Origin of the sequence: Bradyrhizobium lablabi, assembly GCF_001440475.1 — a bacterium.
In the GTDB taxonomy this organism is placed as follows: domain Bacteria; phylum Pseudomonadota; class Alphaproteobacteria; order Rhizobiales; family Xanthobacteraceae; genus Bradyrhizobium; species Bradyrhizobium lablabi.
In genome coordinates, this window is the sequence record NZ_LLYB01000046.1 from 221,036 (window position 1) to 269,639 (window position 48,604).

Consider the following 48,604-nt stretch of genomic DNA (forward strand, 5'->3'; position numbering starts at 1 on the left):
CCAGCGTGTCCTTGCGCACGATGCCGACGTCGACGCCCCGCAGCAGCAGGATGTCCGCCACCGCCTGAACCGATCCGCGGCCCATGACAGGCAGGATCCGCAGATGGGTGCCGTTGTCGAGCACGGACGCGAGATCAGCGCCGACCTGGGCATAGGTCGAACCGAACGAACCCGTCATCAGGCTGACGGTGTTGGCGTTGAGCTGGTTGGCCAGATCGCGCTTGGTGGCAGTGCCGTATTTGAAGATGGTCTTGAAGGATTCGCTGACAGTGCCCGGATCGATGCCGCTTCGCACCGGCCCAAAGAACTCCCAGTGGCCGTTGGTGAAGCGCATCATCCGCATCTGTTCGATCGTCGCATGATCGGACGGGCTGGTGTTGATCAGGATGCCCGGCACCATCATGGGAATCTGCAAGCCCTTGATCGAGCGGGCCTGCTTCATGATATTTTCGCGCGAGAAGTCGTCGCCGCAGTTCTTCAACACCTCGATAACGAGCCTGGAGTTCAGATAGGCGTAGACGGCCTGGCCGTTCGCCTTGCTGATGCTCGGGACATAGCGCTCCATGAAGGCGCTCCATTCGCGGAACACTGCGGGCCCGGCGGCCTGCGCGTCCTCACCCTCGAGGCGGTACATCGCCGACATGATTCCTTCGGCGTTTTCCACGCCCGCCGGCACCATCACCGATGATACCGATTCGGACACCGAGGCGAGGAAATGGATCGGCTTCCAGCCGAGTTCGGCATTTCGCTTGATCGCCATGGTGGCGAATTTCGGCGTCGTGAATTGCATGAAGACGTCGGCGCCCGAAGCCTTGAGCTTGGCGATCTGGGCATCGATATTGGTGTCCGTTACCTTATAGGGAGCCTCGGCCACGATCGGAATCTTGCCGCCGAGTCCGTCCTTCAGGCCCTTGAGGTAGTCCTTGCCGAAACCGTCGTCCTGATAGAGCACCGCGACCTTGCTGCGCGGATGGTTCTCCAGCAGATACTGCGAATAGATGTGGGCTTCGGTCTGGTAGCTGGGCAGGAAGCCCATGGTCCAGGGAAAGTCGCGTGGCTGGTCCCACATCGTCGCGCCCGAGGCGACGAAGAGCTGCGGGATTTTCTTGGCGTTCAAATAAGGATGAACGGCCTGGCTGGTATTGGTGCCGAGGCTCGCCAGGATAAAGAGAACGTTGTCTTCCTCGACGAGCTTGCGGGTCGCCTCCATCGTCTTGGTCGGATTGTAGGCGTCATCGTAGGAAATGAAATTGATCTTGCGGCCCCTGATGCCACCCTCGGCGTTGACCTTCTCGAAATAGGCCGCCATCACCTTGCCGATCACGCCATAGGCGGAAGCCGGGCCGGTATAGGGCATGGTATTGCCGATCCGGATCTCGTTGGCGCCTGGGCTCGCCGCCGGGCCCTGCCCGAAAGCCGGCGCCGCCATCGCGGCCAACATCAGCGCCGCAGCCGCCCCGCCCAATGGCGCGGCGAAAAGCCGGCGCACGGCCCCGCCTGCCGGAGACCGAGATATTTGCTCGATTTGTCGACGTGAATCGATATTAGCCCGCATAGCGGCGCCCCCCTGTTGTATCCCCACAACGTATTTTTATTGTTTTTTTATTTTACGCGCTTCGCGTCGCGCGAGTGGTCAGCGTTTCAACCCTACTCGCCGACATTGTGTCTCAATCGGACTGATTTTGTGGCGAGTCTAGGCGTTCCGTGCGGCATGGTTACCGCGCGCGTATCTCGACCGGGAAATGCACGGGATCGTCGTTAACCCTTCGCCTCCTGCAATCGTGGCGTGCCCATGCCCAGCGAAGAGCGGCGCATCACGCGAATCCTGAAAGCAACCTGCTAGATCGAGGAATCCGGATCGGCAATCGCTGGACGCGACACAACGTAGCCGGCACAGGCGAGGAACAGGACCGCCACACCCGCAGCAAGGGGCAGCGAAGGATCGACGCTGTACCAGAACACGACAAACCCGATGGTCATTCCCGCGCAAGCCATGGCTTTGGCCGGCCGTGGGATGGCTCCCGCGGCACGCCAGTCCCGCAGCGGTTTGCCAAGTGTCGGATGATCAAGCAGCCACGCCTCGAGCCGCGGCGACGAGCGCGCAAAGCACCAAGCGGCCACGATCAGGAAAACCACTCCCGGCATCAGCGGCATCACGAGGCCAATCACGCCGAGCGCGACCATCACCCAACCGAGGCTGAAATAGATGATCCGCATCAGCTCTGCCGCCGGTCTGTCTCTTTAAGCAAGGACCGCTCGCTTTCTCGCCTCCGCGCCCCCTTCTCTTGGAACTTCAGAGGCAGTCCACGGCTGTCAGGACGCCGTTCTCAATGATGGCAGTAAATGCGATGGGGTCGGGCTTGCCGTCAAGCCAAACACGGCCATTTTAGCGGCGTCACATCTCCAACCAGCACGAATTTTCCGCCTTGATAGCTTCGCATTGGGTTCGGAGGGCCGGAAGCGGGGGCAACTTTTCTTCCGCTTACCTGTCCATGTCGGAATGGGCGCGGCCCAAATCGAAAACTGATCATGGGCGCAGCGGCTGCATTGCGCTCGCAGTTTTCGCCGCGCGTACCAACTGAAGAAACTCGGAGCGATAGCCGTAAGGATCGTCGCCGCGCGCTGCCGAGGCGATACGCAACACGTCGTCATAGCCGAACTGGCCGGTGTGCTTTCCGCCACGCAGAATCTCGCCGAACGCGGCCACACTGGTTGCAAAGCGGGCATCGGGTGGCGCGTCCTCGAAGCGGCCATGCTCCGATGCGCGATCGACGGGTGTGCTGATCAGCACGCTTCGATCGGATCGCGGCAGCTTGTAGCGGATCTTGACGAAGGCATATTCGGCAGGCGTCGGCGAGCCGCTCGCCGGGGGTTGCGCACCGTACCTGAGATCGTCGACCACGCGAGGCCCGCCGACAGGCACGATGTCATAGAGCGCCGTCACGGTTTGCCCCGAACCGACGTCGCCAGCGTCGACTTTGTCGTTTGCGAAATCGTCGCGATTGAGAAGTCGCGTCTCGTAGCCGATGAGCCGATATTCGGCGACGGTTGCGGGATTGAACTCGATCTGGATTTTCACATCCTTGCCGATCGGAAACAGCGTCGAACTTGCCTCTTCGACCAGCACCTTGCGCGCCTCGTTGATCGTATCAATGTAGGCGGCGACGCCGTTGCCGTTCTGCGCCAGCGTCTGCGCCAGCGCGTCGTTGTAGTTGCCCATGCCAACGCCAAGAATCGACAGGAAAATGCCCTTCTCGCGCTGGCGCTCGACGAAACCTTTCAGCTCGTCTCTGTTCGTGATCCCGACATTGAAGTCGCCGTCGGTGGCGAGGATGACGCGGTTGACGCCGTTGGCATCAAAATTCTGCTCCGCGAGCGCATAGGCTTGCCTGATGCCCTCGGCGCCGGCCGTGCTGCCGCCTGCCCCGAGCCGATCGATCGTCGCCAGGATTTTCGCTTTCTCGGACACGGAAGTGGGTTCGAGCGCCGTGCCGGCATTCCCCGCATAGGTCACGATCGCGATGCGGTCCTCGGGCTGCAACTGGGTGACGAGCATCGCGAGCGACTGCTTCACCAGCGGCAAGCGGTTCGCCGGCTCCATCGAGCCCGATGTATCGATCAGGAAAACGAGGTTGGCGCGCGGCCGGTTTGCCTGTTGCAGCGCATACCCTTTGATACCGATGCGAATGAGCTTGCGGCCTTCCGCCCAGGGGTTCGGAAACACGGAAACGTTGGCGCGGAACGGTTCGCTCGCCGATGCGGGCGCTTCATAGCCATAGGGAAAGTAATTGATCAGTTCCTCGGTCCGAACCGACGCGGGCGGCGGCAGGACATTGCGGCTGAGCTGCGCGCGGACGAACGCGTACGACGCCGTATCGACATCAATGGAAAATGTCGAGACTGGCGCATCGCGCGCGACCTTGAAGGCGTTTTCCGGCGCATTCGCAAACTTGTCGCGGCCGACAGGCTCGGACGCGCCAAGAACGTGCTCGCGCTGGTGGGCGTTCCGCGGGACATCAGCCTGCGCCATCTGCGGCGCAGGTGCCGGTGGCGACGCGCGCGTGAAGCCGGGATCGCCCTGACCTCCGACCCGCCCTCTAACAGCGTACATATCTGACGGTGCCCCCGGCATGGGAGCCCTCAACGCCGGCGCGGGAGGCGCCTTCGGAGCAGGCAGCAGGCCCGCGATCCGATCTTCCACGCGCGGCTTGGCGGGAGGCGGCGCCGCGGCAACCGAAGGCGCGGCGGCTTCCTGGTTGGGCTTTCCGGCCTGATTGGTTTGGATTTGCGTCTGCGGCTGGGCCTGGCTTTCGCTTTCCTTGTTTGCTTGCACTGTCGAAGGAGCTTGAGCGACGTCGTTGATAGCCAGCCGTTCGATGCGCATAGCGGCATCCTGCAGCTGCGGCGGCCGCATGAGATGGAGGTAGGCGCCCGATCCGGCAACAATACAGGCCAGGCTGGCAGCCAGGAGATATCGCGTACGATTCATGACAGTCCTCTCGCGTGACGGCCGCAAGGGCGCGGCGGTTCGCTCGATGAGACGGATGTCAGTCGGCATTCCTTGGCCGTTCCCGGCGTTTTTTTGATCGAAGCGCAGCAGCGCCTGTTGCACAGAAGCGGCACGCGCGTCCGGCGCAGGCGGCGGAGGGTCGGGCAAACGCATGATGTTGTGATCAGTACTCATCGCCAATGTCCTTCGCGAGACCCGCCAGTCGCCTCACCTCGTGCATGCGGCCGGAGATGGTCGACTCGGAGACGCCGAGCGCCGTGGCCGCCTCCGCGTGCGTCATACCTTCGCCGACCACGAGCACGACCGTCTCCCGCAGCAGCGGCGAAAGCCGCGCCAGCTCGCTCGCGAGCCAGCTGCGACGAAAGAGATCCCGGCCATCCGGCCGCGCCGCCATTTCGGCAAGAACGGCGAGATGGCCTTTCAGGCGAGCCAACGTCGAATGGCGCCGATGGTGATCATGGCAGGCGTTGCGTACGATACCGACCAGCCAGGTCGTGAACTTCGCCTCACCCCTGAAAGAAGCGATCCGTTCCACCAGCGCGCAGCAGACATCCTGGCAAATGTCCTGCGCGTCAGTCTGGGAGCCGGTCATGCGCCACGCAACGCGGTGCATGAGGTCGTAGTGACGCCGCAACAGGGCTTCGAATGCGGCACGGTTGCCCTGCGTGGCCAGACTGACGAGGTCGTCATCCGTGGTGGCGCCATCCGGCGGCTCAGTCACCTCTGCGGTCATCAGCTGAATGGGGCCCCCCATGCTCTTTCCTCAGGGACAGCAGGATTGAGCAAGACGATCAGGACCGTTACCCGGTCCTTCGGCCGGTCCCGTAGGGAACCGGGATCGCACGCGCTTTATCACTACCATCGTAACTGCACCCATAAGCCGGGGCGCCCGGGAGGAGATTTTCGGGCGTTCACGGATTGAGACGATGGAGACGCGGGAATCCTTGGCCAGGTTCGAAAAAATTTCCGGACGGCGCGACGTTTGACCTCGCAAAACGCGCAAAAGTCGCAAGCCAGATACATCGCAATCTACGAGAGTGCGCCTGGGATCTCAGGGCTGGATGTGGCGCGGGCCAATCAGCGTCGCTTCAGCCGATCGCATCGGCGAAAGCCAAGGGATGTGCGAAACGCTCGATCGCGAAACCAGGCATCGGGCGTTGGAAAAACCGCCCACTTGTCGGAATGAAATTCCGACCTCTCGCTAAGTCATTGAAAACTTGGAGCGGGTGAAGGGAATCGAACCCTCGTATTCAGCTTGGAAGGCTGCTGCTCTACCATTGAGCTACACCCGCATCGGCGTTGACCTAACACGCCGCGCAGGCGGCCTCAACCCGCCGCGGACGGCCCTGTCCGAACACCCCCGCAGGCCCGGTTCGACCCAGCTCCGCCCTTAACAGGGGCCGATTCGCCACCTATATTGATGTTTCCATCAACAATGAAAGGAGGTGATCCAGTGTCTTATACCAAGCGCTGTCACCTCGCTGGGATCGCCCGCTAGGCCCTTTTTGAAGGCTTGGCTCCGGGCGCTCTCAGGCCTGGACCAGCGAGAACAAGAGTTGGGGCGCGGCGGGAACCATCCCGCCGCGCTTTTTCGTTTGCAGCTGAAGCGGGATACTAGCCGCCCCCAAGCGACTCGCGGATCTTCTGCGCCAGGTCTGCTTTCCGGTACGGCTTTCTGAGCAGGGCCAGGCCGGGATCGAGCTGGCCCTCATGCACGATCGCATCGTCCGTGTAGCCGGAGGTGTAGAGCACCTTCATTCCCGGACGGCGCGTCACCACGGCATCCGCCAATTGGCGGCCATTCATGCCGCCGGGCATGATGACGTCGGTAAACAGCAGGTCAAATTGGGCGCCCTGGTCGACCAGCGCGAGCGCGGCTGCGCTGTCGCTGGCGACAAGCGTGCGATAGCCGAGGCCGCCGAGCTGGGCGATCACATAGCCGCGCACCAGAGCGTCGTCCTCGACCACCAGGATGGTCTCCTGCCGCCCGCGCGGCGCAGCCGGGACGAACGACGGCTCGGCGGCATGCGAGGGCTCGCCCTCCGCGCGCGGCAGATAGAGCTTGACCGAGGTGCCGCGCCCCTCCTCGCTGTCGATCCTGACGGCGCCGCCGGTCTGCTTGGCAAAGCCGTAGACCATGCTCAATCCGAGCCCGGTGCCGCGCCCTACCCCCTTGGTCGTGAAGAACGGCTCGAACACGCGGTCGCGGATCTCGGCTGGAATGCCGTGGCCGGTATCACGGACGGCGATCATCACGAACTGCCCGGGCTTCAATTCGCTGTCGGTGGAAGCCGAGGCTTCGTCGAACGTCACGTTGGCGGTCTCAAGCGTAAGCTTGCCGCCGCCCGGCATCGCATCGCGCGCATTGACCGCGAGATTGACGATCGCCGACGAAAGCTGCGAGGGATCGGCCAGCGCGCACCAGGCGTCGTCCGCAAGCGTCGTCGCGATCTCGATGTGCTCGCCGAGGATCGGCGTCAGCATCTTGGTGGTCTCCATCACCAGGCTGTTGATCTCGATCTCGCGCGGCTCCAGCGGCTGCCGCCGCGCGAACGTTAGGAGCTGCGAGGTGATCGCCGCGCCGCGCGTCGCCGCGTCGTCGATCAATTGCGCGATCGCGGCGAGCTGCGGCTTGTCCGAAAGGCCGCCCTGCAGGATCTCGATCGTGCCGGTGATGACGGTGAGCACGTTGTTGAAATCGTGCGCGACGCCGCCGGTGAGCTGGCCGATCGCATCCATCTTCTGCGACTGGCGCAGCCGCTCCTCGGCTTCGCGCTGCTTGGTCAGGTCGGTCGCCGTTCCGCGATAGCCGAGGAAACGGCCGTCGTCGGCGAAGATCGGTCGGCCGTTGACGCTGACATGATGCACCCGCCCGCCGGCGTCGCGATGGTCGTACTCGAAATTGCGGAACGGTTCGTGCCGCTCCAGCAGCGCCATGTGCGCGCGCCATTTCTGCGGCTCGGCCGCCTGATCGGTCGCCAGATCGATGCGGCGACGCTTGCCGATCAGTGAAGGGCGGTCCACGCCGAACGCATCCACCCGCTCCGAGATGTAGGTGAACACGTGATCCGGCCCGGTCTCCCAGAACCAGTCGGAGGCGGTCTCGGCGTAATCGCGAAATCGCTGTTCGCTCTGGCGCACGTCCTCTGCCGCCTGCTGGCGGACGGAAATGTCCCGTTCAAGCCTGACATTGGCCTGACGCAGGTCGCCATAGGCATGCTGCAGGCTGGTGCACAGGGCGTTGAATGCCTCGATCACCTTGTCGAGTTCATCGGCATCGCGCGGCGGCCGGCGATCCAGCCGCAACGGCGGCGGCGGCCGCGCCAGATTATAGCCGCTGACGAACTCGGCGATGGCGGCCAGATGCCGGGTCACCAGCAGATGGAACAGATAGAGGATGAAGAAGGAGACCAGAAACGTCTTGGCCGCCTGGCTCGCCAGGATGACCAGCGCCTTGTTGAGCAATTGCCGATAGACCTCGGTCAGCGTCGCCTCGACATGGAGAACGCCGATCTGGCGGCGGCCTGACGGCGGCATGACGTAGTCGAGCGGAAAGTCACGCACGATCACCGACCGGGTGGCGCGCTGGCCAAATGCGAGCCGGACCGGATTCGGCCGGCTGGCGATCTCGCGGATCTCGACCGACTGGACATCCGGCAGATTGAGAATGCCCTTGAGCTGCAGCTCGAGCTGGTTCTGATCCAGATTCCACAGGCTTTCGCCGAGGCTGTCGGGATAGCTGCGGCCGATTTCGTCGAGCCGCGACTCGATCACGCCGACCTCGCGTTCGTATTCGAGGTATAGCTGGAGCACGGTGAGTGCGAGCGTCACCACCGAACTGAACAGCAGCACGCCGGCAAGCAGCCGCATGCCGATACTGCTACGGAACCTGCCAAAGATACGGGACAGGCGAGAGCCGAACATCGACGGCGGTACCTTGTTCAGCCCGCTCGTTGCCGCGGCAGGCGGCGTCGCGCGGTCGCGGCGAAACTCATTCTCACCGTTGCCCATGCACCGCTTCCCGCTGGCTCGCGACACAAATCTGCTCCGGCCCGATGGTGAGCCGCAACCATCGAAACACTCGGCCTTTCATTCGAACCTGATCGACCCTTTTCGCGCAGCCAGACTGCGCCGGTTCTTTTCGGGCGGCATGGATCGGATAACGCCCCTGCAATGGAATCCGGGATAGGTTAGCACGGCGTGTGCTAAAATGACACAGGCCCGGCGGATTGCGGTGGAGTCTCAGGCCGGCGCGGCAGAAGGTGAGTTCAGGAGACTTGGCGCAGGAGACTTGGCGCAGGAGAGTTGGCTCAGGAGGCTTTGCTGATGTGGCGGATATTCCTGGTCTGCATCTCGATGCTGGTGACCGCAATCCCGTCGCACGCGCAATCGGTGATCAGGCTGGCGAGAATAGCTGGAATTCCCGACCAGTTCGTCGGCGGCGAAATATTGCGCGCCGTCTACGCGCGGCTGAACATTTCAATCGAGTTTGCCGACGTCCCGGGCAAGCGGGCGCTGGCGCTATCGAGCTCCGGCGAACTCGACGGCGAGGTCCACCGGATCGCCAACCTGGCGCAGACCTATCCCACGCTGGTGCAGATCTCTCCGCCGATCAACTACATCGAACCGTCGGTATTCACGACCACGCTTCGATTCAACGTCCGCGGCTGGGATTCGATCCGGGATTACCGCATCGGCATCGTGCGCGGCGTCGGCTCGTCCGAGGCCGGCACGCGCGGCATGAGCCACGTCACCGCCGCGACCAGCCTCGAGAGCATGATCCGGATGCTCGATGCCGGCCGCTTCGAACTGATGGTCACGGACCTGTTCAGCGGCAACGCGGCAGTCAAAAAATTGGAGCTGCAATCGCGCATTGCGCCATTGTCGCCGCCGCTGCAGCGGATCTACATCTACCATTACCTGCATGAGCGGCATCGCGATCTCGCCAGGAAGGTCGGAGCCGTCATCCAGGAAATGGACGCCAGCGGCGAATTGGCGCGGTTGCGCGAGGCACTCGTCAAGCAGGTCCTGAGCGAGCCGTAATGGAATGCGCGCGGTCCGGCTTATGCGCCGGCGGCCTGGATGCGATCAGAAGCCGCAGAGATTGACGAAGCGCGGGCGCGGACCGCGGCGGTCTTCGACGATGCGCTCGCCGCCATTGATGGCCGAACTGCCGTAGTAGCGGTGATGGCCGGTGACGTCGTGCCAATCGCCCGACAGCGACGATGACGGCGAGGCGCAGGACCTTGCGGCATCGCATATGATCGTGGCTGGCTTGCTTCGCATGACCGTCTCCGTGAATGGTGCGCGTTGGCTCGCGTTCTGCTCATCAGTCGTGCCCTTGCCAAGGCGCGTTCAAGGGGCAACGGATATATCGTGTTTCCGGACTGTTTCGTGGGGCTACCCGTTTGTCGGAATCGGCTACGGCGAAACGTCCTCGGAAGGGCGGCCGATCCGGCCCGCCCGTCCACTTCGCTCGAAAACGCTATGTGAAGGAGAAAGCGATGCTCTACGCCATGCTGGCCTATCATGTCGAAGCCGAGGTCACGTCCTGGACCCCGCAGGAGGACGCAGCCCTGATGACCGAGCTGCTGGCGGTGCATGAGCGGCTGAACGCAAAGAAGTTGCTCGGGCCGGCGGCGCGGCTCGGCGGCACGGCGGAAGCCCGCACCTTGCGCGGACCGGGCGCGGGAATGGTGATCGACGGGCCGTTTGCCGAGACCAAGGAGCAGTTGCTGGGGCTATACGTGTTGAATTGCGCCGACGAGGCGGAAGCAATCGCCATTGCCCGCGACCTGCGCCGCGCCAATCCAACGGCGGTCTACGAGATCCGCCCGATCAGGCTTTACCTCCCCGGCGCAGCGTTGCCGGAAACGTCGAACGAGCCTGGCCAGGGCTGAGGCTTCGAACTGAGTCTGAGGAAGGCAGCGCAAGCCGGCGGCAACAGGCCGCCGTCCAGCGTTGCTTGGATCAATATTGATACTGATATTGCCCCGGGCAAATATACTGTCCGTAGCTGTCGTAGTAGCATTGGTTGTAGTTGTTGTAGTAGCCGTAAGCGCCGTAAGCCGCAGCCGCGCCGACAGCAGCAGCACCAACGCCCCAACCCGGACGATAATAGCCGCGGCCATAGCCCGGATAACCCGCGATTGGACGACCTGCTATCGGACGACCCGCGATCGGGCGGCCCGCTATTGGATGTGCTGGTCGTGCAATGCGTCCGGCATGCACGGCGCCGCCGCGGAAGCCAGCTGCACGCATACCGCCGCCGTGAAAGCCGCCGCCACCGCCCCGGAAGCCGCCGCCACCTCTCCCACCGCGGGCGTAGGCATCATCGGGAATGAGGGTTGCGGTGACCAGAACAAGTGCTGCAAGGGCAACGAGAATAGATCGGAGCATGACGTGTCCCTCCCTGGGTTGCCGAGCCCGGGAGCCTGTGCCGTTTGCGGCGTATGGGGTTGATGTAGATCAACGCGGATGTTGCCGACAGGGTGATCGGACTGGCTGCCTGTTCTCTCAGCCAACCTCCGGCACTGCTCGGCCTCGTTACTGAATCGGTAGGCATGTCTCAGGCATTGCGTCGGTCGATGTCGAATGAGAACCTCACGCGCATCACAGGGCCGTCGTCGTCGCGTACTTCAACTGACATATGGGCAAACGAGCCGGCAGACTGGCTTAGCACGGCATCACGAGCCGCGTCCGCCATTGATCGGGCGGCTTCTTCCTGAACGGCTTGCATGTCGCGCAGCTCCATACCCTCTTCATCGACGGCGAGCACGTCTCCGTCGCGAAGATCGAAGTAATAAAGAGCCATGTCGCGCTCTCCAAAATGCAGGCGGGAGCGCAAATATCTCTCGGTCACCGGCGCCTACGGGACAAAGCGGCCTTGGCCGGTGATGTTCGTGAACGAGCGGGGTGGTGCCTCAGTTCCTATCTGGGAGGCTGCAAGCCCTGCGTGGCTTACTTCTAGGCTGGTTCTGGTGGTTGAAGCCCCGGAGAGGAAAGCCATTCGCTAATATGAGCCGCGGTATCAAGTTGCCTGATCTTTCTAAGCAGTGCCTCCTTCTGAGGGCCAGGTTCTAGCTTGGCAACCTGGGCTTCGAGCTTGGCTTTCTCGGCTGCGATATTTTCCTCGAACGTGTGGGGAACAGATCGGCGACGCTGCATGACATAACCCTCGTGCTTACGGGTCCTAACCGTAGGGTTTGCGCTTCCGATCCTAGTATGCCGGTGCCCCGGCGTCGGTTCCCTTGTGAACACTCCAGATCAGGCCACCGTGATTTGGAATTGGGCCCTGCCCGGTTTTTGCGGTGCAGAATCATCCACTTTTCAGCCTGCCACGAAATCCGCTTCGTCCCTATCAATGGACATCGTCAACCCGGAGGGTGGCGTCGATCTTCCTCCCGCAGCAACTTCTCCCAATTCTCCTCAAAGATGCGAAGAGACGTCCTGCAAAGAGCCAGCAGGCTGGGGGCTTGCCATGTACCTTTTGCGTCGCCTGCGAGTTGCCGTGACACTTGGCTGCCAACGTCCGCCACCGCTGCTTGAATGTCAGTGCGCTCGTCGTTCTCGCTCCGAACTCGCCTACTTCTTTTTGCCGGAGCCCAGGATCGGTTGCCAGCCACCGGTCTTCTGGCTCGGCGCCGCGGCTATCACCTTGATCTTTTCCTTCTTGGGTTTCTTGGCTTCCCGGTTGCCGCGTCGCTCTTTGGCCATGTCGGTCTCCTCCTGCTTTTCGAGATGATTGAATTCGTCCTCCAGGAGGACCAGCCCGCGCGGGGTGCAGATCCTCACGTCCACGTAGCCTTGGTGCAGAAGCTGCCTGGCCTTCTTCAGCGCGGCCGCTGCCGTAGCGCGGCCGAGATTTTCGCGGACGCCTTCATGATTGCCGCCGACCAGGTATTTCAGTTGCAATCGCCTGGAGGTCGCTCGCGCAATTTTTCTTGACGCGCCATCCTTGCGCGAATGAGTGCTGATCTCCCTCGAAGACGCTTTAGGCATGGAGGCTGGCCACCGCGATCACCATGATCACAAGCAACAACGGGATGATAACGGGCGGCACGATCCACTCGGCCAGGCGAAATTGCCGCAAAAGAATGCTCCTGCTTCTTTGCGGCGGGAGCGCGGGGCGCCCTCAGTCACCGATGGATGCCGGGGGAATGCGGTGATCGCTGACCCTACGCCGATATTCCCTCAATAGCGAGCACCAACACGCTTCGCGGCGACCGTGGCATGAGCGCAAAGGAAGCGACGCGGAACCGCCTCTATTCGTCGTGCGGCAAGAAAGCGATAGCTATTGTGGCTGAAGGGGCGCATGCTGCCTTCGGGCAGCACCGGCGCAGGCGTTTACGAGAAAGGCAGGCGCACGTGGCTATCGTGTCCCGACGTGAAGTCGTTACCTTCAAGCACCCGTTCCAGATCAGAGGCATCGATCGCCTGTTGCCCGCCGGCGACTACGAGGTCATCACCGATCAGGAGACAATCGACGGACTGTCGTTCGCGGCGTTCCGTCACGTCGCCACCATGATCATGGTGCCGGCGAAAGGTTCGCGCGGCCTCGCGATGGAGATGATCTCGATCGGCTCGGTCGACCTGGCGGACGCGCAGCGCGTCGATGCGAGTGCTTCCGATGGCTGACGAACCGCTCGACCTCGATAGCCACCGCGGCATGGCGGCGCAGAAAGCGACCGATCTGCGCCGTGCGCTGGCGGAGGTGGAGACCCATGCGCGGGAGCTGCGCGAGCGCCAGGCGGAGATCGAACATCATTTGCTGTCGTTCCCCGCCGCGTCGTGGCCGGAGGCGGCCGTGAAGGCGCGCTACGTTATGCAGCTGTATGCCGCAGGACTGCCACCAGACGACACGCGGCATCGTGACCTCATCGCCGCCATCCTTGAGGATTTCGCCCGGCTCACCGAACGGGGCGGAGGCAACGATGGTTGAGATGCTTTGAGGGAGTAGGACATATGACTCTCCAGCGCGGCCGTTTCATCGGCTATGAATACGACAGGATGATCGTCCTGTTCTCAATGCTGGACGGAGAGAGGGAGGTCCCCTGCGCGATCTCGACCTCCGCCATGGATGAGCTGGAAACTGTGGTGCGTGCGAGAGCGGGCGAACGCGAAACGCAATTCATGCGGTTGCGTGAGCGCATCGAAGCCTGCGCCGACGGCAAATATCAGGCGAGCGAGTTCGAGGGGGCGCCGCCCGGCATCATCCTGCGCAGCATCGATTTCCGGCAGCGATAGCAGCTTCCCTGTGTGGACCTTCTTGATATCCGCCAGGCGTTATCCGGGTGAAGGCTATCAGTCATCACCGCTCCGCCCTTGCCATCCATCGGTGACCGAGAGTGTTGTGCTCCCGCCGCCAACAGGGAGTACCGCATGTCCGACGCGCAACTTACCGACAAGCCTTCGTTCCGCGAGACTCCGCCCCGCTGTCCAATGTGCCAGGCCCGCATGAAGGTGCTGCGCGTTGTGCCGGGCAGACCCGGCTTCGAGCATTGGACCCTGAGATGCAGGACCTGTGGGCTTGTCCATGAAGCTCAGATTTCCGCAGATCCGATCAATTCCGAAGCCTGAGGGTGGTGCGCTGGGCGAACCCATCCCAATAGGGCTCAAAAATTTAGCAGCCCGCGCCGAAGGCTCTCGAACGCCATTCTGGACACGTTGGCCGCCGACCGGCCTCAGGGTCAGGCATACGTGCCGATAGCCGGTCATGGACGTCGAGCCAGGCTTCCCTGCAAGGTCCTACGTGGAGGCTGACTTCCTCCGCTTCTTTTTGGCTATCCGCACTTCGTCTTCATTACGCGCGTCTTCGCGCCTTCGCGCTTCGTCAGCTTCCCTCAAAGTTCGCAAGCGCGCCATGTTTTCGCGAACCGCAATGGCTTGCCGTCCGACATCGATCAAAGCTTTCTTTCCCTCTTCGGCGGCGATCCTTAGGCGATTTGCTCTCGCAATGCTTTCAGGGGAAGGTTCGGCCGATTTTCTGCTAACCATGTTCTTCCCCTCAATTTCACGACGAAAACCCGCTCAACCCTTGGGCCGAGCGGGCACAGCGCTTTCCAGTACATCCGTGGAAAAGCGCGACGGGCTTTAGGCGAGCGAGAGGTTGTCCGCGCTGACCTTGCCCCGCATCCTGTCGGTCTTTATTTCGAAAGTGACCTTCTGGCCTTCAGCCAGGCCGCCGAGGCCAGCGCGCTCGACCGCACTGATATGCACGAACACGTCACTGCTTCCGTCATCGGGCTGAATAAACCCGAAGCCCTTTTGGCCATTGAACCACTTCACGGTACCTGTTGTCATTCTCTTCTCCAAATCGGACCTCGCGCGCCGATCGCGCGGGCAAAATTCAACTTCGTCGATGTCTTTGGAAAAGGAGCCCGCGGGCGCGTTCAACAAGGCACAGCGGCTGATCGAATGCATCTAACATATACCAGTTTCGCGGTCTTGCAATGGACGCAGCCAGGTTAATTCAAGCGCGAGGTTCCCTTAGCGCTTTATGCTGCCTCCCTTAATTCCGATAACGGCTAACTGGTCTCTGTTTGATCTGCTTGATTGGCCGCCGGTGACCTTGCGATCGGCAGGAGATCCGCCTTCCCGCGTTGACGGCAATGATTTTACCAGAAGCTGTCTCGACGACGCGGAGCTCTTAGCGATGCTTGCGACTGGGGTCCTCAACGCTTGGGCCCTAAACTCCATTGAAAGGCTGCTTCGAAGGCCGGTCCATCAGACGTTCGCACTTCGATACCCACACGTGGGGGGCCTTCTGAGCGAAGCGTGTCGCGCGCGAGATCCGCGAGGGCCAAGGTGGCTTCTTTCCGTGCCGCATCAATGTTGGGCAGGATTGCACCTTCATGGTCGGAGGTGAGCTTGCCATTTGAGAGAACGTCAAAAAAGTACCGGGTCATGCCAAGGGCTCCCTGTTGTGGCGGGAGCGCGGTAGGTCTCTCAGTCACCGATAGCAGCCAAAATCCGTGCGGTGATGAAGGCACTTTGTACCCGGATCGGCAGAACGCCTATAGGTATTTTTCCGTCTCACCGAGGAACTTTCAAGGATAGCTAAAAACCTCNACCCTGCTTAAGCAAGCTTTCTAGCTGCTGGTCAGGGACGGCAACGCATAGGNCAGACTACCGCCTCGACTTATTTTGCAGAGCACGAGCAAAAAAGTCATGGGCTATCGCATCCAAGGCTGCGGAGATTTGCTCGCCAGCCTCCTGCGTGGTGACAGTTTTTCGTTCGAGCCTTTCGGCCTCACGAATGTAATCCATGGACAATTCGCGCAAGCGTTGCAGCTCCGAGTCATCAGGCAACGGTGCGATTTGAGCCAAAAGGTCTTGCGCCCGCGCACGCGCGCGTTCGGTTCTAGAGCCATCCATGACAGCCTCCGAGGAACTTACACTTGTGAATTTTGGATCAGTTCCTCTGCCGAACAGGCATTCGAAGGAGAGGAAGGCCTTTGAGATCGGCTCGCCGATCAATAGAGCCAATGCGCACGGCAATGTGGGGTTCCTGACATAGCGCCAGTTTTTAGCGTCTGTCTGCGGACGTCCCTGCTTTTTTGTGCGGCAGCACCTTACTTCGCAGGACCCAACAGCCTGGCGTAATGGCGCTTCACCGTCCCGTAGCACTCGCACGCGCCGTCTTGCAGAGCTTCCGGATCGAGGATGTGGATCTTCCCCCGGGCGTACTTGATTAGACCGGCAGATTGCAGAGTGTGGGCAACCACAGTCACACTCGTTCGCCTGACCCCGAGCATTTCCGCTAAATATTCTTGCGTGAAGAGTAGAGTGTCGGTGCCTGCCAGGTCTCTCGCCCGCAACAGCCAACGGCAAAGACGTGCCTGAACATGATGTGTTGCAAAACAAGCCGCCGACTGCTGCGCCTGAGCATATACGGTCTGCTCATGACGAACGAGCAGAGACAGCAGTTTGGGACTTTGCAAAGCGGCCGACTTCAATCCGTCGATGCTGCAAACGACGATGTCGCCGGCCAGTTGGACAATTCCGCGGCTGAGAGAAATCCGCCCGTCAAGCGCTGCCGCGACCCCAACAACGCCATCCGAGCCGACCATGGCAGCCTCGACCATGTCCCCTGTCTCGAGCGTCACGACCAAAGACACCACCCCACTCGTCGGAAAGTAGACGTGCTTGATTTCCTGCTCTGCTTCGAACAAGACCGAATGCTGCTTGAAAGGTGTAATCTTGAGATAGGGCTCAAGTCGGTCGGAGTCGTCTTGGCTGAGCTGGCTGAGCAAGAGGTTCTTCATTGTGCGCTCTCGAGGACAGGCGGGNAGCGCAAAGAACTCTCAGCTATCGGTTGCCTTACTGGATACCCGATAATGCCNAGCATTGTAGGAGCCGTACCTTCCATAGCTAGCTTTAATTTCACTATGTAAGGTACCAGACAGACAGCATTCCGCGGCGATCTCAAAATCCGATCAGCGACCCATGCCAAATGTGCCGCGTCATGAAGCGAAACCGTTCAAAGCCACACTCATTTGAAGATCGTCTCGCTGAAGCAGCAGCAAAGTTGAATGCGCAGGCACGCGGGTTACGGCCGGGACAACAACGCGAAGAATTATTGCAAAAGCTCCGCCAGATAAATACGGCGGCGTACCTAAATGGGTGGTTGAAAATCTCCCGGCTTTAGACCTCCAAAGTAAGACAGGTCGCAAGGGAGGATCACATGATCACTGATGCCTTCGATCGCCGAACCATAGCCAATATGGAAGTGGCCCTTGATCGTGCGTGTTTACTTCTTCCAACTGGAGGCGAGAAGCACCGGGCTCGTCGGATCATCGCCGGCAAAATAATTGAATGCGCCACTCGTGGTGAGGCCAGCGTGAGCAGGCTTACCGAGGCCGGATACGCCGCTGCGATGCAACTTGGGGCTTCCGCGCAGCCCTCCGTCAGGGAGAAAGAGGCCGCCGACTAGGAGTGCCGTACTCCAATTGGGAAATGACCGGCGCTGGTCGAATGGTCTTCGCGGCCATGCGCTGCATATGCCGAGACGCCTGAACATTAGGCTTTATCTCCCCGGCGAGGCGTTGCCGGAATCACCCATTCGGGCATGACGTTCTCTCCTGCCTTCGGTTCGCGAGCGACAATGGGAATTCGGATGACGTTAGAAAAATGGCTTGCAGGCGGGGCCAACGGCCCGCCTACGCCCTTTGGGCTTCGGCGCGGCAGCCTTCGCTACGATGGGGCTTGCCGAGCCGTAGCCTCGCGGAGCGAGCGAAGGATGGTGGGGAAGGAAGGACTCGAACCTTCGAAGCCATACGGCGGCTGATTTACAGTCAGCTCCCTTTGCCACTCGGGACACTTCCCCGTCCGTCCGCGTCAGGAACCAGCCGCCCGAGTGGCGGAGGACCGGACCATGGATGACGCTGAGGCCGAAAGCGCGGATCGAACCGTCTGCGGCCGGCGCGTTTATGGGCGAAGGGAGGTGGCAAAGTCAACCAACGCGGACCACCAAAAACGCGCTTCGGGGGCCAAATTGCCATATTCGGGGACCCGTGACACAAGCTCCCCATGAGCGATCGCGACCGAAAGCCGCCGTTCCGCCGTGGCGGCGGCAAACCCTTCGAAAAAGGGCGGAAATTCGCCCGTCCGCCGGGCCGGCGCGACCGGGAATCGAGTCCGGACGGGCCGGTGATTCTCTATGGCTGGCACACGGTCTCAGCCGCCCTCGCCAACCCGGAACGGCGGATCCGAAAGCTGTTCCTGACCGAAAACGCCGCCCGGCGGCTGGCGGACGAAAATATCGACACCCGCGTTGCCCCTGAAATCGTCCGGCCGAACGTGATCGACCAGCGGCTCGGCCCCGACGCGGTGCATCAGGGCATGCTGGCGGAGGCCGAGCCCCTGCCCTCGCCCGATATCGATACGCTGCCGCAGGAAGGCATCGTGCTGGTGCTCGACCAGATCACCGATCCGCACAATGTCGGCGCCATCATGCGCTCGGCGGCGGCGTTTGCGGTGAAAGCGATCGTCACCACCGCCCGGCACAGCCCGGAGGCCACCGGCGTGCTGGCAAAATCCGCCTCCGGCGCGCTGGAACTGGTGCCGCTGGTGACCGTGCAAAACCTCGCGCGCGCGCTGACCGAGCTGAACGACCGTGGCTTCCTGACCGTCGGGCTCGACAGCGAGGGCACCGAGAATCTCGCCGCCGTGCCATTGCAGCAGCCGCTGGCGCTGGTGCTGGGCGCCGAAGGCAAGGGATTGCGGCAACTGACCCGCGAGACCTGCCGCGCGGTGGCGCGGCTCGACATGCCCGGCGAGATCAAGAGCCTGAACGTGTCGAACGCCGCGGTGCTGGCGCTCTATATCGGCGCCAGCCGGTTGGGCCTGATGAAATAAAGAACGCCCGCTCGCGGAAGCGAACGGGCGTCGAAGCTTCAAGCTACGATTGGATCAGTAGTAGCGACGCAGCACGCGCCGACCGTGATAATAGCCGTAGCGGTGTGCACGATAGTACGGACGGTTGTAGCCATATCCGTAGCCGGAGACCGAACCTTCGCGATAGACCGGGTACGGCGCAAAATTGCCGGGACCAGAATAGGTCGGACCCTGGTTGATCCAATAATACTGCTGCTCCGGATCGGGCAGACGCTCGCGGACGCCGCAGGGGTTGCAGCCGTAACCGTAGCCATATCCATAGGCCGCGACCGGGGCGACATAGACCGGCGCTGCGCAAGGGGCGTAATAACCACAGGCCATCGCGGGTGCGGCTGCCATGACGGCCGCCGCCGCCACCAATCCTTTAAGTATCTGACGCATTACTCTCTCCTGTCGATGTTTTTCGTTGTCGTAATTTTTCTCAGCGCGGAAGGCGGTGTGGCCATCGTCGGTTGTCCCGCGGCGCGTAGATGATTTCGGGCGGATCGACGGGCACGTTGGACTGTGCCGGCAGCGGCGCCGACTGCGCCGACCATGACTGATGATAACTCTCGGCCGGCTGCGGCAATCTTCGGTTCGCCGGCGGCTCGATTTCCAGGCGCCCGTAACCGGGCATGCGGCCGGCGCTCGGATAATAACGACCGACCTGCGGCACCGGATCGATATAGCGGCCGCCATAGATGGTCGGCTGGACCTGGTTGCCCTGACCCAGACCCCACTCGCCCTCGACCACCGCGTAGGAGGCGTCGATGCCGTTAATGATGATGGGAACGCCGGGACGGCCCGGAATCACGAACTCGAAGGCGCCGTTGGCAAAGGCGAGCGACGTGGTCGCGATCAAAAGTGCCAGTGTGACGCCAATACGCATCGCTCGGGACCCGGTTTTTCTCACGTCCCAATTTAATCCAACCCGCCATTTCAGGGGTTAAGGCGGCCGGCCAAACTGCCGGTAAGGTGAACGCGCCAGCATGGAGCACCGCTCAATTGCGAGAAATGGCGCTATCCAAATGTTAACGCCGGCGGGATCGGAAGTCCGACCCGGGGGATCGGCCGCGCCCTCGATTGTCATTTGCGCTGACATATCGCACCATCCCGCCCCTCTCCCACTTCCTCCGGACTCCAGCCGAAATGCCTGAGATGACGACCAAAACGCCTGCGAAGAACGTGCTCTGGATCATGTGCGACCAGCTTCGCTACGACTATCTCGGCTGTACCGGGCACCCCGTCTTGAAGACGCCGAACATCGACGCGATGGCCAAACGCGGCGTGTTGTTCAAGAACGCCTATGTGCAGTCGCCGATCTGCGGCCCGTCGCGGATGTCGTTCTATACCGGCCGCTACATGCGCTCGCACGGCTCGCACTGGAACGGCTGGCCGCTGCGTGTCGGCGAGCCCACGCTCGGTGATCACCTGAAGAAGATCGGCGTGCGCAACGTGCTGGTCGGCAAGACGCATATGGCGCCGGACCTGGAGGGGTTGAAGAACCTCGGCATACCAGCTGACACCATCATCGGCGTGCACGTATCCGAATGCGGGTTCGAGCCCTATGAGCGCGACGACGGCCTGCATCCGACGGGCCGGCCGCGGCCGGCCTACGACGATTACCTGCGCCGGCATGGCTATGACGCTGACAATCCCTGGGAGCACTGGGCCAATTCCGGCGCCGCCGATGACGGGACCTTGCAGAACGGATGGCTGCTGGTTCACGCCGACAAGGCCGCGCGCGTGCCCGACGAGCATTCCGAGACGCCCTACATGACGCGGCGCGCGATGGAGTTCATCGCGGAAGCCGAGGACGACGGCAGGCCGTGGTGCCTGCATCTGTCCTACATCAAGCCGCACTGGCCCTATATCGCGCCGGAGCCCTACGCCAGCATGTTTGGACCTGAGGACGTGCAGCCGGTGATCCGCTCGCAGGAGGAACGCGCCAACGCGCATCCGGTGTTCGCCGCCTATATGGACATGCGCTACTCCCGCAACATGTCGCGCAACGAAGCGCGCGAAAAAGTCATTCCGACCTATATGGGCCTGATCAAGCAGATCGACGACCAGATGGGCGTGTTGATGCAATTCCTGGAAGCGCGCAGCCTGCTCGACAGCACCATGATCGTGTTCACCTCGGATCACGGCGACTATCTCGGCGATCACTGGATGGGCGAGAAGGATCTGTTCCACGAGCAATCGGCCAAGATTCCGCTGATCGTGATCGATCCTTCAAGCGCTGCCGACGCCACGCGCGGCACGGTCAGCGACGCGCTGGTCGAAGCGATCGACCTGGCGCCGACCTTCCTCGACTACTTTGGCGGCACGCCGCCGGATCATATTCTGGAAGGCCGCTCGCTGCTGCCGCTCCTGCATGGCGACAAGCCTGCCGATTGGCGCAAGGTCGTGTTCTCCGAATACGACTACGCCATGCAGGACGTGCGCGTGATGCTGAACCAGCCGATCGATCGCTGCCGCCTGTTCATGGTGTTCGACGGCCGCTGGAAATTCATCCACGCCTCCGGTTTCCGGCCGATGCTCTACGATCTCGAAACCGACCCGCAGGAATTCGTCGACCGTGGCGCCGATCCCGCCTGCGCCGATATCGTGGCGCGGCTGCAATCGGAACTGTTCGACTGGGCGCTGCATCCGAAGATGCACGTCACCACGCCGAACGCCAAGATCGCGGCCTATGCGGCCCAGCAACTGCAGGTGAAGAACGGCGTGCTGATCGGCATCTGGGACGAGGCGGAACTCGGCGCGATCAGGGAACGGATCGGGATAAAGCCTTAAGCGGCCGGGCGCCTGGCAAAAACCATCGAGGCACCTCGGTGTTGCGTCGGCGACACGTCGTGCTGGTAAATTGCGGCCGCTCACGCCACATTTATTGCGGTTCCGAGCGCGTGGGCGCTACGGTCGCCCGGCGAAACACCTTGCAGTCCCCTGAGGAGCGCAATGACGTCCTATCGCGGCAATATCGGATCTGTCGGCTGGTCATCCTTTTCCCGCCGGGCATCGTGGCGTCGACTGCATGCGATCGCGATCGCGGTCTTGCTGCTCCTTCCGATCGGCGCAAGTCCGGCGCTGGCAGCGCCGAGTTCCGCGTCCACGGCCTCGACTGCTCACGTCTATCTGCTCCGCGGCGTGCTCAATATCTTTTCGCTGGGGCTCGATGACATTGCCGCACAACTGCGCGCGCAGGGTATTCCGGTCACTGTCGCGAACTTCGCCTCGTGGTCGTCGCTCGCCGACGAAGCCGCCATCGCGTACAAGAGCGGCCGGATCAAGACGATCATTCTGGTCGGCCATTCCTCGGGTGCGACCGCGCTGCCGGACATGGTCGCCAAGCTGGATCAGCTCGGCGCTCCCGTGAAGCTCGCCATCGGCCTGGATTCGGTGTTCCGCACCAGGCTCTCGGGACGCGTGGGACGCTACGTCAACTTCTACATTGCCAATGGCAATGGCGAGCCGGTTGCGAAGACCGCGCAGTTCCAGGGCAAGCTCGAGAATATCAATGTGCAGAACGTTCCTGGCGTCGGGCACATGTCCATCGAAAAGAACCAGATCATGCAGCGGAAGGTGATCAGCGAGATCGACGCTGTCGTCTTCGGCCGATCCGCGCCAGCTTCGGGGCCGCAGAAGCCGCGGCAGCCTGGAGCGGCAGACGCGGCAGGATCAGGCACGGCACGCGCCGCGGCGGTACGCCAGTAGTGCGAGCACCGTCGCTTAAGCGACGAGTGCCGCAAATTCTGCCGATTCCTCGACGATAGATCACCCCGAGAGCGTCGGGTGACGCGGCCCGCCGGCATTCGGGGGCAGGCGTAGCCTTACGCCTAAATCGCGAGCGGAATGTCCATGAGAAGTCCGACGCAGATTGCGGCGGTGTTGATTCGTACGGCCCTTTCCGCCTGCATCTTGTCGGCTGCTTGCAATCTTGCGGTCGCCGATCCGGTCGCACGCACGGCCACGGCTGTCGCAACCGTCGCTCCTGATGCGCCGCCGGCCGCGATCCAGCCGCAGGCGCGCGTCTACCTGTTCCGCGGCGCGCTCGGTCCGATCTTTTCGCGCGGGATGGACCGCCTGACCAAGCGCCTCCAGGAAGCCGGTATCCGGGCTGACGTCTACGAATTCACCATCTGCCGGCTGATCGCGGATCAGGCTATCCGCGATTACCGCGACAATGCTGTTCCGATCGTCCTGATCGGTCATTCGATGGGCGGACTGTGCGCCTTGACGTTCGCGGGGATACTGAAGTCCGAAAACATCTCGGTAAGCCTGGTGGTCACCATCGATCCGGCACACGCAAGCCCGAAGGTGCCGCTGAACGTCGAGCGTTTCATCAACATTTTCCTGTCCGACAGCGTATTGGGCGGCGGCGATGTGGTGGCCGAGCAGGGTTACCAGGGTCACTACGCGAGCTTCGATTTGAAGCAGCACGAGGAAGTCACCCACATCAACATCGACAAGATGGATTCCATCCACGAGCAATTGGTGACTGCGATTACACAGCTTCCGGCGACGCCTTTGCCGGCCAAGGGAGAGGCGCTGCCGCTCCGCTACGTCGTTCCTCCCGATGCCCCGCTGGAGCTATGGGACAGCGGCACGCAGCAAGCCGCTCGTTCGGGCGATACCTTGCAGAAGCTTGCGGAACTTAACCACGTACCGCTGTGGTCGCTGACCCAGGCCAATCAATTTTCCGACAGCGCACTGTTGTCGGTTGGCCAGCGCATTCTGATTCCGCGCCGTCTCGTGCCGCCTGCCGCGACACCGGCGGCGCCGCGACCGAAACGATAGATTGCAGATGTTGCAGCGTCAGGTGGGCCGCAGGAACGGAATCAGCATCGGGACACGACGGCAATACGATCCATAGGCATCCGCACCGAGTTCGGCCGTGAGGAAGCCTTCCTCCATGCGGGCCTTCAAGCCCATACCGAGCGAGATCAGCGCCGCACCCAGCATCGCGGTCACAGTTCCGACTGCAATACCCGTCACCAGCATCCCCGCGATGAGCCCCGTATAGATCGGGTGGCGCACCATGCCGTAGGGGCCGGTGTCGATGACCTGATGGCCCTCCTTGTGGGTGATCGCGTTCGACCAGAATCGTCCGAGGTGAATTCTTCCCCACCAGGTGAACGAGATCCCCGCAAGGACAAGGCACGCCAGCACGTAGATGCCGAAACTGCCGAACTGCCAGAGCGGCGTTTCTCCCAGGAGCTTGCCGGTCAATGGCAAGAAGAGAATCGCTCCCATGTAAATGAGAGCGCGGTACTTGAGCGAGTCCGAGCTCATCACATTCTTCTTGGTTTGACCGGACCAAAACGACGCCACGACCCAACTGATGACCCACAGAATCCAGATGATGGCGAGCAATTGTGTGGGCCAGGTAGTGGTCCAGCCACTCAAGGCGAAAGTGAACCATTGACCAGGATCATTCATATCGCAGACCGTCTCAAGTGATTGGATCAACCGCCGAACCGGCGCTCGACGTGAAACGGTCGAGAGCGAGCAGTCGGCGTTGAGTCCCATTCGGGTTGATTGTTGCCGCCATCAAGCAGATGCGCAATGGTTTCACGCAATACGGGTTCTACGGGGCCCGGCGCATAGCCCAGCTCCCGTTGCGCTCTTTCGATCGACAAGGCCCCCGCCCGCAATGCGATACGAACGCCTTCAGCCGTACCGGACGGAGGCCGGCGCGTCACGTGATCGGCGATGAACTCCAACGTTGCAGTGACCATTTCGGCGACCTTGCCGTTCACATGAATGCACCGGACGCGACGGCCGCTGACCTCAGCCATGATTTCGAGAACGCGTCTTAGCGGTATGCTTTCGCCACCGAGCACGTAGCGGTGTCCGGCGCGTCCGCGCTCCATGGCCAGGATCAGCCCTTCGGCGGCGTCGCGCACGTCGACGAGGTTCACGACAAAATCGAGATGCAATTGAAGCCGTCGGTTGAGGAAATACCGGAGCATCGCCGTCGGCGGCGTCACGTTGTGGTCATAGGGCCCGACGGGCATGGTGGGACAGCCGATAACGACCGGGTATCCGGATGCGGCCGCCTGCATCGCGAACCGGTCGGCGAGCATTTTCGAGCGCGTGTACGGGCCCGGCATGTCGTCCGGCAGGAACGCATCGTCGTCGACGGGAGCCATCGATGGCGAGGCACGGAACAGAATGGATTCCGTCGAGCAGTGCAGGAAGCGCTTGATGCCGCGCTTGCGCGCCGTCTCGATCACGACCTCGGTGCCGCCGAAATTGACAGTGTGAAAATCGGCCTTCCGCGGCAGCCACATCCCCGGCAGGCCGGCCAGGTGATAGACCTCTTCGACCCCGTCCATCGCGCGGTCCACCAGGTCCCGATCAAGCACCGATCCCCTGACATGCTCAACCTGCGCCAATGCGCCAGGAAGCGGCTGAAGATCGAGCACCCTCACCTGCTGCCCCCGCGCGACAAGCGCCGAGACGAGGTGCTTCCCGATGAATCCACTACCGCCTGTGACCAGTATGCGCGTCATGCTACGGGTGCACTCAAGCTAAACTATTCGAAATCAAGATGCAGCACCTTGGGGCTGCCCCTGGATGATGACAGCGAGATCGCGCCGGAAGCCCAGCGCGATAAACAGCTTTGCCATGACAAACATGGGGCCCAGCAGCAGGTGGGTCGGATTGTCGACCAGCGCCGGCTGCCGCCCCTCGAACACGCGGTGCCCGACAATCTGCGATGCGACGCCGACGACGATCAGGATGGCCGTCAATGACCACATGCCGGTAGTCGTCGTATGACCGACGATCACGGCAGCGGTTGAGAGCAGCACGACCGCGGACGCAAGGATTCCGGCGCCAAGCGCGAAATCGAGCAAGAACCAATAGACGAGCACCGGTATGACAGCGATGGTTGCCGCGCTGGCCTGGATCCCGAATACCGTGATCGGCCACAGGCTGAGCGGAAGGATGGCGGCCAGGAACAAGAACAGGATGCCAAAGACATGCATCGCGCAATTCCAGGGGTCGCGATGATACTCAACGTAATCCGAAAGCTGCCGCCGAAAATATGAACTCATTCGGTGCTTATCCCTGCTGTCGGCAGACGCGGCTAGATGGGTCAACCGCAAACCCCGCGCACCTGCTTCGATGGCCAACTCCCATCAGAGAAATATAGAGCTAGGTAAACCCGGGAATCATCATCAAGTCAAAGCGCGCGGCACGTTTTGCACTCCACCGGGTGCGCGAAGGCGCTGCCAGCGTCGAGAAATCATGCGGTAATTCAGGCGATTAGCGTCGTCCCCGGTATCGGGAACCCGCATTGCACTGCGATAATTTCCCGCAGGTGTTGCCGTTCAGCCGAGCACTCAGTACCGTTTTCGTGAATACACGCATTATCCGCGACGCCAAGCACGAGCGCTGGCTTGTGACCAGCGCTAGGCCCCTGCCCCAGGGGCGATAACGACAAGCTGCCGTTCAGAATCAAGAACGACCCTTGTTCCAAACTGCTGACACTTCCCATCCAGGGTCTGCTGGATCCATTCGATGTCCCGCCATGTCGGAATGGAGAGACGAAAGTTCTTGATCTGCAGGGGAACCAGTTTGAGCGCATGAAGGCTTCCGCTGGTCAGATCCAGGTCGACGAAATACATCAACGCAAGGTCGTCGCGATAGCGCTCGTAACCAACGATGCCTTCATAGTCGTTCAGGAAATCACCGCAGCCATACAGAATGAGGCGGTCTCGATAAATTTCGATCGCTCGCGGATGATGCGAAGAATGCCCGTGAACGATCGACACGCCTGCCTTGTCGATGAGGGCCCGGGCCAGAATTTGCTGCTCATGGGGAATGTGATAGCCCCAATTGGATCCCCAATGGATTGAAACGACGACGAGATCGCCCGGCCTCCCCCGCGCCATGATCTGGTCGGCGATATCAGACGCACTCGTCTCGGAGAGGTCAGGCAGCAGGTTGACGCCTGGCGCGTCTGACGTCGCGGCCCATTCGAGCGGAATGCCGCTCGATGTCGATCCAAACGAAAAGATCAAGAGGCGCGCTTCACCAAGCATCACCGCCGCGGGTGCGCGCGCTTCATGATCGTTGCGTCCCGCGCCCGTCGCCTTGACGTTGAGTTTCTGCAGGGTCGTCAGCGTCTCCAGCAAGCCGGCGCGACCCCAATCGAGCACATGGTTGTTGGCCAAGACACAGCAGTCGATCCCGGCCGCTGCGAGACACTCTGCATTCTCGGGGCTCATGCGGTAATTGATGCCCTTGTTCTCGCGGTCGTTGCTGCGGGTCACAGCCGTCTCAAGATTGATGATCCGCGCATCCGGCTGCATGCGTTCCAACTGGCCCAGTGCAGCGCCCCAGACGTAGGACGGCCCGTTGCGCCGCGGAATGGGCCCGTTCGACCGCTCGGCGAGCAGCACGTAGTCCTCCGCCGACCGCAGGTAGCGTTCGTAAATCTCGGGGCTGCAGGGGTGCGCCAACACCTGGTCGATGCCGCGGCCGCACATAACATCGCCGCACAGAAAGAGCCGCACCAATTTCGGCTGTCGAGCCGGCAAATGTCTTTCCTCCGGCATGAATTACGCTCAGGTTCTTGAGTCAGATGTCGGCCCCCTGAACGCTGTCATCACCTCGGCCAGCATCCGCTCCTGCTCTCCCGCATAGCGCGGAGAGAAGTGAAAGGGCTCGACGCGGCGCACATTGGCTTTTCGCGCAATTTCTCCGGCAGCCGTCGTTGTAAGGTGCGCCCGGTCCCTCGCCAATGCGGCGTCCGTTCCCGCGAATGCCGCCTCAATGAAGAGGATGTCCGCATTCTGGACCAGCGCCACGATGGCGGCGCGATTGGTCGGCGTGTCGGCAACGTCAGTAACATAGGCAATTTTCTGGCCGGCGGCGACCGTCAGGAGGTCACGCAGGTTGCCGAGTTGCTCGAGGCGACCGCCAGATGCTGCAACAACATCGATCGGTATCAAATGATCGTCCGCGCGGCCTTCCACAACCGCCTGCTTGAGCCACTGCAACCACGGGCCGACCGGAAGCCCGCGCTCGGCCAGTCGATTCTTCCAGATGTTGACATGGGCCGCTTCCTGCAGGGCAAAGCCGAGGCAGGGCGTGCCATGCTCGAGGATGGCGGCTGAGACGCGGCAGATTCGCTCGTCACACAGGACGCCGTCTGAAATTGTCTTCGACACCGGCGGTTCCGCGGCAAAAGCCCTTTTCAGCCGGAACTGCCTGGTGGAGATGGAGTTCGGCGTCTCAAGTTCGCTGACAACGAAGACAAGATCGGCGCTGTAGCTCTCGACCAGATTCCATCGATAGGCCTGAAGCTTGTGAAAGACGCGCTCGGCAAAGCCGGCCGGGCCGTAAAGATGTACGGTTTTCTCCTGTCCCACGAGCAAACGGAGCAGATGATCGAAGCCAACGAAATGATCGATATGCGCATGCGAGACGAAGATCCGATCGACGCGTCGTATCTTCCGCGGTGACAGTGACGCGATTTCCCCGAGATCGAACAGCACACTGTGCGTTTTGAACAGGGTCTCCACATAGACCGTCGGGTCGCCGTAGCGACCGTTGACCAGGCTCGGATGGAAGATCGGTCGCATGACAAGCTATTCTGCAGCGGGATTTTCAGGCGACTTGAGCGTCACTCTACCGTCACTGCCCAAGGATCCCTCCTTCTATGCCAATATGCCCAGTCGATTTTGGACAACGCTTCATGCCCCTCCAGATTTAAGCAGACTTTTTGGACTCCGCACCGGCCTTGATCGAACTGCGGCGCTGCAATCTGATCGCGCTCGCGACGCGATCAGGTAAGGCAATCGATGCTCGCTCACTGCGAGAGCGGGAACTCGCTGCGATCCGCGCGCGCATCGCGGCAGCATCCGTGCAGTGACATCCACTGCCATGATGGTGAACATGCATTCAAGAAAGTTTCTCGTTGTTCCCTGCAACAGGCCAAGGCGGCATTCGTTTTACTCGCGGTAACAACGAGTGGAGAGGAACAATGAGAAAGCTCTCTTACGTGCTGGCCGCCTTGGCGACCCTCGCCATCGGTGTACCCACGGCCGCAAGCGCAGGCGGATTCGGCGTCTATGTGGGCGGCGACCGGGACTATTACGGCGACCGCTACTACGGCGGTCCCCGCTTCGGGTTCTATCAACACGATCGCGGCCTGCATCGCGGATGGTATCACCGCAACTATTATGGCGACCGAGGCGTCGTCATCCGGCGTCATTACTGGGACGACTAGTTAAGACGCTGACCAATGAAAATGGCCCCTTCAAGGGGCCATTTTTTTCGTCTGATCGGGCCGAATGCCCACCTCTCAATTCGTAATCTTGTAGCCCGTCTCTTTCACGATTGGCTGCCAGAAGGCGGTGTTGGCGGCGAGCTCCTTCGTCAGGCCTTCGGGCGTCGAGCCGACCGGGATCAGGCCGATCGCTGCGAGCTTTTCCTTGACCTCCGGCTTGGCGAGCGCGGTGGCGGTTGCCTCGCTCAGCTTCTTTGCAAAATCCGCCGAAGCGCCCGCCGGCAGCCACATGCCGTACCAGGCATCCGCCACCAGATCGACGCCGCTCTCCCGCAGCGTCGGCGCCTCCGGCAGGAACGGCGAGCGCGCCGCGCTGCCAACCGCGAGAATGCGGACGTTGCCGGCGCGATGCTGCGGGATGGCATCGGTCAGCGTGGAAATCGCGAACGGCATATGGCCGCCGACGAGGTCGTTGATGATCGGCGCGCTGCCGCGATAGGCCACGCGGGTCAGCTTGATGCCGAGCGCCTGCTCGAGCCGCGATCCCGTAAAGTGCGGAATGGTGCCGTTGCTGGGAACGCCGAACGTCGCCTTGTCCGGATTGGCTTTCAGCCAGGCGACGAACTGCCTGAAGTCCTTGACCTCGGCTGGGACCGCCGTGCCGACGAACACACAGAACTCGAAGCGGGTGAGCTGGCTGACCGGAACGAAATCCTTTGCCGCATCGAAACTCGGCGTGGTCTCGACCATCGGCAGCAGATACATCGTCGGCCCCGTGGTCACGAGGATGGTGGCGCCGTCAGGAGGAGCCCCCTTTACCGCCTTGATGCCGATCAGTCCGTCGCCGCCGGTGCGGTTCTCGACGATGATGTTGCGATCGAGCAAGGGAGCGATGTGCTGCGCCAGCAGCCGGCAAAGCGCGTCGCCGCCGCCGCCGGCCGCAAACGGAAAGATGATCCTGGTCAGCGGCCCGGTCTGTGCGAACGCCCTGCCCGTCATCGCTGCAAACGAACATACGGCGCTTGCGGCCAGAAAATCTCGGCGTTTCATCTGTCTCCTCCCAACACTTCGTAATTATTGTTCTTCGGCCAGTAACGCCGAGCCGGGCCTCAGGCCAGCACCGTCTCGACCACCGTCATTATTCCGATCGCGATCGTGGCAAGGCCGACGGCCCCCTGCAGGCCGCGGTTAGCCCAGGTAAGCGAGCGCGCGGAGACCGCAAGCGGCACCGCGATCACCATCGACAGCGCGCCCATGCCGATCATCGAGCCGACCCCGAACAGCGCGATATAACCCAGCCCGACGACGGGGCTGGACGCCTGCGTGACCGCAAGCACCAGAAGCGCGGCCGAGCCCGCCATGCCGTGCATCAAGCCGACCAGCAGGGTGCGCCAGCGAAAGCCATGGTCATGCGCGTGGACCGCACGGGCATGCGGCGCGGTTTCGCCGGCATGGCTATGGGCATGGAAATGCACCGTGCCGTCGTCATGGCCGTGCCGGTGGAAATGCACGCGGTCGCGCCACAGCCGCCACAGCACATGCGTGCCGAGGCCGATCAGCATCAGGCCGACGGCGGTCTCGATCGGGCGGGCCACGCTTTCAGGGATCGCGCGGCCGAGCACGATCGCAGCGCCGGCAAACACGAACAGCGTGAGCGTATGGCCGAGCCCCCAGGTCAGGCCGTGCTTGAAGATATCGGCGACATGGCTGCGGCGTGCGGCGATGCTGGAGACGGCGGCGATATGATCGGCTTCGAGCGCATGCTGCATGCCCAGCAAAAACCCCAGCCCCAGAATTCCGAACATACGCCCCCTGCTCGCTGTATCAGTTGAAGTCCGACTCAAAGCCGAACTTCTCATTTTGATTTTGCCCGCGTCTACTTCGCGAACCCGCAACCCGCCCGCGGATCAGTTCCGAGGGCAGGCTTCGCTCGAAATGCCATGAAATACCAGCTGGAAGTCTTTGTCAGGTCAAGACTTCATCGAACAGGCTTTCATCGACGCCCAGGAGCGGCGGTCGGCCTGCTCGTTGTAGAGCGCGGCGCGCATGATCGAACCATCGGCGGCCGGGTTGGTGAATCCGTGCAGTGTGTTGCCGTAACAAATGACCTGCCAGTCCTTCACGCCGCCCGCGCGCATCTCGTTCTCGAAACCGGCGGCCTGCTCCGGCGGCGCCAGCGGATCGTCCACTCCGGTGCAGACCAGCATGCTGGCTTTGACCCTGCCCGGCTGCGCCGGCACTTTGGTCACGAGCACGCCATGGAAACTGACCTCGGCCTCGCGGCGATTCGCGAGCGCATCACGCTGGTTTGACCCAGCGCGCGCACCCGCCAAGGAACGATCCAGCATATGCACGTTTAGCTTGCATCCCCCGCAATGGAGTACTCCCCATGACCAGATATGGAATGTTAGCCGCCGCCGCGATTTTCGCATCCGCGGTGGCAACCCCAGCCCTGGCGCAGCAGGTCATCTACAATCCCGGCTATTGCGCGCAGTTCTATCCGAACGCCAATTGCCAGAACCGGGGACCGGGAAGCCCCTATAGCTACCAGCGGCAGGCCTATCAGGACCGCGCCTGGCGCAACAGCTATAACCGCTATGACAACAGTGGCTTCTGGCCCGGCGATGTCGCGGCCGGCGGCGGTGCGGTCGGCACGGCGGCTGCGATCGCCACCGCCCCGGCCGCCATCGCAGCGCCGATCGGCGGCGACGAGTACGCCCGGCGCAACGGCTTTGTCTGCACCCCCGGCACCTGGTTCCGCGGCGAGGACGGCCGCAGGCACCTCTGCCAGTGAGGCCTAAAGCGTGATGGCTTTTCCTCGAATCGTCATCCCGTTTTATCTTGTTTGAGCATGATCTTTTCGGAAAACCGGTGCCCACTTTTGCGCTAACGCGGCGCTGCGGGTCCGGATCATGCTCTAGCCGAATCGGGCACGAAAGGCGGCCGAAAGGCCGCCTTTTTCATGCGTGGTCGGCGGCAAGAGAATGCGGGGGGTTCTGGCCCTTTGCGGACAAGTCTGGTATTCGAGCCGCGAAGATCGGACCAGAGCGGCGAAGCATTTCACGCTTGCCCATTGCTTCAAATTCGCCGGCTTAGCTCAGCGGTAGAGCAGCGGTTTTGTAAAGCGCAAAGCCGGGTCTCCACGCGTACCGCCTTGTATGTTTTAGTTGGGGTTTTCCCGCTGGGCGGTCGCTCGCCAGCCATCCCAGTCACTGCGCATACTGGTTAGTTTGGGGCCAAATTTGGGGCCACATAAAAAGCCCGCCGGGCGGACCCGGCGGGCTGTTGTCATAGGCGACCGCGGACACTGCCGCGACGGGGCTAGCCCGAGGACGATGATCGTGGATAGCACGGAGTCCCGTCGTCGCCGCGTGGTCCGACGGTAAGCAGATCGGCCCTAGCTCTGGGCTCTCGTGCACGGATCACCTCGCCGAGGTAGCCGATCAGTGCGTGGGCACCCTCGATGGTGGCCGGCCGGCCATCGAGCACGGCGTGGAGAGCGCGCTGCTCGGCCTCGCCAGCATCTTGGAGGCGATCGAAGAGCTCCTCGGGAGGGCATGGCACCGGCGGGCCCGTGCGGCAACTTCGGTGCGACCGTCCATAGTTCTTTGCTGACGATGTACCAGTCGGCGACAGCGACTCGGTGCGCTTTGATCATGGCGAGGACCGGATCGGTTGCGTTCATGGTCCTGCTTTTCTCATTCTTATCCATCAGACTGCCCCCTCCTGCCAGAATTGCGGGAGCGCGGCGGAAATGTTCTTCAGCAGAAAGTGCTGCCAAGGGCGATTTTTGCCCTCGCTGCTCAGCAGGTCATCCGGCCACATGAATCCGTCGACATCGCTGGTTATGGCATGGTCGACAAGGGCGCAAAGGCCGGCCATTGTGGTGGGCACGAGATTCAGGAGTTCGATCGCAGCGGCGTCGGCCGCGGCAGTTGTTCGCATTATCTCTCGCTCGCCCTGAATCCAGCGCGGGTCGTCCGTCTCCACGATCTCCTCGCACCAAGAGGTGATCTGGGACTGACATTGTCCGTGTGGGAGCTGTTCCTCGAGCCTGCACTGACGGTCGACGCACGCGAGCCAAGTGGCAAGCGCTGCCTTGTGCCTTTCAATGGCCTCCAGGATCGGATCAAGGGCCTGCACAGCGCCCGCCGCCATTGCGGACACGGAGAGAGCCGCTGCAAAGGCGGTGCCTCCAGCGGTCACTGATGCGGCTTGGGAGAGGAAACGCCGGCGCGTCGAAACGGCTGGCATGGATGTGCTATTCTCAGAATCAACCTGAGCCATGATCTTACCTCATAGTTTGGGCCAGGCCTGTCGGGGTGTTCGTAGCACCGCGGCGGGCCGCTTGTTTTTCAAGCTTGAAAAGTGTATTGCTGAAACATGAAAAAAGCAACACCAAAGACGCACGGCGGAAAACGGCCCGGATCGGGACGTAAGCCTACCGGCGTTGACCCATCTAGGACGTTCCGCCTATCGGACGAATTTATTGCCAGCGTTGACGCATGGGCTGCGCGGCAGGATGACCAGCCAGGGCGTTCTGAAGCCATCCGTCGCCTCGTCGAGACCGGGCTGAAGGTCAAGGCGAACAAATGACCGACTTTCCCGCGCCCGAATCCGGCGGTATTGGTGCCCCATGCTGAAGAACGTCCCAGCGGAACCTGATGCCATGGGCAAGGGCACCTACAGCGCCGTTGAGGGCGTCAGGTTGCTCAATTTCAATCGGCCCGGATTGGCGCCGGCGCGACGCGTCTCGCGCAACACCGTGGCTCGATGGCTGCGCGGCTATTCCCACGGCGAGGACAACACTCGTCATTCGGAGCCGCTCTGGAGGCCAGATTATCAGAATGAGGATGATCAGATCGAGCTCAGCTTCCGGGACCTGATCGAACTTCGTTTTGTGAAGACGTTCCGTGACCTCGGCATTGGGTTGCCGACGATCCGCGATTGCTACCGACGCGCCGTCGAGGAAGTCCGCGACGATCGCCCGTTCTCTACTCAGCGTTTCCGCACCGACGGCAAGACGATCTTTTTGGAGATTACCGAGAAGGATCACGACGGGCGAATGATTGATCTGAAGAGGCGGCAGCAAGTCTTTCGGACCATGATCGAGCCGAGCCTCCGCGATCTTGAATTTGACGCTTCCACGGTGTCCAGATGGTATCCGCTCGGCATGCGGCAACGGTCCGTTGTCGTAGATCCCTCAAGATCATTCGGGCGCCCGATCGTTCGGCAGGGTGTGCCGACCGAAATCCTGGCAGAGGCGGTCAAGATCGACGGCTCAATAGAGGCGGTGGCACGTTTATACGAAGTGCCTAAAGCGGAGATTCGATCCGCGCTCGCATTTGAGGAACAGCTCGCAGCGTGAAGCTGCTCGTCGACCATAACCTCAGTCCCGCGATCGCACGCGCTCTTCAACCGTTATACCCTGATCATACGTTCCAAGCCCTGAAGGACAGGTTTCCTCCCGATACCTCAGATGTCGACTGGATGACCGAGCTTGACCGCGAAAGTGGGTGGGCAGTTTTAACCAAGGACCTACGGATTCAGTCTCGACCGCATGAACGTCTCGCACTCGATCGATCCAAAATCGTTTTCTTCTTCTTAGAGGGAGCGTGGCGCAAATACTCCGTCCCCGAGGCGGCGGCGCGACTGATTAGACTCGTTCCCTTGATGGCGAAGACAGTAGACATCGCTGATCGCGGCCGGTTTGCACTGCCGATTAATGCCGGTTCAAAGCTGCGGCCTCATCGCGACTAAACCGACCCGACGCTATGAGCGGCGTCTGCGGCGGGGCTAGGTGGGTATCTGTCGTTCGCCTAGAGAACTATAGATATGCGGACTCGGTGGGGATGTGTTCAGAGCTTTTCAGCCGCGAAGACGTCAGGAAGCGCGTCGAGCGCGAACTATGTCTCGAGAACAGCCAGACGCGGACACATTGGTTCTGGCACATCCTTTACGGCACTAAGATCCTTTAGGCTCACCATCCCCAGAAGGGGCCCGGCTCACGCCGGCGCGATTTTTGCGCTTGGGGGCGACGACCCGGCCGCCTATGAATATCCGGGAACAAGCGGGCATTTGGCCTCCGCCTCCCGCTAAACGTGCCATCTTGGCAGCACTGCGAATCGCGAGAGGGGTTAGAGATGTCCGTCGAGTGGTGGGTCGTCCTTGCGACGCTGGCCGGGCCGGTGATCGCTGTTCAAACACAGAAATTTATTGAGAGAGCTTCCGATCGGTCGCGAAGGCGACAATGGATTTTTACGGCTCTAATGTCCAACCGCGCCACTCGGCAACACGATGACTACGTCAAAGCCTTAAACCTGATCGACCTGGAATTTTCACCTGGCAGATTTGGCGGGGCGGCAGACAAGCGGGTGATCGATGCATGGCGCGAACTGTTTGGTGAACTAAATCACGGCATTCCAGACGACGACGAGGACATGGCCCGGCTCCGAGCATGGAATCAGCGGTGCGACGATCGACTGGTTACTTTGCTTTCGGCAATGTCGAAGGCGCTTGGTTACAAATTTTCCAATGAAGAACTTCGACGGGGCATCTATTATCCGCGCGGGCGTGTCGAGCTGGAGCAATCATATATCGCGTTTATGCATGGCATAGGCCGCATTCTCAGAGGGCACGATGCGATCCCAATGAAAATTACGGAAATTCCCGGTTCTGGAGAGACGGCAGCGCTTCAAAAAACACTGAATGAGAAGATGATCAGTGCTTATGATGCGGATGGATCATTCAAGGTTAAGGTGCAGCCGCAGGATCCGGTCGCATCGAAGCGGTCATCGCGGCCCGCGTCCTAGCGTGCGCCACCCTCGCCCCCGCTTTTAAGGACATTGGACAATGATTGAGCGCTTGGGGAACGTTTTCTATTGGACCGGCTGCGCCATCGCGGCACTCTTCGGCTTCTTCGTGCTCGAGGGCCTCATCATGCACGGAGAATTGATCCCCGGCGCCGCGGTCGCCGCTGTGTTCGCGTGGTTGGTTGGTCGAGCCTTCAGGTACGTGCTAGCCGGCCGGTTCTAGCCGACGGACACGCCCACGCGCCAGCGCTGGCCCGGAAATGGCTGTCTGCTAGGGGTCGGCTCTCAACTTAGGAGGGGAAGGGATCTATGATAAAACTGTTGTGCGCCGTTTTTTTTGCTTGCGTCAGCACCGCGGCTGCTCAGGACATCCAAAAAATTAAGGACGCCGCCAACAATTTCTCCCATGAAAATCTGATCTGCGGAGCCTACTACTTGTTTGTGGCTCAGTGTATCCAAAACAAGAACCCAAACGATCCGCTTGCGGCTCAGTATACGACCGGAGCGCAAACATTCATGAAAAGAGGCATCGAAACGGGGAAACTAGCCGACGTTTCTGATAAGGCGATCAGCGCGAAAGTTGAAATCGCCGTCGAGGAGATGAAGACGGATACCGAGAATAATTGCGTAAATATTTCGGTACTCTACAAAAAACACGCCCATCAGTGCAAATCGACATACGAAAATGGCCCGGCCGCCTTCTCCGATCGGCTGACTAAAATGGGCGTCAAGTGAGCGTCCGTCGCCTGTGGTTCGGTAGCCCGAAACATTGGGGCAAGTGCCCACCCTAAAGTTGAGACGCCCGTGCGCTGCCGCAGGAAATGGCTATCTGCGTTTCTTCCTCGGTGACCCTGCCGCTGCAACCGCCTTCGCCGTCACATTCTCGCCGGCCAGGATCCGGCCCTCCAACTTCCGGCGCGCCGCGTCCGACAGCGTTGTGCTCGAGAGCCCGACGAGAACGCGCCAGTTGCGCACCTTCGCGGTGATGTCGGACCGGTCTCCATAGAGTCGGGCAACGCGGATCAACTCGGCAGCCTCGTGCCGGTCGCGTAAATCAAACTGGTCTACGGCATGCGAGAAAGCCCTGTTGCGCGGTGTGACATCCCGCAGCGCCGCCAGCTTGCGGCCGAGCTCGATGTTTCGCTCCACGGTCTTCCGGTTCGCCGACGCTAGCGTCTTCCTGGAGGCCTCGGCCTGCTCTTTCTTGCTCGGCACCTTCACCGGTTCGGGCTGCGGCGGTGTCAGAAGCCTCCGCACCTTGTTGCGGATTATCCGGTTGAGAGCGCTGTGGGCCTCAGAGAGGTAGAAATATTCCAGCCGCCTCATGTCCTCCCAGATGCGGGTGAGCTTAATTTCATCGAAGGCCTCTACCAGCTTGAGCCCGCTGGCAGCGAACTCATCGCCGCACACATCCAGGACCGCGCCGACAAACGGCTCGCGGAATGCGTCCGCATTGTCCTCCGATTCGAGGATACAGCGGCATGCGAGAATTACCCGTCCGCGGCCATCTACACCGAACCGCCGTCCGCGCCAGATTGTGCGTTGGAATGCGTTCATCACCTCGGCATCGGCCGTCGGCGCGTCGAGAGCGACGAGGATTTCGCGGACCTCGCTCGCGAGTTCGTCGGTGTGCCACTGGTGCTTGATGGGTTCGAAGGCGGCGGGGGCGACGTCATCATCCGCACAGTGATCCTCGTCGTACACACGTCCTCCGTCGTCCTAAACAACGTGCAGCCCGGCCGCGCGTTCATCCGGCGTCGACCGAGCTGCGGAGCGTCGCGCACCAAGGCGCGGCACTCAAATCATTCATCCAATCTATGTATGGCCTGCAACGTTGCAATCACTCGAGAGAACGCTCGGCGCGGAGGTTGCCAGCTCGAACCCGCCCGTGACGCGTGGTCTGCAAGTCGAAAGCCAGCCGCATGCCTTGCTCCGGCACGATGCCAGCCACCTCGAACGTCGACGCGTGCACGAATACGTCTGCGCCGGTGTCATCGCACTTGATGAAGCCAAAGCCTCGCATAGGGCAGAAAAATTTCAACGTGCCACCGCGCATCATTGTCTCTCACTCACGTTGCCCAACCGCGACACCTCGGCCATCATCTGAATGTCATCTAACAACCGATCGAAACGCTCTTCTAGCTCCAGGGCGATAACCTCATCGCTGGCGCTCGCGTGCGCGCAATTGCGGAGTTCGTGGAACAGTCGCCGGCGGAGGTTTTCAGGGATCGCACCCGCAACAAACGCGGTCGCTGTGGAGAACAGAGTCTCGCTCGCGACTTGCCGAACGGCTACACGGCCGAGGCGATACTCAAGCTCCTCCACGCGAGCGGCGAGCGCATCGAGGCGGGATCGTCGACGGCGCCACCACATCAATGATGTCCGCCGCTGGGGTGCGAGGGCGCAGCGGCATCCGGGCTCGACTTGCCGTTCGAGCCGGGCCCATTCATCTGCCCGCGGAGACTGATGACCATGCCCTTGATCTCGTTCATCTTGGCTTCGAAATAGGGAGAGGCTTCGATTTTAATCGTCTGATCGAGATGTGCCTCGCCGCTCACCGTGCCATTCACGGAGATGGCGCCGCCGCCGGCCGTCGTTCCGTGTGTCATCGTTGCGGTGACTTCCGGTGCTGGAAATGTCGGCGCCGCTATAAAGCGGCCGCCGCCGAGCCTTGCCGCGCCGCTAGTGCGGTAGCCGGTCGCTGGGACGTAAGTTGAATTTTCCCCTGGCTCACCTGTGTACGGCACGGCCGACGCTGAAGTCGGCCACGTCGACGATTGATTGCGCGGCCCGCCCATTCGCGTGCTTTGGTTCTCACCCTTGGGCAACAGCCCCAGCGGGTCCATGAGAGCCTTCTTCGCCCGCTCGAATGCCGAGTTGATCCGCTCGGCCATCGCTGAAAAGTCTTCGAACATCCGCGTGATGTCTTCCACGTTGTTGCGGATGCCCTGCCCCAGCGCTACACCAGCGCCGCTGTCGCCCAGTTTTTGGATGGCGGTCATGATCGAGTTCAACGCGCCGATCGACGCCTTCGCAGTATCTGCGGAGGTCGCCAGGTTGGTGAGCTGCTTGCTCACACCCTCCAATGCAGTTCCGACGTCCCGCTGGTGCTGTTGACCTGCGCCCTCCAGGCCCTTGGCCAGCGCGTATTGCTGTGCCTTCCTCCACCGCATTTCGCGCTGGGATACTAAGTTCGTGATGACATCCGCGCCGGTGCGGTTCGAGATCGCCTTTGTCGCGAACTCGCCAACCGCCGCGGTGTCGTCGAGATTGACACCCGCCTTCTGCATGCGCGGGATGAGTGTCTCGTCGACCCACTTATCGAGATCGTGCGTGAACGCCTCCTGGCCAACGAGCCGGCCGTCCTTCTCGCGGAGGCCGTGCTTCCTTTGAAACTCGAGGGCTGCCTTTTTCTGAGTACCCCCGATGAGTCCGGAGTACAAACTCTGGATGCCCGTGCCGGCCTGTCCCGGACCCATGTCGACTGCAAGCCCGGGCAACACGGAAGCCATAAACCTATCGCTTTGCCCTTTCAGAGCGCTGCGCCCGAAGCGGATCGCGGTCCGCATGTCTTGTGCTGTAAAGTCAGCCCCGCCCTCAACCTGCGAGGCGCGCGCTTGTGCGTCGAGCCAACTGCGAATGCGGTCCGGCGTGGTGATGCCGCGAGCATCTGCGCCCTGTAAGGCCTTGCGGACCTGTTCTGCGGTCTGCTCGCCCCACATCGGCTTTCCGACGGTCATAAATTCGGCGACCGCTTGCGCCGCCTGGATTCCGGCCCGCTGGTCGCCCAACTGCATTACAGCTTCGCGCGTGGCTGCGCGCAGTTCGGTCTGCGAAACCGACGGGAACGCCTTTGATTGCTTCTCCGCCTCGGCCGCGATTTCGTCGGACTGTGCTTGCGTCAGCCCAACCTGGCGCTGCCGTTCGGTCTCGCTGGAGCCTTCCCGAGATTTGTCGAAGATGTAGCGCGCCCCGCGATAACCCGCATAGCCGCCGCCCAACCACCCGGCTGCGCTTCGGACCACGGGCATTATCTTGGCCGATGCGCTGGCAAACCTTGCCTGCGCCGCGGTAGCGGCATCGGCCTCTATTTTCACCGCGCGCCAATGCGCGACCGTCTTACTCTTCCAGTCGTCCATCGCGCGAAAATAAGCCGACGCCCTCACGGGGCCGCCGCTCTTCAATTGCGCATCGAAGAGATGCATCTCTCGCCGGACTTTTTGCAGGTCTTTTTCGGCAAGGCCAAGCCGCTTGAGCTCGTCCATCAAATTGCCAGTGAACTTGAGGGGCTTGATGGACTCCACCGCCTTGGCGGTCTTTTCCAAATGTTTGAATTTGGAGGCGATCTTGTCGAGCGTGTTCCCGGTGGAATCAGTTGCGCTCACAATTGCGCGGGCTTCGATCACCTTGCTCAAGATCAATTCCTTCTGCGTTCTGCGCTGCCCCTCCAAACCGCGCTCAAATGGTTAAGATAGGGGGCGCCGCCCGGCCAACCTGGGGCGGAGTACTACCCTCGGGCCGGCGGGCGGCGCGACGTTAGGCGTGCGTCGCTGCACGCACGCCTAACGCGATTGATTTTGCCTGTTCAGATCCGCGATGACCTCTGCCCAGGACTGGTCGATTTTCTGCTTTGCGGCATCATTCCGCAAACGCTGCGTTGGGGCGGCGTTCCTTTCAGCATTGAGGAATTCGAGGACCGACATGCCATCGGCATAGTTGGCAGGCACTGGGATTCCGGCCTTTGCGGAGAGGCTGAAGTGCTCAGAGATGCGGCTGAAGTCGTTCCGGCAATACTGGCACTCGCGGTACGAGGCTGAAAGATCGTGTTCGTGTTCGGTCATTTAGGCGGCATCCTCGTGGGATAGAACGGCGGCTGCGCCGTCGTCGGGGGTCAATTCGCGTGCCTCGGCAACATCCTGGAGCAACGCATGCATGATCGATTTCGCCGCCGCGATGTCCGTCCGGATGCGCCTGGCAAGTTCGGTCTCGACAGTCGCGAGATCGCTGCAGGCGCGGTCTGATGCATTGCGGTTAGACATTCTTGAACCTCATTTCCTAAAAAAACGGGCGGTCGACGCACCGCCCGAGTTCAAACCAGCAAGAGGGCCGGCAGGCTGTCTTACGACCTGCCGACACCCGGTCATAATCCCACGCGAGTGCATGCATCGCTACAAAGCAAACGCGCACAAACGCGCATCAGAGCAGTCTGCCGCGCATCAATCGATAGATGTGCTCGTCGACGAGCCAGCGCCCATTCACCTTCAGACCGAAGCCGCCACGGTCGACCGGATTCGCTTCACAATCCCTTCTGATTTGCGACTCGCTTCGGCCATCGATGCCGGTGGCTTGCGATGGCGCGATGTAGCGGGCCGGCCTCTGGGCAATCAGCCGGGCGAGGGTTTGCTCGGCCGCATCTATGACTGCCCGCAACGAAACGATGGCCGCGTCGATTTCGGCGATTTCGGAGTTAGTCATCGGGGCCTCAACACATCCGCAGCGATCTGCGCCGCGTCCAAATCGTTATTGTCGTCAATTTCCATCATGCGCAGCCGCATGGCCTCAAGGTGCTCGTCCTCGACCTGCAGTATCTTGGCGTGGCTGACGGGGTCTGCGTGTAGGAGCCAAAAGGTTGTGACCTTCCTGATAAGCAGCCCGGCGCGCGCGACGTCCTCAATAGTCGCCCCGTCCGCAAGCGCGCGGTCAATGGCGACGTCACGAGGAGCGCGGATAATCGCCAGCGCCTCGGGGAGGCTAATCTTCGTCATCGGAGCCCCCATCGTCGACGATCGGCCGCCCGGCTTTGGCGTCGGCAGCCACCGCGTCGAGCGACGCCTTGAATCTCAAGATGGCCGCGGTGAGGTGCGACTGGATGATCTCACGCAATCCAAGATCCCGCGTGCTGGCGGCCGCGACGCCGGCCAGCTCGCCGCAAAACTTCGAGGCGATCATGCCGACCGCGTAATTCACGTCTTCGAGCGAAATCAGCTCGCTCCGTTCCTTGGCGTTCCGCGTCTCAATCTCGATCGCCTTGGCCGCCCGTATTCTGGCCGTGCCATCGTCGACTTTGATCGATCGGATGTAGGCCGGCACCGCTTGCCATGGGCTCAACCTCCCGTTCGCCGTCTGGAACACTCCCTGTTGGATAAGCTGCGAAACACGCTGTTGAGTCACGCCGAGCAGGGTCGCGATCTCGGTTTGCGACATGCCCGCGGGCTTCGCGGGCTCGGGCTCGGCAGCCTTGGCCTTGGCGGTATTCTTTGGGGTGGGCTTGCGTTTCACGGGCATGGGGGTCCTTCATGAGGATTAAAGTCACAAACAAGTGAATTTTTGCGAGCCGAAATACGCTGAATTGGTGGGCGCCTCGCGCGCGCATGGCTCATCTATCGCGAAAGGTACCTTGAAAAAATCGCGCGAATTTGCCCGATTGCTGCCCTTGCCGTGGCCCGTGGTGCGCTGGCTGCGGCTGGAGGCGGAAGACAGCGGCAAGCGACAGAAGGCGCATGGGTGCCGATCATAGAGGGGCGATTGCTGGTGATCCGGCGGCGCGTGGATGCGGCTTCGCCCGATGGCGCTATGGTGCGGCGGGCCTGCTTGCAGGGCCATGGACGGGCGCAGGCGGCGGGCTGCTGCGCCTATCAGCGCTGGGTGTAGCAGGTGGCGTGCGTGCGTGTTGACGATCATCATCACAGTCTCGCGACACGAAAGTTAGTGCGCGGCCTTGCGCCCCTTGAACGGCGAAAAAGACTTTCACGCGAGGCCCGCAGGGGGCTTCCCGATGTTCGACTGGCCGCATCGCCGTCAATGTCGCCGCGCGTGATCAGTTATCTCGCTTCAGGTGCGGGGCAGTGGTCGGCCAACCCCAGTACAGCCCGGGGGTCGCAATCTTCGCGCGGTAGCACGCCGGCTAGCGTTGCGAACCTGGCCTCATCCCGCGCGCTTGCGAGAATGTCGGCGTCGATCTGGGCCACCTTGGCCTTGCGCTGCTCCGGCGATAGTGCCGCGGCGTCATCTGAAGCGGCGTCTATTTCACGGCCGATCGCAGTCTGGAACTCCTTCGGGAAAAGCCACGCGAGCGTTCCGATAGGGTCAATGCCGAACACATGCACCGGCTGTTGCGCGCCGTACTGTTCCGTCGCCATCCGGATCGTCGGAAACTCGATCTGCCCGCCCTGTTCGATCAGGGCGAAGACGTCAGGCGCCGCCGCCTCGGCACGCGCCTTCAGCTCCGCCAAGGCGATCTGCTTCACCAGCGCGGAAGGTAGCGGAGCGCTCAAAACTTCTGTGCGATCCGCTTGCAGCGCCCGACTACGGCGCCCGGCGCGCTCCAGTGCATCGATTGCAGTCTCGCCATCCTGGAGGCGCGGGGCGGCGCCTTCGTACAAAACGAGTCTGGCGGCATTCGCGCTGATGTAGTTTTCCAGGGACGCGAGCAGCCGCGATGCCGCCTCATACCCGGGCTGGATTTCCGCGGTGCGCTTGTCGCATCTCCGTACGATCGCGCCTTGATGGGCGATCACTTCGAGCAACTGCGACAGAGGGGGTTCCGCTTCATTGAGGAACCCTGACGAGTGGCGCTTTATCTCGGCCATGCGCGCTTCCGCGCTCGCTTTCGCGACCCAAGCCTCTGTCCGATCCCTGGAAATTGAGACTAGCGCGGCGCGCTTGTCTCCAGCGACGTCGCGCAAATCTTGAATCCGGTCACGGGCGGCTTCCGGAACGTTCGGCAGATTGAGTATGTCGGTCATGTCTCATCTCTCGTTGATATGCACCACACATGACGCGTCGCGTTGGTCACTTCAAACGCCCAACAATTTTTCGGACTCTGTCGGCACTTAGCGGACGCGGCGATTGCTGCATGATCGCCCACAATGCGCCGTGGAGATTGCCGGCGATTCGCGGGGGGCAACTGTCGCAAACTCGGTCGCGCAGCCAGCCTGTGACAGCGTAACGGCGCCATTGGGTGGCGATCTCGTGGGCCGCGTCGTGGTCGGTGCGGTCCGCGTAGAAACGGTGCCGGGCTTCCACAATCAGCCGGTCGCGCTCCTCGTTTCGTGCCGCCGGCAGCGTCAGCGCCTGGCGCAACGCCGCGGCGACTGCGGCGCGCTGCGAGGATGTCAGCTCGGCGCCGGCCTCTAGTTCGTCGGCAAGACGCTCGAGGTGATCTGGCGCGTCCTCAGTCACAAATCGAGTCTCGCGCCGTCATGCCGCGACCTCCCTGCATGACGTCGTCGGGTTGGGATGTGACGCTGCCTTAGCTTTCTTCCTTACTTCCCCTTCGCCAGAATCCTTTACACCGGTCTCTCGGAAGAGAGCGTCGCCCACAGGGCGGCGCTTAGGCCGTAAGGCCCGCGCAGCGCGCGTCTCGTCTGCACCGCCGGTGCCAGTGAGACAAGTCCGTCGCTCGTGGATAGAAGAAGGGTGAGGCGATGCACTTGTCTCAAGTGGTATGCCTGCCTCGCTCGCCTTCTTTCGACGGCGCATAAAGGTGGCCCGGCTAATGCCGAGTTGCTCCCATGGCCTTGCCCTTGAGAGGCTCTGCGCCTCATAGACCGCCCGCGGCAATGCGCCATTGGCCAGACGCTTCTCTGCCGCGCGCAGCCGGTCGCGTTCGCGCTTGCGGTCCTTGGCGAGCCGCTGCCGTCCAGCCCGGTTAATGTCATAGCTGCCAATGGTCTTAAGCTTCAGCCGGCGGCGCTCGGCGTAGGTGAGGCGCAATGCGGCGCCCAGGTCATCGTCGCGATCAAATCTCGGATTGTCGAGCGCTTCGTCGACCACGCCGGCGATTTGGCCGGCCGTGATGTTGGGCGCCCACCTGCCGCACCAGAGAGCGAGCCGGTCCGAGATTTCCGGGGCCGTCGCCGCTGGGCCTTTGTCGCGCAGGATCTTTATGAAACAGCGCGCGACCGGAACGAGATAGACGTCAGCATCGTCCGTGTCCGGCAGCGTTCCATGGCGGTGCTTGATGAGCCGCTCGATCTCGCGCAGCCTGTGACCGGCGCGACTGTATAGGCGCTGGTTAGGTTGACGCTTGAATTTCGAGGTAGTTGCTGGCATATGTTCGGCACTCAAAGTTGCTTGTCATTTATCCCCTCCAGGATTTTGACGGTGATTGCGCCCTCGGATGGCACCCGGGGGCGTCGTCGTTTTTAGGCTCGTTCCTCGTGAGCCATCTCGTCGAGATCGCCCGCCCAGGCCCGTAGCCGCTCGGAAATTTCGGCCGCAGAAAGACCCTTCCGTCCGAGGTTGTCGAGCAGACGGCCTATGGCCATGTCCATGTCGGCGTGACGGGCGCCGAGCCTGCGCATTTCTCTGACGTCCTCTGCTCTCGCGTGCAGCGGATAAGCGCCGCCTTGGTGCGGCAGTAGCTGCGAGCCCGCCAATCGTCCCTACGTGGCATTTCTGGCGAGCCACGGCGCTGCAAGATCCACTGCACCCGGTCGCGACATGCGACGACCCGCCAATCCGGGTTGAGCTGGGCGACAAAGCCGGAGTAGTCGTCGGCCGTCTCCCGGTTTGCGCGCGCTGTCATGCCGCGCTCCCTTGAGCGGAATCATCGGCCTTGACCTTCACGATGCGCCAGCCGCGCTGGAGCAACAACTCGAACACGCAGCGCGCCTCCATAGTGGACAGCGCACACAACGTCGTGACGGCCTGGATCTGGCGGACGATCTCGTCTAGCTCGGGGCCGGGAGAGGCGATGCTCTTGGGCTCGCTCATTTGCCGGCCGCATCCGGTCCAACACCGGCTTGCTCCAGCATCCTATGAAACGCCGCCTTCGGAACCCGGATCAGCTTGCCGATGCGGATTGTGGGCAGCTCGCCCCGTTCGGCGGCTTTGTAGGCGTTGTTGCGGGTCAAGCCGAGCATAGCCCCGGCCTCGGGAACCGAATAGACCAACCGACTATCGGCTTCTGTCATCAACGTTTTCTCCTTCTCCAAGGTTTGCAATGCACCAAATTTACGATGTTCCCCCTTTGTATTCAATAGTAATGATGGACACTACTATATCCGTCTGGTAACGTTTTCGGCATGGCAAGCCTGAAATCATTTCTCCCTCATCTGGCCAAACTGCTCGGCACCACGGCCAATACGCTCTACACGCGACAGCAAGCGCTCGTGGAGCTGGGTGTGCTTAAAGCCGTTCCTGGGCGCGGCCCCGGCAGCGGCACGCCACTTGATGGAAGCGGCGTTGCCGCGCTGGTCATCGCCTTGCTTGCGGCAGACACCTTGCAGGACACAGACGATCGAGTGCGCGCCTTCTGCCTCGCAACGCCGAAGGATGCGGACAGATGCCCGTGGACCGGCGCGGCTAATCTGCAGGAGGCATTGGCCGCCGTGCTGACGTCCGAGCAGATGGCAGCAGACCTGACATTCGTCTCGGTCTATCGAAACAAGCGCGCTGCTGGACTCGGTTGGCGCCCTTTCGGCCGACACAACAGGTCGGACTTTGTTGTATCGTCGGCACCGCCGCGCTCGGCAATTTCGATCATCGCTGGCATTGATTCCGATACCCTCAGAAAGCTGGCCGCTATGCTTCAGGCAGAAATGGCAGGGTCAAAATGAAGCGATCACACGGCGACGGCAGCATTCAGAAGCGCGGTGAAAATTCTTGGCGGCTGCGCTATTACGTCGGCGACGTCAGGCACTCCCTCACCTTCCGCGGCACGCGAAAAGAAGCGGCAGACAAACTTCGCAGTCTGCTGGCGGATGCGGGCAAAGGCGTGCACGTCGCCCCCGACAAGAGGACATTGTCGCAATGGGCCGACGATTGGATTGCGCTCAAGACGGCAGAACGCCAGCACAAGACGGTGGCGCGCTATGAGGACTTGCTAAAGAAGCATGTGCTGCCGAGGTTGGGCGAGCGGCCGCTGCAGCAGATAAAGCCGATCGAAATCCAGAAGCTATATGCCGAGATGACTGCGCTGGCGCCTCGCACCCGACATCACGTCGCGACGGTGCTCAAGGCTTGCCTGCAGGCGGCCGTTGATATCGGCAAGCTGCTTCAGGTTAGCCCGGCAGCCGCGATCAAGAAGCCCTCGGCCGGCGAGTCCGACATCGGCCAGGCACTCGAGCAAGAGAAGATCACGACATTGGTTGATGGCTTTCGCGGGTCCACGCTTTTTGATTTTGCATTCTTGATGGCGTTCACCGGCATGCGCCGCGGTGAAGCACTGGCGCTGCGCTGGTCCAACTTCAATCCGACCGCAAAGACGCTGCGCGTTGAGAGCGCCCTGGAATACACAAAGAAGCACGGGCTTCAGTTCAAGGAACCGAAGTCGGAGCGTGGCAAGCGCACGATCGTACTCGACGACACTCTCGTCGCGCTACTGCTCACGATGCGGGCGCGCCATCAGCGGTTGGTCGCTGGTGCACCCGATGGCGTAGATGTTGACTTGAGCCTTGTCCGCATCCCGGATGACTGGCTGATGTTCCCAACCCCGGACGGCCAGCCGAACGAGCCACGGCATCCCGACAGCATCACCAAGCAATTCACCAAGCGCGCAAAGAAGATCCTCGGCTTTTCAATTCGCCTTCACGATCTCCGGGTATCGCATGGAACTTGGCTGCTCGATCAGGGAACACCGGTGCACGTCGTGGCAAAAAGGCTGGGCCATGACCCTAGCGTGCTGCTCAAGGTCTACGCTAAGAGGACATCGTCGAGCGATGAATCGGCAGCCGAAAAGATCGGTCGGATGACAAGTGGCCTCAGCATTGGGCCAACTTAGGGCCAAGGTTGCCAAAACGTTCGATCCGATCTATCGACAAGTGATTGATTGATCAGAGTTTCGCCGGCTTAGCTCAGCGGTAGAGCAGCGGTTTTGTAAACCGAAGGTCGGGGGTTCAATCCCCTCAGCCGGCACCACGACCCAAGTCTCAAGGCACGCAGCACTACGCTTTTTTGTGCCCACTTCCGACAGCACAGCTTTTCTTGCCGGGAAGAAGGCCTCACTCGCGTGGCATGTTCCGAATCATGGAATGCACGTGCCCTGAAAAGTAAAAACCTCCGGCAGGGCATTGCCGGAGGTTTTGGAGGTTTATCATGAAGGAGTTATGCGCCCCTTCAGGATCAACAGGCAGCCAGCTAGCAACCGACTACTTGAGACCATAATAGATTAGATAATTACATGAGTAAATCACGTTTTTCCATTTTTTATCGTTTCCAGACTTTTTCTGGCAGCCCGCCGAGCTCCTTCCCCCCGTCTACGCATCAACTGATGCCGGGCCGGCACTTGCGAAGATGAGCATCATACAAAGAAAAACTCCCGGCAGTTGCCTGCCGGGAGTTCTCCGAGTGTTTCAAGTCTTTCGGGATCAGAAGTTACGCTGAGCGCGAACGTNNNNTTGAACTCGTACAGAGCGGTCGGCTTCGGAGCAGACGGCGTGAACGTCGAGCTGCCAGCCATCTTCTGGTCGAGGAAGAATGCGCCGACTTCAGCCGAGAACGTCAGGTTCTTGACGGGAGTCCAGCGGGTGACCACACCCACCTGAGCGATGTTGAAGTCCGGGTTGCAGCTGTAGGTACCCGTACCAGCAACACCGGTCTGACCGGCGTGAGTTGCCGCGAAGGCTGCGCAGTAGACGCCCTTGGCGGACGCGATGCCAGCCAGGTTGTCGTTGGCACCACCGTCATAACGGACGGCGGCGTAGCTGCCCCAGAGGCTGG

Annotated in this window: 60 protein-coding genes, 3 tRNA genes and 1 pseudogene; 20 read left to right on the plus strand and 44 right to left on the minus strand. The window is 61.5% G+C overall.

What is annotated here, in order from left to right; genetic code table 11:
• The 6 genes from CQ14_RS45770 to CQ14_RS06640 form a co-directional block, all read right to left on the minus strand.
• The coding region (locus CQ14_RS45770; protein WP_245320220.1) for an ABC transporter substrate-binding protein at nt 1-1,489 on the minus strand (1,489 nt) is incomplete at its 3' end.
• Nucleotides 1,490-1,839: 350 nt separating this feature from the next.
• Nucleotides 1,840-2,217, minus strand: a complete 378-nt coding sequence (locus CQ14_RS06620) for a YbaN family protein (RefSeq protein ID WP_057857114.1) — start codon at nt 2,215-2,217, stop codon at nt 1,840-1,842.
• A 310-nt stretch (nt 2,218-2,527) separates the two neighbouring features.
• Nucleotides 2,528-4,489: a vWA domain-containing protein gene (locus CQ14_RS06625; protein WP_057857228.1), complete on the minus strand. Its 1,962-nt coding sequence runs from the start codon at nt 4,487-4,489 to the stop codon at nt 2,528-2,530.
• Between the two features lie 184 nt (nt 4,490-4,673).
• Nucleotides 4,674-5,243, minus strand: a complete 570-nt coding sequence (locus tag CQ14_RS06630) for an RNA polymerase sigma factor (protein WP_245320221.1) — start codon at nt 5,241-5,243, stop codon at nt 4,674-4,676.
• A 485-nt stretch (nt 5,244-5,728) separates the two neighbouring features.
• Nucleotides 5,729-5,802, minus strand: a tRNA-Gly gene (locus CQ14_RS06635).
• Between the two features lie 322 nt (nt 5,803-6,124).
• Nucleotides 6,125-8,521, minus strand: coding sequence for an ATP-binding protein (locus CQ14_RS06640; protein ID WP_057857116.1), 2,397 nt, complete (start codon nt 8,519-8,521; stop codon nt 6,125-6,127).
• Between the two features lie 315 nt (nt 8,522-8,836).
• Between CQ14_RS06640 and CQ14_RS06645 the strand changes: the two genes are divergently transcribed.
• Entirely contained in the window at nt 8,837-9,553 is a 717-nt protein-coding gene (locus tag CQ14_RS06645; RefSeq protein WP_057857117.1) for a substrate-binding periplasmic protein, read from the plus strand.
• A gap of 45 nt (nt 9,554-9,598) precedes the next feature.
• Here the strand turns inward: CQ14_RS06645 and CQ14_RS06650 are convergent, their stop codons facing one another.
• Entirely contained in the window at nt 9,599-9,796 is a 198-nt protein-coding gene (locus tag CQ14_RS06650) for a hypothetical protein (protein ID WP_057857118.1), read from the minus strand.
• A gap of 218 nt (nt 9,797-10,014) precedes the next feature.
• On the opposite strand from CQ14_RS06650, the gene CQ14_RS06655 reads away from it, so the two are divergent.
• Complete coding sequence (locus tag CQ14_RS06655) at nt 10,015-10,410, plus strand: YciI family protein (RefSeq protein WP_057857119.1); 396 nt, start codon at nt 10,015-10,017, stop codon at nt 10,408-10,410.
• 70 nt (nt 10,411-10,480) lie between these two features.
• On the opposite strand, the gene CQ14_RS41925 is transcribed toward CQ14_RS06655, so the two are convergent.
• From CQ14_RS41925 to CQ14_RS06665, 3 genes are all read right to left on the minus strand, one after another.
• Nucleotides 10,481-10,909, minus strand: coding sequence for a hypothetical protein (locus tag CQ14_RS41925; RefSeq protein WP_082649733.1), 429 nt, complete (start codon nt 10,907-10,909; stop codon nt 10,481-10,483).
• Nucleotides 10,910-11,078: 169 nt separating this feature from the next.
• Nucleotides 11,079-11,324, minus strand: a complete 246-nt coding sequence (locus tag CQ14_RS06660) for a DUF6894 family protein (protein WP_057857120.1) — start codon at nt 11,322-11,324, stop codon at nt 11,079-11,081.
• A 770-nt stretch (nt 11,325-12,094) separates the two neighbouring features.
• Complete coding sequence (locus CQ14_RS06665; RefSeq protein ID WP_057857121.1) at nt 12,095-12,424, minus strand: hypothetical protein; 330 nt, start codon at nt 12,422-12,424, stop codon at nt 12,095-12,097.
• Nucleotides 12,425-12,877: 453 nt separating this feature from the next.
• On the opposite strand from CQ14_RS06665, the gene CQ14_RS06670 reads away from it, so the two are divergent.
• From CQ14_RS06670 to CQ14_RS06680, 3 genes are read left to right on the plus strand one after another with little or no spacing between them, the layout of a single operon-like run.
• Complete coding sequence (locus tag CQ14_RS06670) at nt 12,878-13,147, plus strand: hypothetical protein (RefSeq protein ID WP_057857122.1); 270 nt, start codon at nt 12,878-12,880, stop codon at nt 13,145-13,147.
• On the plus strand, nt 13,140-13,451 hold the full coding sequence (locus CQ14_RS06675; protein WP_057857123.1) for a hypothetical protein: 312 nt from the start codon (nt 13,140-13,142) through the stop codon (nt 13,449-13,451). The genes CQ14_RS06670 and CQ14_RS06675 overlap by 8 nt, the downstream gene beginning before the upstream one ends.
• 23 nt (nt 13,452-13,474) lie before the next feature.
• Nucleotides 13,475-13,756, plus strand: coding sequence for a DUF1488 family protein (locus tag CQ14_RS06680; RefSeq protein WP_057857124.1), 282 nt, complete (start codon nt 13,475-13,477; stop codon nt 13,754-13,756).
• Between the two features lie 501 nt (nt 13,757-14,257).
• Here the strand turns inward: CQ14_RS06680 and CQ14_RS41935 are convergent.
• The 5 genes from CQ14_RS41935 to CQ14_RS06695 form a co-directional block, all read right to left on the minus strand.
• Nucleotides 14,258-14,506, minus strand: a complete 249-nt coding sequence (locus CQ14_RS41935) for a transcriptional regulator (RefSeq protein WP_082649735.1) — start codon at nt 14,504-14,506, stop codon at nt 14,258-14,260.
• A gap of 96 nt (nt 14,507-14,602) precedes the next feature.
• Nucleotides 14,603-14,812, minus strand: a complete 210-nt coding sequence (locus tag CQ14_RS06685) for a cold-shock protein (RefSeq protein ID WP_057857229.1) — start codon at nt 14,810-14,812, stop codon at nt 14,603-14,605.
• A gap of 371 nt (nt 14,813-15,183) precedes the next feature.
• Nucleotides 15,184-15,417, minus strand: a complete 234-nt coding sequence (locus CQ14_RS43330; RefSeq protein WP_156434718.1) for a DUF6894 family protein — start codon at nt 15,415-15,417, stop codon at nt 15,184-15,186.
• Between the two features lie 220 nt (nt 15,418-15,637).
• Complete coding sequence (locus CQ14_RS06690) at nt 15,638-15,886, minus strand: hypothetical protein (protein WP_156434719.1); 249 nt, start codon at nt 15,884-15,886, stop codon at nt 15,638-15,640.
• Nucleotides 15,887-16,083: 197 nt separating this feature from the next.
• Nucleotides 16,084-16,776: a Crp/Fnr family transcriptional regulator gene (locus CQ14_RS06695; protein ID WP_057857126.1), complete on the minus strand. Its 693-nt coding sequence runs from the start codon at nt 16,774-16,776 to the stop codon at nt 16,084-16,086.
• Between the two features lie 419 nt (nt 16,777-17,195).
• Here CQ14_RS06695 and CQ14_RS06700 point away from each other — a divergent pair, with 419 nt between their 5' ends.
• The gene (locus tag CQ14_RS06700; RefSeq protein ID WP_057857127.1) at nt 17,196-17,444 is read left to right on the plus strand and encodes a hypothetical protein; all 249 of its coding nucleotides are present in this window, start codon (nt 17,196-17,198) and stop codon (nt 17,442-17,444) included.
• Nucleotides 17,445-17,751: 307 nt separating this feature from the next.
• Here CQ14_RS06700 and CQ14_RS06705 read toward each other — a convergent pair.
• A tRNA-Tyr gene (locus tag CQ14_RS06705) sits at nt 17,752-17,837 on the minus strand.
• Between the two features lie 203 nt (nt 17,838-18,040).
• Here CQ14_RS06705 and rlmB point away from each other — a divergent pair.
• Complete coding sequence (rlmB, locus tag CQ14_RS06710; protein ID WP_057857128.1) at nt 18,041-18,868, plus strand: 23S rRNA (guanosine(2251)-2'-O)-methyltransferase RlmB; 828 nt, start codon at nt 18,041-18,043, stop codon at nt 18,866-18,868.
• Nucleotides 18,869-18,922: 54 nt separating this feature from the next.
• Here the strand turns inward: rlmB and CQ14_RS06715 are convergent, their stop codons facing one another.
• Together CQ14_RS06715 and CQ14_RS06720 are read right to left on the minus strand one after the other, a co-directional pair.
• The gene (locus tag CQ14_RS06715; protein ID WP_063800305.1) at nt 18,923-19,288 is read right to left on the minus strand and encodes a hypothetical protein; all 366 of its coding nucleotides are present in this window, start codon (nt 19,286-19,288) and stop codon (nt 18,923-18,925) included.
• Nucleotides 19,289-19,328: 40 nt separating this feature from the next.
• Complete coding sequence (locus CQ14_RS06720) at nt 19,329-19,775, minus strand: hypothetical protein (RefSeq protein WP_057857129.1); 447 nt, start codon at nt 19,773-19,775, stop codon at nt 19,329-19,331.
• A gap of 269 nt (nt 19,776-20,044) precedes the next feature.
• Here CQ14_RS06720 and CQ14_RS06725 point away from each other — a divergent pair, with 269 nt between their 5' ends.
• The 3 genes from CQ14_RS06725 (at nt 20,045) to CQ14_RS06735 (ending at nt 23,683) form a co-directional block, all read left to right on the plus strand.
• Complete coding sequence (locus tag CQ14_RS06725) at nt 20,045-21,682, plus strand: alkaline phosphatase family protein (protein ID WP_057857130.1); 1,638 nt, start codon at nt 20,045-20,047, stop codon at nt 21,680-21,682.
• Nucleotides 21,683-21,844: 162 nt separating this feature from the next.
• Nucleotides 21,845-22,600, plus strand: coding sequence for a hypothetical protein (locus CQ14_RS06730; protein ID WP_245320222.1), 756 nt, complete (start codon nt 21,845-21,847; stop codon nt 22,598-22,600).
• 360 nt (nt 22,601-22,960) lie between these two features.
• Nucleotides 22,961-23,683: a LysM peptidoglycan-binding domain-containing protein gene (locus tag CQ14_RS06735; protein WP_245320223.1), complete on the plus strand. Its 723-nt coding sequence runs from the start codon at nt 22,961-22,963 to the stop codon at nt 23,681-23,683.
• An 18-nt stretch (nt 23,684-23,701) separates the two neighbouring features.
• Here the strand turns inward: CQ14_RS06735 and CQ14_RS06740 are convergent, their stop codons facing one another.
• From CQ14_RS06740 to CQ14_RS06760, 5 genes are all read right to left on the minus strand, one after another.
• Nucleotides 23,702-24,325: a methyltransferase family protein gene (locus CQ14_RS06740; protein WP_057857132.1), complete on the minus strand. Its 624-nt coding sequence runs from the start codon at nt 24,323-24,325 to the stop codon at nt 23,702-23,704.
• Nucleotides 24,326-24,351: 26 nt separating this feature from the next.
• Entirely contained in the window at nt 24,352-25,401 is a 1,050-nt protein-coding gene (locus CQ14_RS06745) for an NAD-dependent epimerase/dehydratase family protein (RefSeq protein ID WP_063800306.1), read from the minus strand.
• Nucleotides 25,402-25,434: 33 nt separating this feature from the next.
• On the minus strand, nt 25,435-25,947 hold the full coding sequence (locus CQ14_RS06750) for an Mpo1 family 2-hydroxy fatty acid dioxygenase (RefSeq protein WP_057857133.1): 513 nt from the start codon (nt 25,945-25,947) through the stop codon (nt 25,435-25,437).
• A gap of 357 nt (nt 25,948-26,304) precedes the next feature.
• The gene (locus CQ14_RS06755) at nt 26,305-27,435 is read right to left on the minus strand and encodes a CapA family protein (RefSeq protein ID WP_245320224.1); all 1,131 of its coding nucleotides are present in this window, start codon (nt 27,433-27,435) and stop codon (nt 26,305-26,307) included.
• Between the two features lie 27 nt (nt 27,436-27,462).
• Nucleotides 27,463-28,482, minus strand: coding sequence for a ribonuclease Z (locus CQ14_RS06760; RefSeq protein WP_057857135.1), 1,020 nt, complete (start codon nt 28,480-28,482; stop codon nt 27,463-27,465).
• 401 nt (nt 28,483-28,883) lie between these two features.
• On the opposite strand from CQ14_RS06760, the gene CQ14_RS06765 reads away from it, so the two are divergent.
• Nucleotides 28,884-29,129 (plus strand): hypothetical protein, encoded by a 246-nt coding sequence (locus CQ14_RS06765; protein ID WP_063800307.1) that lies wholly within the window; start codon nt 28,884-28,886, stop codon nt 29,127-29,129.
• Nucleotides 29,130-29,204: 75 nt separating this feature from the next.
• Here CQ14_RS06765 and CQ14_RS06770 read toward each other — a convergent pair whose 3' ends face one another.
• The 3 genes from CQ14_RS06770 to CQ14_RS06780 form a co-directional block, all read right to left on the minus strand.
• A complete protein-coding gene (locus CQ14_RS06770; RefSeq protein WP_082649736.1) occupies nt 29,205-30,179 on the minus strand; it encodes a Bug family tripartite tricarboxylate transporter substrate binding protein in 975 nt (324 codons plus the stop codon).
• 59 nt (nt 30,180-30,238) lie between these two features.
• The gene (locus CQ14_RS06775) at nt 30,239-30,934 is read right to left on the minus strand and encodes a sulfite exporter TauE/SafE family protein (RefSeq protein ID WP_057857136.1); all 696 of its coding nucleotides are present in this window, start codon (nt 30,932-30,934) and stop codon (nt 30,239-30,241) included.
• A 165-nt stretch (nt 30,935-31,099) separates the two neighbouring features.
• The gene (locus tag CQ14_RS06780) at nt 31,100-31,477 is read right to left on the minus strand and encodes a dienelactone hydrolase family protein (RefSeq protein ID WP_057857137.1); all 378 of its coding nucleotides are present in this window, start codon (nt 31,475-31,477) and stop codon (nt 31,100-31,102) included.
• A 41-nt stretch (nt 31,478-31,518) separates the two neighbouring features.
• Here CQ14_RS06780 and CQ14_RS06785 point away from each other — a divergent pair, with 41 nt between their 5' ends.
• A complete protein-coding gene (locus tag CQ14_RS06785; protein ID WP_057857138.1) occupies nt 31,519-31,923 on the plus strand; it encodes a hypothetical protein in 405 nt (134 codons plus the stop codon).
• 917 nt (nt 31,924-32,840) lie between these two features.
• Here the strand turns inward: CQ14_RS06785 and CQ14_RS06790 are convergent.
• Complete coding sequence (locus CQ14_RS06790) at nt 32,841-33,416, minus strand: hypothetical protein (RefSeq protein ID WP_156434720.1); 576 nt, start codon at nt 33,414-33,416, stop codon at nt 32,841-32,843.
• 349 nt (nt 33,417-33,765) lie between these two features.
• On the opposite strand from CQ14_RS06790, the gene CQ14_RS06795 reads away from it, so the two are divergent.
• From CQ14_RS06795 to CQ14_RS06820, 5 genes are all read left to right on the plus strand, one after another.
• Complete coding sequence (locus tag CQ14_RS06795; protein ID WP_057857140.1) at nt 33,766-34,497, plus strand: DUF433 domain-containing protein; 732 nt, start codon at nt 33,766-33,768, stop codon at nt 34,495-34,497.
• A complete protein-coding gene (locus CQ14_RS06800; protein ID WP_057857141.1) occupies nt 34,494-34,889 on the plus strand; it encodes a PIN-like domain-containing protein in 396 nt (131 codons plus the stop codon). Before CQ14_RS06795 ends, CQ14_RS06800 begins: the two co-directional genes overlap by 4 nt.
• A gap of 383 nt (nt 34,890-35,272) precedes the next feature.
• Nucleotides 35,273-35,941: a DUF6680 family protein gene (locus CQ14_RS06810; RefSeq protein ID WP_156434721.1), complete on the plus strand. Its 669-nt coding sequence runs from the start codon at nt 35,273-35,275 to the stop codon at nt 35,939-35,941.
• Between the two features lie 40 nt (nt 35,942-35,981).
• Entirely contained in the window at nt 35,982-36,164 is a 183-nt protein-coding gene (locus CQ14_RS06815; RefSeq protein WP_057857144.1) for a hypothetical protein, read from the plus strand.
• Nucleotides 36,165-36,250: 86 nt separating this feature from the next.
• Nucleotides 36,251-36,676, plus strand: coding sequence for a hypothetical protein (locus CQ14_RS06820; RefSeq protein WP_057857145.1), 426 nt, complete (start codon nt 36,251-36,253; stop codon nt 36,674-36,676).
• Nucleotides 36,677-36,766: 90 nt separating this feature from the next.
• Here CQ14_RS06820 and CQ14_RS06825 read toward each other — a convergent pair whose 3' ends face one another.
• From CQ14_RS06825 to CQ14_RS06900, 16 genes are all read right to left on the minus strand, one after another.
• Nucleotides 36,767-37,645: a hypothetical protein gene (locus CQ14_RS06825; RefSeq protein WP_057857146.1), complete on the minus strand. Its 879-nt coding sequence runs from the start codon at nt 37,643-37,645 to the stop codon at nt 36,767-36,769.
• A gap of 136 nt (nt 37,646-37,781) precedes the next feature.
• Nucleotides 37,782-37,997 (minus strand): cold shock domain-containing protein, encoded by a 216-nt coding sequence (locus tag CQ14_RS06830; RefSeq protein WP_057857147.1) that lies wholly within the window; start codon nt 37,995-37,997, stop codon nt 37,782-37,784.
• Nucleotides 37,997-38,314 carry a hypothetical protein gene (locus CQ14_RS06835; protein ID WP_057857148.1) on the minus strand — a complete coding sequence of 106 codons (318 nt, stop codon included), beginning with the start codon at nt 38,312-38,314 and terminating at the stop codon, nt 37,997-37,999. Before CQ14_RS06835 ends, CQ14_RS06830 begins: the two co-directional genes overlap by 1 nt.
• Nucleotides 38,314-40,356: a hypothetical protein gene (locus tag CQ14_RS06840; RefSeq protein ID WP_156434722.1), complete on the minus strand. Its 2,043-nt coding sequence runs from the start codon at nt 40,354-40,356 to the stop codon at nt 38,314-38,316. Before CQ14_RS06840 ends, CQ14_RS06835 begins: the two co-directional genes overlap by 1 nt.
• A 147-nt stretch (nt 40,357-40,503) precedes the next feature.
• Nucleotides 40,504-40,782 carry a hypothetical protein gene (locus CQ14_RS06845; RefSeq protein ID WP_057857150.1) on the minus strand — a complete coding sequence of 93 codons (279 nt, stop codon included), beginning with the start codon at nt 40,780-40,782 and terminating at the stop codon, nt 40,504-40,506.
• Nucleotides 40,783-40,980 carry a hypothetical protein gene (locus CQ14_RS06850; RefSeq protein ID WP_057857151.1) on the minus strand — a complete coding sequence of 66 codons (198 nt, stop codon included), beginning with the start codon at nt 40,978-40,980 and terminating at the stop codon, nt 40,783-40,785.
• A 157-nt stretch (nt 40,981-41,137) separates the two neighbouring features.
• The gene (locus CQ14_RS06855; RefSeq protein ID WP_057857152.1) at nt 41,138-41,416 is read right to left on the minus strand and encodes a hypothetical protein; all 279 of its coding nucleotides are present in this window, start codon (nt 41,414-41,416) and stop codon (nt 41,138-41,140) included.
• Nucleotides 41,413-41,706, minus strand: a complete 294-nt coding sequence (locus tag CQ14_RS06860) for a hypothetical protein (protein WP_057857153.1) — start codon at nt 41,704-41,706, stop codon at nt 41,413-41,415. The genes CQ14_RS06855 and CQ14_RS06860 overlap by 4 nt, the downstream gene beginning before the upstream one ends.
• Nucleotides 41,693-42,226 carry a sigma-70 family RNA polymerase sigma factor gene (locus CQ14_RS06865; protein WP_057857154.1) on the minus strand — a complete coding sequence of 178 codons (534 nt, stop codon included), beginning with the start codon at nt 42,224-42,226 and terminating at the stop codon, nt 41,693-41,695. Before CQ14_RS06865 ends, CQ14_RS06860 begins: the two co-directional genes overlap by 14 nt.
• Before the next feature lie 24 nt (nt 42,227-42,250).
• Entirely contained in the window at nt 42,251-42,625 is a 375-nt protein-coding gene (locus tag CQ14_RS43335; RefSeq protein ID WP_156434723.1) for a hypothetical protein, read from the minus strand.
• Between the two features lie 137 nt (nt 42,626-42,762).
• Complete coding sequence (locus tag CQ14_RS06875) at nt 42,763-43,686, minus strand: hypothetical protein (protein ID WP_057857156.1); 924 nt, start codon at nt 43,684-43,686, stop codon at nt 42,763-42,765.
• A 46-nt stretch (nt 43,687-43,732) separates the two neighbouring features.
• Nucleotides 43,733-44,122, minus strand: a complete 390-nt coding sequence (locus tag CQ14_RS06880) for a hypothetical protein (protein WP_057857157.1) — start codon at nt 44,120-44,122, stop codon at nt 43,733-43,735.
• A gap of 18 nt (nt 44,123-44,140) precedes the next feature.
• Nucleotides 44,141-44,995: a hypothetical protein gene (locus CQ14_RS06885; RefSeq protein WP_057857158.1), complete on the minus strand. Its 855-nt coding sequence runs from the start codon at nt 44,993-44,995 to the stop codon at nt 44,141-44,143.
• 92 nt (nt 44,996-45,087) lie between these two features.
• Nucleotides 45,088-45,246 (minus strand): hypothetical protein, encoded by a 159-nt coding sequence (locus tag CQ14_RS06890; protein ID WP_156434724.1) that lies wholly within the window; start codon nt 45,244-45,246, stop codon nt 45,088-45,090.
• A 220-nt stretch (nt 45,247-45,466) separates the two neighbouring features.
• Nucleotides 45,467-45,658 (minus strand): hypothetical protein, encoded by a 192-nt coding sequence (locus tag CQ14_RS06895; protein WP_057857160.1) that lies wholly within the window; start codon nt 45,656-45,658, stop codon nt 45,467-45,469.
• Nucleotides 45,655-45,858 carry a helix-turn-helix domain-containing protein gene (locus CQ14_RS06900; RefSeq protein ID WP_082649748.1) on the minus strand — a complete coding sequence of 68 codons (204 nt, stop codon included), beginning with the start codon at nt 45,856-45,858 and terminating at the stop codon, nt 45,655-45,657. The genes CQ14_RS06895 and CQ14_RS06900 overlap by 4 nt, the downstream gene beginning before the upstream one ends.
• A gap of 111 nt (nt 45,859-45,969) precedes the next feature.
• Between CQ14_RS06900 and CQ14_RS06905 the strand changes: the two genes are divergently transcribed.
• The 3 genes from CQ14_RS06905 (at nt 45,970) to CQ14_RS06915 (ending at nt 47,803) form a co-directional block, all read left to right on the plus strand.
• Entirely contained in the window at nt 45,970-46,503 is a 534-nt protein-coding gene (locus CQ14_RS06905; protein ID WP_057857162.1) for a hypothetical protein, read from the plus strand.
• Nucleotides 46,500-47,666: a tyrosine-type recombinase/integrase gene (locus CQ14_RS06910; protein WP_057857163.1), complete on the plus strand. Its 1,167-nt coding sequence runs from the start codon at nt 46,500-46,502 to the stop codon at nt 47,664-47,666. The genes CQ14_RS06905 and CQ14_RS06910 overlap by 4 nt, the downstream gene beginning before the upstream one ends.
• Before the next feature lie 62 nt (nt 47,667-47,728).
• Nucleotides 47,729-47,803 (plus strand) — tRNA-Thr (locus CQ14_RS06915).
• 479 nt (nt 47,804-48,282) lie between these two features.
• Here CQ14_RS06915 and CQ14_RS43340 read toward each other — a convergent pair.
• Nucleotides 48,283-48,604 (minus strand): annotated as a pseudogene (locus CQ14_RS43340) (porin); the annotation flags it as partial.

Bases quoted from the DNA above. Each gene is read 5' to 3' on its own strand.
- CQ14_RS43330 (WP_156434718.1), bottom strand. From the start codon at position 15,417: ATGACCCGGTACTTTTTTGACGTTCTCTCAAATGGCAAGCTCACCTCC.
- CQ14_RS06895 (WP_057857160.1), bottom strand. From the start codon at position 45,658: ATGAGCGAGCCCAAGAGCATCGCCTCTCCCGGCCCCGAGCTAGACGAG.
- CQ14_RS06625 (WP_057857228.1), bottom strand. From the start codon at position 4,489: ATGAATCGTACGCGATATCTCCTGGCTGCCAGCCTGGCCTGTATTGTT.
- CQ14_RS06845 (WP_057857150.1), bottom strand. From the start codon at position 40,782: ATGACCGAACACGAACACGATCTTTCAGCCTCGTACCGCGAGTGCCAG.
- CQ14_RS06630 (WP_245320221.1), bottom strand. From the start codon at position 5,243: ATGACCGCAGAGGTGACTGAGCCGCCGGATGGCGCCACCACGGATGAC.
- CQ14_RS43335 (WP_156434723.1), bottom strand. From the start codon at position 42,625: ATGATGATCGTCAACACGCACGCACGCCACCTGCTACACCCAGCGCTG.
- CQ14_RS06735 (WP_245320223.1), top strand. From the start codon at position 22,961: ATGGACCGCCTGACCAAGCGCCTCCAGGAAGCCGGTATCCGGGCTGAC.
- CQ14_RS06750 (WP_057857133.1), bottom strand. From the start codon at position 25,947: ATGAGTTCATATTTTCGGCGGCAGCTTTCGGATTACGTTGAGTATCAT.
- CQ14_RS06700 (WP_057857127.1), top strand. From the start codon at position 17,196: ATGATCACTGATGCCTTCGATCGCCGAACCATAGCCAATATGGAAGTG.
- CQ14_RS06730 (WP_245320222.1), top strand. From the start codon at position 21,845: ATGACGTCCTATCGCGGCAATATCGGATCTGTCGGCTGGTCATCCTTT.
- CQ14_RS06620 (WP_057857114.1), bottom strand. From the start codon at position 2,217: ATGCGGATCATCTATTTCAGCCTCGGTTGGGTGATGGTCGCGCTCGGC.
- CQ14_RS06675 (WP_057857123.1), top strand. From the start codon at position 13,140: ATGGCTGACGAACCGCTCGACCTCGATAGCCACCGCGGCATGGCGGCG.
- CQ14_RS06910 (WP_057857163.1), top strand. From the start codon at position 46,500: ATGAAGCGATCACACGGCGACGGCAGCATTCAGAAGCGCGGTGAAAAT.
- CQ14_RS06885 (WP_057857158.1), bottom strand. From the start codon at position 44,995: ATGCCAGCAACTACCTCGAAATTCAAGCGTCAACCTAACCAGCGCCTA.
- CQ14_RS06720 (WP_057857129.1), bottom strand. From the start codon at position 19,775: ATGCGTATTGGCGTCACACTGGCACTTTTGATCGCGACCACGTCGCTC.
- CQ14_RS41925 (WP_082649733.1), bottom strand. From the start codon at position 10,909: ATGCTCCGATCTATTCTCGTTGCCCTTGCAGCACTTGTTCTGGTCACC.
- CQ14_RS06770 (WP_082649736.1), bottom strand. From the start codon at position 30,179: ATGAAACGCCGAGATTTTCTGGCCGCAAGCGCCGTATGTTCGTTTGCA.
- CQ14_RS06715 (WP_063800305.1), bottom strand. From the start codon at position 19,288: ATGCGTCAGATACTTAAAGGATTGGTGGCGGCGGCGGCCGTCATGGCA.
- CQ14_RS06660 (WP_057857120.1), bottom strand. From the start codon at position 11,324: ATGGCTCTTTATTACTTCGATCTTCGCGACGGAGACGTGCTCGCCGTC.
- CQ14_RS06865 (WP_057857154.1), bottom strand. From the start codon at position 42,226: ATGCCCGTGAAACGCAAGCCCACCCCAAAGAATACCGCCAAGGCCAAG.
- CQ14_RS06685 (WP_057857229.1), bottom strand. From the start codon at position 14,812: ATGACAACAGGTACCGTGAAGTGGTTCAATGGCCAAAAGGGCTTCGGG.
- CQ14_RS06655 (WP_057857119.1), top strand. From the start codon at position 10,015: ATGCTCTACGCCATGCTGGCCTATCATGTCGAAGCCGAGGTCACGTCC.
- CQ14_RS06765 (WP_063800307.1), top strand. From the start codon at position 28,884: ATGAGAAAGCTCTCTTACGTGCTGGCCGCCTTGGCGACCCTCGCCATC.
- CQ14_RS06745 (WP_063800306.1), bottom strand. From the start codon at position 25,401: ATGACGCGCATACTGGTCACAGGCGGTAGTGGATTCATCGGGAAGCAC.
- CQ14_RS06810 (WP_156434721.1), top strand. From the start codon at position 35,273: ATGTCCGTCGAGTGGTGGGTCGTCCTTGCGACGCTGGCCGGGCCGGTG.
- CQ14_RS06815 (WP_057857144.1), top strand. From the start codon at position 35,982: ATGATTGAGCGCTTGGGGAACGTTTTCTATTGGACCGGCTGCGCCATC.
- CQ14_RS06855 (WP_057857152.1), bottom strand. From the start codon at position 41,416: ATGACTAACTCCGAAATCGCCGAAATCGACGCGGCCATCGTTTCGTTG.
- CQ14_RS41935 (WP_082649735.1), bottom strand. From the start codon at position 14,506: ATGGTTAGCAGAAAATCGGCCGAACCTTCCCCTGAAAGCATTGCGAGA.
- CQ14_RS06820 (WP_057857145.1), top strand. From the start codon at position 36,251: ATGATAAAACTGTTGTGCGCCGTTTTTTTTGCTTGCGTCAGCACCGCG.
- CQ14_RS06830 (WP_057857147.1), bottom strand. From the start codon at position 37,997: ATGCGCGGTGGCACGTTGAAATTTTTCTGCCCTATGCGAGGCTTTGGC.
- CQ14_RS06795 (WP_057857140.1), top strand. From the start codon at position 33,766: ATGCTGAAGAACGTCCCAGCGGAACCTGATGCCATGGGCAAGGGCACC.
- CQ14_RS06690 (WP_156434719.1), bottom strand. From the start codon at position 15,886: ATGGATGGCTCTAGAACCGAACGCGCGCGTGCGCGGGCGCAAGACCTT.
- CQ14_RS06740 (WP_057857132.1), bottom strand. From the start codon at position 24,325: ATGAATGATCCTGGTCAATGGTTCACTTTCGCCTTGAGTGGCTGGACC.
- CQ14_RS06680 (WP_057857124.1), top strand. From the start codon at position 13,475: ATGACTCTCCAGCGCGGCCGTTTCATCGGCTATGAATACGACAGGATG.
- CQ14_RS06760 (WP_057857135.1), bottom strand. From the start codon at position 28,482: ATGCGACCGATCTTCCATCCGAGCCTGGTCAACGGTCGCTACGGCGAC.
- rlmB (WP_057857128.1), top strand. From the start codon at position 18,041: ATGAGCGATCGCGACCGAAAGCCGCCGTTCCGCCGTGGCGGCGGCAAA.
- CQ14_RS06645 (WP_057857117.1), top strand. From the start codon at position 8,837: ATGTGGCGGATATTCCTGGTCTGCATCTCGATGCTGGTGACCGCAATC.
- CQ14_RS06780 (WP_057857137.1), bottom strand. From the start codon at position 31,477: ATGCTGGATCGTTCCTTGGCGGGTGCGCGCGCTGGGTCAAACCAGCGT.
- CQ14_RS06785 (WP_057857138.1), top strand. From the start codon at position 31,519: ATGACCAGATATGGAATGTTAGCCGCCGCCGCGATTTTCGCATCCGCG.
- CQ14_RS06875 (WP_057857156.1), bottom strand. From the start codon at position 43,686: ATGACCGACATACTCAATCTGCCGAACGTTCCGGAAGCCGCCCGTGAC.
- CQ14_RS06725 (WP_057857130.1), top strand. From the start codon at position 20,045: ATGACGACCAAAACGCCTGCGAAGAACGTGCTCTGGATCATGTGCGAC.
- CQ14_RS06650 (WP_057857118.1), bottom strand. From the start codon at position 9,796: ATGCGAAGCAAGCCAGCCACGATCATATGCGATGCCGCAAGGTCCTGC.
- CQ14_RS06835 (WP_057857148.1), bottom strand. From the start codon at position 38,314: ATGTGGTGGCGCCGTCGACGATCCCGCCTCGATGCGCTCGCCGCTCGC.
- CQ14_RS06695 (WP_057857126.1), bottom strand. From the start codon at position 16,776: ATGAAGAACCTCTTGCTCAGCCAGCTCAGCCAAGACGACTCCGACCGA.
- CQ14_RS06905 (WP_057857162.1), top strand. From the start codon at position 45,970: ATGGCAAGCCTGAAATCATTTCTCCCTCATCTGGCCAAACTGCTCGGC.
- CQ14_RS06775 (WP_057857136.1), bottom strand. From the start codon at position 30,934: ATGTTCGGAATTCTGGGGCTGGGGTTTTTGCTGGGCATGCAGCATGCG.
- CQ14_RS06890 (WP_156434724.1), bottom strand. From the start codon at position 45,246: ATGCGCAGGCTCGGCGCCCGTCACGCCGACATGGACATGGCCATAGGC.
- CQ14_RS06640 (WP_057857116.1), bottom strand. From the start codon at position 8,521: ATGGGCAACGGTGAGAATGAGTTTCGCCGCGACCGCGCGACGCCGCCT.
- CQ14_RS06860 (WP_057857153.1), bottom strand. From the start codon at position 41,706: ATGACGAAGATTAGCCTCCCCGAGGCGCTGGCGATTATCCGCGCTCCT.
- CQ14_RS06900 (WP_082649748.1), bottom strand. From the start codon at position 45,858: ATGACAGAAGCCGATAGTCGGTTGGTCTATTCGGTTCCCGAGGCCGGG.
- CQ14_RS06790 (WP_156434720.1), bottom strand. From the start codon at position 33,416: ATGGCTCAGGTTGATTCTGAGAATAGCACATCCATGCCAGCCGTTTCG.
- CQ14_RS06850 (WP_057857151.1), bottom strand. From the start codon at position 40,980: ATGTCTAACCGCAATGCATCAGACCGCGCCTGCAGCGATCTCGCGACT.